Raw genomic sequence first — 42,186 nt, forward strand, 5'->3', positions numbered from 1 at the left:
GGCCGACACCCGAATTCCGGCCGACACCCGAATTCCGGCCGACACCCGAATTCCGGCCGACACCCGAATTCCGGCCGACACCCGAATTCCGGCCGGCGGCCGAATTCCGGCCGGCGGCCGACCCTGCGGGCGGCCGACCTCTGCTCGGCATCACCTCGGTCGGGACGGCGTCGGCTCGGGCCGGCTGATCGGGATGTCGGTGCTCGGCAGCCGGCCGCCGCGGAGGACGGCCACGTCGACGAGGTCGGACCCGGTGGCTGCGACGCGGGCGGTGTGACGGCCCAGGCTCGGCCCGACCGTGCCGACGCGACGGTCATGCCGTGGCTGCCTTCGGTGAGAGGCGGCGCAGGTTGGCGGCGAGGATGCGGTCGAGTGCGCGGTCCGACAGGACCGGACCCAGGCGCATGATCAGGGCGGCATCCCGGCCGGCGGTGTAGCGGGTGCGCGGTCTGCGGGTCGTCACGGCCTTCGCGATGACCCGGGCGGCGGCGTCGGCGGTCAGGCCCGACGCGGTGCCCGAGGCCATCAACTCGTTGTTCGCCTGGACCAGGCCGCCGTAGCGCTCCTCCTGCTCGGGTGTCATCCTGGCCGCCAGGTCGTTGGCCGTCGCGATCCCGCGGGCGGCGATCTGCGTGCGGACGCCGCCGGGCTCGACCACGACGACCTGCACGCCCAGCGGTGCGACCTCGCGGCGGAGTGAGTCGCTGACTGCTTCCAGGGCGAACTTCGCGCCGGCGTACGCGCCGTAGGTGGCCATGGCGTACTTGCCGCCGATCGAGCTGATGTTGACCACGCGACCCCTGCTGCGCAGCAGTGCCGGCAGGAGCGCCTGGGTGACGGCGATGTGGCCGAACAGGTTGACTTCGAACACCCGCCGCCACTCGGCCATCGGCAGGGTTTCGACCGGGGCGTTCACCTGGGTGCCGGCGTTGTTGACGAGTGCGTGCAGTGCGCGCGGGTCGTCGGCGACCCGCGCGGCGAGCGCCTCCACGTGCTCGGGCTCGGTGATGTCGAGGATGACCGGCTCGACGCCGGTCGATCGGATGGCGTCGGCGTCGCGGTCGCGTCGCACGCCGGCCAGGACGTGGAACCCCCGCCGGGCCAGTTCGCGGGCGGCTGACGCGCCCATGCCCGTGGAGGCTCCGGTGACCACGACCAGCTTGTGCATTTCAGTCGACGTCATGGTGTGTCCAGTTGTGGGGGTCGGTCGGCTGGGCCGAGGACAAGGGCGATCGCGAGGTGGATGTGCCGGGCCCGGTCGCCGGGCGGGACGGTGAGCTGCTTGACGCCGGCCGCGACGGCGAGCAGCTGGAAGGCGAGGTCCTCGGCGGAGACGCCCGGGTTGCGCTCCGGCGCCCCCTCGGCGCGGAGAACGTCGGACACCGCCTCGACGACGAAGCGCTCCAGGTCGTGCAGGAGCGAGTCCCCCGACGTGCGTGCTGCGGCGAGGAGTTCGTGCACCGCGTCGCCGGTCGCCGTGGCGGCGGGTCCGTGCAACGCGGTGAAGGCGCCCATCAGCCGCTCGTGCGCCGGCAGGTCCGCTCTGGCCAGTTCCCGGGCGACGGCGGCCTGGGTCTGGGCGACCACGCGCTGGAGGCCGGCGTGGAAGAGCTGCTGCTTGTTCTTGAAGTGCAGGTACAGGCCCTGGCGGGAGAGCCCGGCCGCCTTGGCGAGGTCGTCCATGGAGGTCTTGCGCAGGCCGAAGCGCAGGAAGACCGGTATCGCGGCGTCCGCGATCTCCTCACTGCGCGACAGCGCCCGCCCGCTCTGGCTCGTCACGCGGGCACCTGCGCTTCCCGCAGCCCGGGGGGCGAGTGGTCCATGCCCGTGTTCGTCGCCCCGCGGCCGGCGCGCCGGCCGCGTCCTGGGCCCGTACGTCCCTGCGCACTGCTCACGGTCCGCGCCGTCATCACACTCCTCACCAGGCTTTGGGCAAACTTTACACATTGAGACTAATCTGTCTATATCGGCAAGTGGGGGTTCGAGGGCGACCGCGCCGCGGTCCACGCGCACGACCGTGCCGGGCACCGGCTGCCGGACGGGTCCGCCCGCAGTGGACCCGATCGCCGGCTGGTGGTCGGGGAAGCCGCCGCAGGGGCCGGACAGCCCGTTTCACCCGATCGTGGTCGACGTGGAGACCGGCGTCCGGGAACGCGGCGCGACCGTCACCTCCGCGGCGCGCGCCGCGCGCCGTCAGGTCGCCAGCCGTCGCCAGGAGATCAGGAACACCAGGGCCGCGATGAGCGATCCGGCCGAGGCGAAGGACCCGGCGCCGAGGTAGGTGTTCCACTCGTAGTCGTGGTCCCGCACCACGCCGGCCAGGCCGACGCGGGCGAGCGGCACGCCCCACAGGACGCCCCCCAACGCCAGTCCGACCACCGCCGACACACCGGCGAACGCCCCGATGACAACCCGGCCGACCCGACGAGGACCCTCGTAGCGGTGCAGCCCCCCGCGCCGCGCCAGCCACCACGACGCGAGCGCGGCCAGGGCCAGGGCGATCGCGTCCGCGGCGAGGGTGTCGCTGAGCCGGTGCCACTTCGCGGTGAGCGTGTACTGGCCGATGCCCACGGCCCACGGCAGCAGGATCAGCATCACCACGCCGCGCCAGCGGTGAGGCACCACGATCACGGCGGCGAACAGGACGGTCATGGCGATCGCGGTGTGCCCGCTGGGCAGGCTGTTGTGGGTGTAGTCGCCCGCCACCTCCACCAACGGGGGCCGGACGAGCACGAACCGCTTGAGGCCCTGGACGACCACCTGGCCGAGCACGACCACGCCGACCGCCGCGACCGCGAGGTCCCACCGCCGCCGCAGCACGCCGACCAGCGCGATCAGCACCACGGCCGCCACCAGCGAGTAGACGGTGATCTCGTCCAGCGCCCGCCACGCCTCACCGGCCTGGGCCGCGTCGGCCTGGTCCGCGCCGCGCAGCGCGGCGTTCTCCAACTCCTGGCCCTCCACCGTCCACACGGCGAGCACGTAGACCAGCGCCGCCACCCCGGAGGCCGCGACCGCGATCACCGCCCACCGCCGGGGCCGGATCGGTGCCGCGACCCGCTCCGACCGCCGGTCGGCCTGTTCCTCCGTTGCCACACCCACACCTCCGCCACCGCGATCGGAGGTCCATCATGGAGCGACCCGGCGTCCGCCGCCCGGCGATGGCCTCGACGCCTCACGCCCACCGGGACAGCCCTCCGCCGCACCGCACGAGCGCTGAGCGCGAACGGTCACGGGGCGCCGGCGGGCACCGGCCGTGTCCCGTCCTCGGAGCGACCGCGGCCGAGTACCAGCCCGCTCCGCGGGACGAGGACCACCCCGCCGATCGCGGCCGCTTCCGACCCGTTCACCGACGGCACCACCCGGCCGGGTGGTGCCGCGCGGGCGAACAACCGGTGGTCCGGCTCCTGCCGGACCACCGCTTGGTGGATCGGGCCCGCCACCGCGAAGCTCTGCCCGGCCGGGACGATCGCGCCCAGGTCGAACAGGACCGCCACGGTGACCGCGGCGTGACCGGGGTGGCGCGCCGACCGCTCGACGAGTCCGCGGGCCTCGGGATCGCCGGCGTTCGCGGCCGCCGCGATCCGCGCGAACTCGGTCAGGAAGTCGTCGGCGGCCGGGTCGAGCGCCAGCCGCCGGGCGAGGTCCGGCATCGCCGGCGCCTGCCGGACCAGGGCCGACGTAGTTCTCCAGGCACCCGACGTCGCCGCACGGACCCTCGTCACCGCGGACGTCGATCGAGATGTGGCCGATCTCCGCGGTGTTCGACGTGCTGCCCCGGCACACCTCGCCGGAGACCGCCACCCCGCCGCCGATACCGGGGAGGCGGGTCGGCCCAGGAGGATCAGCAGGTGCCGGTGTGGTGTTTGAGGGCCAGGAGTTTGTGGCGGTACATGCGGCACAGGGCGACCAGGAGGTGGACCTGCCCACCGGGGCCCAGTGGTCGCAGCCGCTCGACGAGGTCGTCGGGACCCAGGTCGGCACCGGTGGCCAGGCGCTGGTTGAGGATGGTGCGGGCGAGGTCGTGCTCGCGGTCGCCGATGGCCAACCCGTCGACATCGCGCAGGTCGTAGGTGTCGGGCAGCGGGAACCGGACGAGCGCCTCGGGATAGCGGGCCACCATGAGCTGCACGACGACGTTGACCAGGTGCGACACCAGCACCGCCGCTCGATCCGGGTCCTCCAGCATCACCGACAGCTCGTTCACCGTCACCGTGTCGGGGTCGAACGCCGGTGGCGAGTCGATGTCGACGTCGAACCGGTGCAGGGCCAGGGTGATGTTGTCCAGCACGCGCTCGGGATCGACGAACACGCGTTCGGGGCGACCGCCCTCGACACTGGCCCGCGGGTGCCACGGATCGAGGAACTCCCGCACCGCCGCTTCTCCGTACACGCCTGGATCGGGTAAAGGCCCTCCTGCACGGGGGGACTGCTCCACCACCCTGCCTCCTGTCGGATCGCCGCCGGGGCACCGCTGCTGTGTCGTCGCGGCCCGGCGGCAGCGTCTGCGGTTGTCCCCGCCGGTGTACCCGCTACCGGCCGGTACACGACAACGAACCTGCGGATCGAAGCCCGCCGAGGTGCCTCCACGACCGGCCGTCGGCGACACCCCACACCGGTCACCGCGGAACCCACCTGCACCGTAGGACCCGCTTGTCCCCAGATCGCACCGACGAACCGGTTTCCGTGAAACCGGTCGCAGAGGCGCCGACCACCCCTGACCGTTCTCGATCCTTGACCATCGGGGCTGGCAGCGGTGGGACCGCCTCGCTCGCGCGGGGGGCACGACCCAAGGTGCCCCCACCGACGAGTCCGCCCGGACCACCCCCGCTCGCGCGGGGAGCACGCCGACCTGCCCGGCATCGTCGCCGGTCAGGTGGGACCACCCCCGCTCGCGCGGGGAGCACGCCGTGCTGACCGGCAACGGCGGGCGTCCGGACGGACCACCCCCGCTCGCGCGGGGAGCACGCACCGAGCTGCTGTCGGACGTCGGTGGTGATGGGACCACCCCCGCTCGCGCGGGGAGCACGGCTTCGACGCCGCACAGCGCCACCTGCTGGCGGGACCACCCCCGCTCGCGCGGGGAGCACGAGTGGCAGGAACCCGGTGAGGGTCCGGGCCGGGGACCACCCCCGCTCGCGCGGGGAGCACGTCTTGGTCAGCAGCACGGCCGTGGTGGGCGGGGGACCACCCCCGCTCGCGCGGGGAGCACTCCAACCCGGCCATTGTGGACGTCGCGGTCGGAGGACCACCCCCGCTCGCGCGGGGAGCACTTCAACGACCGCCCGGAGAAGCACGTCAAGAAAGGACCACCCCCGCTCGCGCGGGGAGCACAACACGAACGTCAACCTCATCATTTCCTGGGTGGGACCACCCCCGCTCGCGCGGGGAGCACCGCAAGCCCCGCCGACCAGACCCCACCGGCGCCGGACCACCCCCGCTCGCGCGGGGAGCACGTCGGTCAGGGCCTCCCGGACGGTCGCGAAGTAGGACCACCCCCGCTCGCGCGGGGAGCACCGCCGTCGCATGGCGCGGAGGTCCGCGGTCAACGGACCACCCCCGCTCGCGCGGGGAGCACCGGGGCTGCGAGTTGCCGTTGTCGGTCGCCGTCGGACCACCCCCGCTCGCGCGGGGAGCACCTCGCTAGCTGGCTGACCGCCTACTCGGACGACGGACCACCCCCGCTCGCGCGGGGAGCACGCGTCCCTGGCCGCCAAGCGGTGCTGGGAGCAGGGACCACCCCCGCTCGCGCGGGGAGCACAGCCCGGAGGGCCTGGACGCCGAGCTGCACCTGGGACCACCCCCGCTCGCGCGGGGAGCACCCCGTTGCCTACGAGGCTGGCGTACCCACCCGGGGACCACCCCCGCTCGCGCGGGGAGCACTGGGCGATACCGGTGGCCGCGTCGCCCAACGCCGGACCACCCCCGCTCGCGCGGGGAGCACACTTCTTGACCAGGGACTTTACAAGCCAAGGTGCGCGTTTTCATTCGGTTTGTTTCAGTCTCGTATATCGGTGATCGTCTTATTCTCCCAGAGACGAGACGCCGACGATGCGCGGACCACAAGGCTGCGTTGGTGGGGACCACGACGTCGTGAGCATCGCTCCTGCTCGCCTGGGGACACCGCCAGCCACGCTGTCTGCCGATGGACGGGTGCCGGACCGCAGAATCCGGCTGACACGGACCAGACGGTCTTTCGGCTGCATCCCTATCCCATCCCCGTAGCGCTGGTTGGGTGCAGGCCCGACTCGAACGCGTCGGAGGCTGGGGCTTCTTCTCGTATTCCTGTTGTAGTGCCTGTTCGCGTCGGTGTGTTCCACCCCCACGGCAGGTGCCGAGTGGTGAAGCTCCGCGAACCGGCCGCCTGTGGAACGGGAACGCGGCGAGCAGCGCGGGTGTCCTGTCCGCCGCAGTGCCAGGTGTGCGAGCAGGCGCGCCGCGACCCGCTCACCGCCGTGCACCGAGGCCCGATACCGCCAGCGCAAACCCAACGGCACCAACTTTCACCCGGCGGGGGTTCCCTGCGCGCGGGGCTGGGCTTCGGGGCTGGGCTTGCGGCCGGGGTTGAAGGGGACGGTCAGGAAGGCTACCTCGACCGGGTGCTCGTAGCGCTTGCCGTTGATCGGGTCGTGGCGCATGAACTGCGGTGGGTCGATGTGGACCTGGACGTCGTAGTCACCCGCCCCGGGCATGGTGAAGTTGGTGCCGTAGTGGTAGAGGAACGGGTGCCACAGGAAGGGCAGCGTCGTGTCGAGCACCTTCTCCCCACCGGAGGTGACGGTGACGGTCACGTCCAGGCCGGGCACGAAGCGGCCGTCGGAGGCGTCGGCGACGGCGATCTCCAGGTGGCCGTTGGCGTCTTCGGGCGCCTCGTGCCAGGCCAGGTGCCCGTCCTGGAGTGCGTACATGCCCTCGGCGTCCTCCTGCACCAGCGCCACCAGGAACTCGCCCGCCTGCTTGATCACCGCGCCGGACTCCTCGCGCATGGCTTCGAGGGCCTTGCGGTAGGCGGCGCCCTCGGCGCGGGCCACGTCGAGCTGACCGGGGTCGGCCTCGTTGCTCGCGTCCATCGGCGGGGTGCTGCCGGGTGTGCTCATCTGCTCTCCTTCGCGTCGTGCGTCGTCGAAGTGCCGGGCTCGGGGCGTCGCGGTCGGCTCCGCCGGGAGGACCCGACGCTGGAGACCGCGATCCCCGCCGCGACGGCCGCCGGTGGCCTACCCGTTCGGGCGGGTTCCATGCGCCGTGCGATCGCACCTCACCCCCATGGGCAAGGGCGTCACGCGTCCGTCGCACCACCGTTCGGCGTGGTGCCGCCGGCGGGCCACCCGGGGGAGGGCTCGTGGCGGGTGCGTGACCGGCGACCCCGGACGGCCCGGCGAAGCGGCTCGGGACGCCCCGGCCACCCTCGACGGGCAGTTCCACCCGACAGGTAGCACAGTGGGGTGATGGACCGGATCGCTGACATCTGGGGACCGCGCACCCCCCACGCCAAGGGCACGGTGTGGCCGGCCAGGGTGGACCTCCACCTCACCGACGGTGTGTCCGAGGACGAGGTGGACCGGTGGGTGCAGAGCGCCTGCGTGCTGTGCAGCAACGGCTGCGGCTGCGAGATCGCGGTCAAGGGCGGGCGCATGGTGGGGATTCGCGGCCGGGCCACCGACGTGGTCAACCACGGGCGCCTGGGGCCCAAGGGCCTCTACGGCAGCACGCCGTGGGCCTCGTCGCCCGATCGGCTGACCCGTCCGCTGGTGCGCGAGGCCGGCCGCCTGGTGGAGACCGACTGGGGCACCGCGATGGGCCGGGTCGTGGAGGTCTCGAAGCGGCTGCTGGCCGACAAGGGGCCGCTGACCCACGGCTTCTACACCACCGGCCAGATGTTCATCGAGGAGTACTACGCCCTCGGTGTCATCGGCAAGGCGGGTCTGGGCACGCCGCACATGGACGGCAACACGCGCCTGTGCACCGCGACCAGCGCGGCGGCGTTCAAGGAATCCTTCGGCGCCGACGGGCAACCCGGCTCCTACACCGACATCGAGCACTGCGACGCGATCTTCCTCTACGGCCACAACATGGCCGAGACCCAGACCGTGCTGTGGATGCGCGTCCTGGACCGCACCCGCGCCGCCGACCCGCCGACCGTCGTGTGCGTCGACCCGCGCCGCACCCCGGTCGCGCTGGAGGCCGAACGCACCGGGGGAGTGCACCTCGCGCCCAGGGTGGGCACCAACCTGGCGCTGATGAACGGCCTGACCCGCGAGCTGTTCGTCAACGGTTGGGTGGACGAGCGGTGGGTGGACGCCCACACGCTGGGCGTGGCGGACCTGCGCGCCACGGTGGAGCCCTACACCCCCCGGGAGGTGGCCCGCACCTGCGGCATCGACGCCGACGACCTGCGCCGGGCCGCCCGGATCTTCGGCCGGAGCCGTGACGTGCTGTCCACCGTGCTCCAGGGCTTCTACCAGTCCCACCAGGCCACCGCGTCGGCCGTCGCCGTGCACAACCTGCACCTGCTGCGCGGGCTGATCGGCCGGCCCGGCTCCGGCATCCTCCAGATGAACGGCCAGCCCACCGCTCAGAACAACCGCGAGTGCGGCGCGGACGGCGACCTGCCCGGCTTCCGCAACTGGGACAACCCGCGCCACGTGCGGGAACTGGCCGACCTGTGGAACGTCGACCCGCTCACCATCCCGCACTGGGCCCCGCCCACCAACGCCATGCAGATCTTCGACTACGCCGAGGAGGGCAGCATCGGGCTGCTCTGGATCGCCGCGACCAACCCGGCCGTGTCGATGCCCGAGTCCGCCCGCATCCGCCGCATCCTCGGCGGCGACCGGTGCTTCGTCGTCGTGCAGGACCTGTTCCTCACCGAGACCGCCCGACTGGCCGACGTCGTGCTGCCCGCCGCCGGGTGGGGCGAGAAGACCGGCACGTTCACCAACGTCAACCGCACCGTGCACCTGTCGGAGAAGGCCGTCGACCCGCCCGGCGAGGCCAGGAGCGACCTGGACATCTTCCTGTCGTACGCGGCGGCGATGGACTTCCGCGACAAGGAGGGCGCCCCGCTGATCACCTGGCGCACCCCGGAGGAGGTCTTCGACGCCTGGCGCGAGGCCACCCGCGGCCGACCGGTCGACTACACCGGTCTGTCCTACACCAGGCTGCGCGGCCCGACCGGCATCCCGTGGCCCGTCAACGACCAGGCCCCGGACGGCACCGATCGGCTCTACACCGACGCGGTGTTCCCCACCGCCACCGACGAGTGCGAGACCTACGGCCACGACCTGCTCACCGGCGCGGCGGTCACCGAGCAGGAGCACCGGGCCCTGCGACCCGACGGGCGGGCGTTCCTCAAGGGCGCGCACCACACACCGGCGCACGAGGAACCGGGCGAGGACTACCCGCTGCTCTACACGACCGGCCGCACCGCCTACCAGTTCCACACCCGCACCAAGACCGGCCGCTCCCGCTCGCTGCGCGACGCCGCGCCCGACGCCTGGGTGGAGCTGTCGGTCTCCGACGCGGCCGACCTCGGCATCAGCGAGGGCGACGTGGTCCGGGTCGAGTCGCCCCGCGGCGCGATCCAGGTCAAGGCCCGCGTCGGGCAGGTCGTGGCGGGAGCGGTGTTCGCCCCGTTCCACTACGGCTCCTGGGACCTCGACGACGCCGACCCCCACCGCCACTCCGGCCAGGCCAACGAGCTGACCATGACCGTCTGGGACCCGGTGTCCAAGCAGCCCTGCTTCAAGACCGCCGCCTGCCGCGTGGTCAAGGTCCGCGACGGCGACGGCCCCGCCCCGGCGCCCACCACCGCCGCGTCCGCACCCGCCGGCGACGGGGTCCCGCCCACCGCGGGCGGGGCGCCCACGACCACCCGGCACGTCGACACGCCGCACTACCCGAACGACCCGGCGGCGGGCACCTCCGGTTCCGCACCGGTCGACACCGCCGCCGGGGGCCGGTGATGCACCTGAACACCTACCTCGGCCTGGCCCACCGGTCCGAGCAGACCCTCGCCGACTCCTTCCGCGTCGTCGGGGAGGGCCACGCCAGGCACCCCGACGTGCTGTTCACCTGCCGAACCCTGGCCGCCTTCAGCGACGACCACGTCACGCGGCTCGGCCCGGTCGTGCGGCGCTACGGCGACCAGGGCCACGGCGACGTCGAGGAACCCGAGCGCCTGCACGCCGCCGGCCTGGCCGAGGTCCGCTCCGGCCCGGTGGGGCTCCTGCGCGACCTCCAGGACCTCCACGTCCTGGGCACCCTGGTCCTCACCACCTGGACCGTCATCACCCAGGCCGCGCAGGGGCTGCGGGACGTCGAGCTCCTGCGGATCGCGCAGGACGCCGGCGGCGGGACCTCACGCCAACTGGCCTGGCTCACCACCCGGATGAAGGCGGCCGCCCCGCAGGCGCTCATCGTCGCGACGTGACCGCCGGATCACCGTCCCGAGGTGCGGCACCACCGCGGTGGAGGTGGCTCGGTGCGACACGGGTCAGCGGCGGGGTAGCACGCCCAGGAGGGTCGCGGTCAGGGCCAGCTTCAGGTAGTCCCCCAGCTCCAGGTGGAAGCGGGCCAGGTCGGGCTCGGCCCGGTAGGCCGCCTGCAAGCTGGGCGGGGGTGTGCCGTACGCCGACAGCGCGCCGGCCATGACCACGGTTTGCAGGCTGAACAGCGTCGCGTTCTCGCCCAGCTCCGGCAGGTACTCCTGGAGCAGGGCGGTCATGGTCGTCAGGCGTTCCAGGGAGGCGCGCTTGTAGCGCGCCACGACCTCGACGGAGACGTTGTGCTCCAGGACGCTGCCCTGTGCGCCGAAGAGCTCGCACAGCACCACTCGGCCGGAGAGCGAGCGGCTGAGGACCCCGGCCACCGCTGTCGCCCGCTCGCCCATGGGCAGTTCCCGGTCGACGCCGGCGGCCAGCTCGCCCGCCAGTTCCGTCAGCCACTCCCGGAGGAAGTGGTCCAGCAGTTCCAGCAGCACCGCCTCGCGGGACTCGAAGTAGCGCAGCACGTTCGGCTTGGCCAGGCCCACCCGGCGGCTGAGCTCGTTCAGGGTGACCGCGGCCACGGGCATCTCGTCGAGCATCGCCGACGCCGTGTCCAGGATCGCCCGTCGGCGGATCTCCCGCTGCTCCTCGGTGCGCGCCCGCTGGAAAGTCACGATCGCCAGCCTAACTTGAGTACCTGCGGTACGTTGACAACGTACCGCAGGTACCTTATGGTCGTCACTACAAGATACCTCCGGTACTTTAGTGGTGGGGAGCCTGGCATGGACGAGAAGTGGACGACGGCGGACATCCCGGACCAGCGCGGGCGGGTGGCCGTGGTGACGGGGGCCAACACCGGGCTGGGGTACGAGACCGCCAAGGCGCTCGCCGAGCACGGGGCGTCCGTGGTGCTCGCCGTGCGCGACGTCGAGAAGGGCGGGCGGGCCGCGGCCCGCATGACCGGTGACGTGACCGTGCAGGCGCTGGACCTGACCTCGCTCGACTCCGTCCGGACCGCGGCTGCCGCGCTGCGGTCCCGGCTGCACCGGATCGACCTGCTGGTCAACAACGCCGGCGTGATGTACACCCCGAGGCAGACCACCCGGGACGGCTTCGAGATGCAGTTCGGCACCAACCACCTCGGCCACTTCGCGCTCACCGGGCTGCTGCTGGACCTGATGCTGCCGGTGCCCGGCTCGCGCGTGGTGACGGTCAGCAGCACCGGCCACCGCATCCAGGCCGCGATCCACTTCGACGACCTCCAGTGGGAACGGTCCTACAACCGGGTTGCCGCCTACGGGCAGTCCAAGCTGGCCAACCTCATGTTCACCTACGAGTTGCAGCGCCGGCTCGCCGCGCACGGGACCACCGTCGCGGTGGCCGCGCACCCCGGCATGTCCAACACCGAACTCGCCCGCAACACCCCCGCGGCCCTGAGGCTCCCGCTCACCCGGCTCGCGCCGCTGATCACCCAGACGCCGGCGATGGGCGCGCTGCCGACCCTGCGCGCCGCCACCGACCCGGCCGTGCTCGGCGGCCAGTACTACGGCCCCGGCGGACGCAACGAGGTCATGGGCCACCCCCGGCTGGTCACCTCCAGCCCGAAGTCGTACGAGGTGGCCGTCCAGCAGCGGCTGTGGGCCGTTTCCGAAGACCTCACCGGGGTGAAGTTCCCCGCCGTCCGGGTCGGCGAGGCCCGACCAGCGGCCGCACGGTGATCCCGAGCGGGCCCGTCACCCGATCGAGACGGGGGCGCCGCTGCTCCGGCCGGCAGCCCACCGCCACGTCGGTGGGCTGCCGGCCGGAGGATCAGCGGATGTCGGCGAGGAGCCGGTAGGCGGTGGGGATCAGCGGGAACCGCCGGTGCGCTCGCCGGCCGGCGAGGGCGACCACGGCGGTGGCGGTGGCCGGTCGGAAGCCGAGGAAGGTGGTGTGCCCGAAGGTGGCGCCGGCGTGGAAGTACAGCGCGCCGCGGTCGTCGTGGTGGATGAACCAACCGAGGCCGCGGGACTCCCCGGGCGCCGGGTGCGGCACGGGTGCCCGCACGGCGTGCAGGGCGTCCGCCAGGGCGCTGCCGGCCGGGTCCGGGTGCGCGGCCAGGTAGGTCAACAGGTCGTCCGCTGTCGAGCGGACCGCGCCCGCCGGGGCGAACCCGTCCATCCGCAGCTGCGGGACCGGGCCCGAGCGGGGCAGGCGACCCGGCGGGCTGGGGTGGGTGTCGGTGTCCGTCAAGCGCAGCGGGGCCAGGACGCGAGAGGTGAGCAGGTCGTCGAAAGCGGTGCCCGTGGCGTGGGCGAGGGCGTGGCCGAGCACCGCGTACCCGAGGTTGGAGTACCGCCAGGTGCCGACGTTCCTCGGTCGCGTGCGGGCGAAGGCGGCGAGCACCCGTTCGGTGGAGTGGTCCGTGGAGGAGGGCCGGGTGCTGGTCGCCCTCGGCGCACCCGCCGAAGTCCTGACGTCCTACCGCCGGGCCCTGGGGCTCCAGCAGCAGCTCGACGACGACGTGCGGCAAGCCGCCGTGCTCGACGCCACCGGCGAGGCGTACCAGGTGTTGGACCGGCACGACGACGCCACCGGGTTCCACCGGCGCGCGGCGGGCGCCCCGGCGACCTGACCCGGGTCGACCGGACGACCCCGACCCCCGGGCGGCGGCCCGGGGCAGGGCCCGGCCGCCGACGTCCTCACCGCGTCGTCCCCGGCAGCCGGGTGCCGGGCACACCGAACGGTTCGCCGATGTGGGGACCGGTGAACAGCGCCGCGCCGCGGGTGGACCACGCTCGCGCTTCGGCGGCCGACGCGATGCCGTCCACCGCCACCTCGGCGCCGGCGTCGCGGAGCAGGGGCACGAGGTGCGCCGCCGCGTCGATGTGCCGGTGCCGGGTCAGGGTGGGGGAGAGCCGGACCACCGCGATCGGCAGGTCCTCGACCAGCGGCAGTTCCTCCGGTGCGAGCCGGAACCCGTCGAGGGCGGCGCGGACGCCCAGGCCGGCGAGCGCGTCCAGGTTGTCCGCGGCCGTGCTGTTCGACGCGACGGCGTGCGTCGGCATGGCCAGCGTGAGGTCCGGGGCCGGCAGACCGGTCTCGTCGAGGGCCCGCCGGACCTTTCCCACCAGGTCGGCGTCGGCGGACTGGTGCGCGGTGAGCGTCACGAGCAGCGGGACGCCGGTGCCGCGGCGGCGACGCCACCACCTGTGCTGCTCGGCGGCGGTGCGCAGCTGCCACCCGACCATGGTCACGCTCAGGCCCGTCGGCTCGGCGTACGCCATGTGGTCGTCGAGCGCGGCCGGCCGGTCCCAGCGCAGCAGGGCTTCGACCATCGCCAGGCCGCCGGTCGAGCTGTGCACGGGCCGGTGCCGCACGACCGTCTCGCCCAGCTCCCACGCGCCGGGCATCTCCGTCGCGGCCACGAGGGTCGTGCGCTCCGCGATGTCCTGGCCGGAGTGGTAGAGCGCCCACTGGCCGCGCCCGTTCGCCTTCGCCCACCGCAGCGCCTGCCCGGCGCGGCGCAGCACCTCGTCCGGGTCGGTGTCCGGCGGCGGCCGCAGCACGAGGCCGGTGCCGGCCGTCAGCGCGAGCCCGGCACCGTCCACGAAGGTCGGCTCCGACAGCTCCCGGTTGACCACCTCCACGATCGCCGCCGCGTCGGGGGTGTCGGCCGTGTTCTCCACGATGATGCCGAACTCGTCGCTGTCCAGGCGCGCCACCAGGGCGTCGTACGGCGACAGCGCGTCCTGCAACCGCTGCCCGACCACCCGCAGCAACCGGTCGCCCGCGTGGTCGCCCCGCACGCTGCACATCAGGCCGAAGGCGTCCAGGTCCACGCGCAGCACCGTCACCCCGTGCGCGGGGTCGGCGTGCCGCAGCGCCTCCTCCAGCCGCGTGCCGAAGTACTGCCGGTTCGGCAGGCCGGTGCGCACGTCGTGCAGGGCCTGCCGGTGCAGCTCGCGCCGCAGCAGCGCCAACTCGGTGCTGTCCTGCACGACCGCCACGAAGCTGCCCGGCGCGCCGCCAGCGTCCCGCAGCAGGGAGATCCGCATGGTGATCCGTGCGACGTCCCCGTTCGCGCGCAGCAGCCGGTAGGTGCCCACCGCGCGGTCGACCTCGCCGGCGCGCAACCGGTCGGTCGAGTGCCGGAGCTCCGCGGTCGAGTCGGGGTGCACCAGGTCGTACAGGACCGTGCCGGTCAACTCCGCGGAGGGTCGGCCGAGCGTGTCTCCCGCCGCGTCGTTGGCGCGCGACACCCGCCCGTCGGGGTCGAGGACCAGTACGCCGCTCGCGGAGGCGGAGACCACCTCGTCGAACCTCGCCTCGCTCTCGACCAACCGCCGCGCCGCGTCGCCCACTGCCTTGACCAGCGCCGATCGGGCCCTCTCCTGCTGGTCGAACTGCGCCTGCCGCTCGGCGTCGAGGAAACCCGCCGACAGCACGCCCAGTCCGGTGGCGATCCGCGCGGCGTAGCGGGCGGTGTCGGCGAACTCCGGCAGCCCGAGCAGGCCCGGACCCACCACCTCCGCCGTGGTGCGCAGCCCGGCCGCGCCGAGGTAGCCCAGCGGCACGAGTGCCGCGCCGACGGCCTCCAGCGCGGCGGCGTCGACGGGATCGGTGTGCAGCGCGGCGCAGATCGAGTCGAGTCGTTCGACCAGCACGGCGTCGAGCTGGTCGCGCGACAGCGAGACCACCACCACGCGGCGCAGCCTCGACGACCACGTGCGCGCGAGCAGGTGCCGGGCGCGGACCGGGTCCGGGTCCGGGTCGTGCGGTCTCGCGGGTCCACCTCTCCGGGGTGCGTCCCTGTGGGGCGCGTCCCTGTGGGGCGCGTCACCGCGGAACCCCCGGGGTCGACGCCCGTGGTGACCGGGGTCCGTCGGCGGAAGCGCCGTCATCGGGTTTTGCGCCCGACCCCGGCGTAGAACATGATGTGCTCGGCCGGTCGGCCGCCCACCTCGACGGGGTAGGACGGGCGCCATTCCGGGCAGTCCACCAGTCCCGGTGGCACCAGCTCGAAATCCCCGAACATGCGCAGCACGTCGGCGTGGCCGCGCTCGGTCAGCTGATCGGGACTCTTGCTGCGGGTCAGCACCCGCGCGGTCTCGGCCACCCCGCGCTCGTCGCGGTCGCCGGTGATGTGGGTGATCGCCAGGTGACTGCCGGCCGGCAGGTGGTCCCGGTACCGCCGCATCAGCCCGTGCGGGTCCCACTCGTCGGGCACCCAGTGCAGCATCAACAGCATGAGCAGCCCGATCGGCTCGTCCCGGCGCAGCAGGCGGCGGGCCGCCGGACTGCCGAAGATGCCGTCCACGTCGCGCATGTCGGCGTGCACGACCCCCGTGCGGTCGTTGTCCGCCAGGATCAGTTCGCTGTGGGCCACGGCGATCGGGTCCCGGTCGACGTAGACGACGCGGGCGTCGGGGGCGACGGCCTGCGCCACCTCGTGGACCGCGGACACGGCGGGGATCCCGGAACCGATGTCGAGGAACTGGCGGACACCCGCGTCGACCATGTGCCGCACCGCCCGACCGAGGAACGCCCGGTTGGCGTGCGCGCCCGAGCGCAGACCGGGCATGGTCGCCTCGATGCGCGCCCCCAGCTCGCGGTCCACGGCGAAGTTGTGCGCCCCGCCGAGGACGAAGTCGTAAGCACGGGCGATGCTCGGTACCTCTGTGTCGACATCCTGCGGAACCCAGTACGGACGAACCACTACAAAGCCCTCCACCATCGGATGAATGACAGAGTGTAGTCACCCACACACAGGTGTTCGATAGGCCCCATTGAGGGAACAGAATTCCCCGTAAAGACGAATAGGTGTCGAATTGAAATCACTCTGCGTGGTGCCGGGCCAGCGCCGCCCGACGCCGTCGACCGCGTTCCCGCCGCGCGGCAACGCCCCGGCCCCCGCCGGGGACCTGTCCGGTGCCTCCCGGCCCGCCGTCGTCCGCGTCTTTCGGCCTGCGGGCCCCTGGCGGCATCGGACTTCAGGCCGGCGCGCCACCTGGTCGGGGTGGGGATGAGGCCCCGTTGCCGATGGGCGGGTGCGCGCACCCGCCCATCGGCGTTTTCCCCGATCCCCGCCGGTCGCTCCCGAAGCCCCGCGGCCGGGTCGGCTCGACCCGACGCCCCGGACACCGGCGGTGTGCGTGCCGGTCAGCCGGTGAAGGCCAGGCCGACCACCTCGTCCAGGCTGATGCCGACCAGGCGGGTGCGGCCGGTGTCGAGGTCGATCCGGTAGACCTTGCCACCGGAGGCGGCCAGCGCCCGGCCCCCGGGCGAGATGTCGAAGCCGTTCGCCGCGGAGATCCGCGTGCCGAGCCCGCCGACGGTGAACAGCTGTCCGGTGTTGGGGGACACCACGGGCGTGACCCCGGCGCGGGTGCCCTGGGTGGCCAGGACCCCGCGGGCGCTGTCGAGCACGTAGAGCGTCGTGCTCGTGGCCCCGGCGACGCTGTTGGTGTAGCCGGCCGCCGCGACCTTCGCCGTCGCGCCCGGGGTGGCGTGGGCGATCGGGCCGTCGGTCGCGGCGACGGCGCCGGTGTCCGGGTCCAGGCGGAGGTTCCGACCGGTCGCGGTGACCAGGCGGATGCGGTCGACGGTCGGGTTGAAGTCGAAGCCGACCGGGGCGGCGTCGAGGGCGACCGGCGCGCCGACCCCCGTCGCCTGACCGGTGCGCGGGTCGACCCGGTAGAGCTTCCCGGACCTGCCGATGCCGTAGAGCTCCCCGGTGGCGGGTCGCACGTCGATGCCGGTGAGCCGGTCGTGCCGGTCCAGCCCGCGCACGCGCACGCGGTGGCCGAGCAGCGGCAGCGCCGATGAGCCGGTGACCAGGGTGCCGTCGGCGGTGAGCAGGTGGACGTCGCCCCGGTCGCCGGTCGCGTTGGCCGTACCGGTGGGGCCCAGTGCCCCGGCCAGGGCCAGGGCCGCGGTGAGGGCGGTCAGTCGGATCGCGCGCATGGACTCCTCCTGTGTGTTCGGTTCGCCCCGTGTCTACGACCGGCGTGCGGGTCCTGTTGAAGGACACCCGAACGAAATCGGCGGCTGTCACGTACGCCCAACGAGAGAAGGGCGGGCGGATGACCGGGCACCGCGAGGTCGACCTCGGTGCGGAGGACGGGGTCCGGGCGGCCTACGCCGCCCACGGACCCGAGCTGTACCGGTACGCGCTGAGGCAGGTGGACGACGAGGGGGTGGCGCAGGAGGTCGTCCAGGAGGTGTTCCTGAGGGCGTGGCGCTCAGCCGACCGGTTCGACCCGGAGTTGGCGAGCCTGCGGGTGTGGTTGTTCGCGATCGCCCGCAACCTGGTGCTCGACCACCTCCGCCGGGTTCGCCGGCGCCGGCCGGCGGAGCACCACGGGGCGCTCGTCGACGCGGCGTCGGCCGACCTGGGGTTCGCCGATGCCGCACTGGACCGGTGGCTGGTCGAGGAGGCGTTGCGCAGGATCAGCGCCGACCACCGGTTCGCGCTGGTGGAGACCTACCTGCGCGGCAGGTCCTACCCCGAGGTGGCCGCCGAGCTGGGGGTGCCGCAGGCGACGTTGAGGAGCAGGGTGTACTACGGCATCAAGGCGTTGCGCCTGACCCTGGAGGAGATGGGGGTGACCCGGTGAGCGGCGACCCGTTCCGCGAATCGCTGGGCGCGTTCGTGCTGGGGCAGTTGGGCGAGCCGGAGCGGATCGCGGTGCAGGCCCACGTCGACGGCTGCCCGGCCTGCCGTGCGGAGGTCGCCGACCTGCGGCCCGCGGTCGAGTTGCTCGGCCTGGCCGACCCGAGCCGGGTGTCCGACGCGCCGGCGGTCCCCGCCGGCCTCGGGGAGTCGGTGCTGGCGCGGATCCGGGCCGAGCGCCGGCCCCGCCGCGCGCCCCGTCGTGCCGCGCTGGTCGCGGCGGCGGTGCTGATCGCGGTGTCGGCGGGCGGCATCGGTTACGCGGTGGGACGCCCGACGGCGCCGCTGGAGCCGGTCGCGGTCGCCGGCTCGGCGCCGGGTGTGTCCGCGCGTGCGGCGCTCGTCCCGCACACGTGGGGCATGGAGATCAAGCTGGAGGCCACCGGTTTCACGCCGGGCCGGGCGTACCGCGTGCTGGTGCGCGACCGCGCCGGCCGGCAGTCGCCGGCGGGCGGGTTCGTCGGCACCGGGACCGTCCCGATGACGTGCAACCTCAACAGCTCCGTGCTGCGCCGCGACGCCGCGGGGTTCACCGTGCTCGACGCCGGGGACGCCGGGGGCGCCGTGGCGCTGGCGGCCGACTTCTGACCGGGCGTGGACGCCGGGGGCGACCCGCACCGTCCTCGCCGAGCCGGTCCCCGCACCGTCGCCCCCGCCCCGGCCGAGAACCCCGCACCACGGGGGCGTGCCCGTCGCTGCGGGACGGGTGCGGGGTCTCGGCCGGGACGGCGGTCGCGCGCGGGTGGGCAGCCCGCGGCGTCAGAAGGCGATGTCGTTGTCGTTCAGCACGCCACCGAGGTCGACGTGGCCGAGGGCGTCGGACACGTCGGTGATGCTGCCGACGTTGGCGATGTCGCCGACCTTCGTGGTGACGTCGCCGATGTCGGCCACGTCGCCGAAGTGGACGATGTCGCTGAGCACGTCGCCGGTCTGGGCGATGTCGTGCAGGCCGGTGGTGCTGTCGGTGATCCCGGTGATGTCGGCGATGTCGGTGACGTCGCCGGACAGGACGTCGTCGACACCGAGGTCGCCGGTGTGGAGGGTGGTGACGTCCCCGACGACGTCGGTCACCCGGGCGGTGTCCAGGACCTCGGTGTCGACGATGTCGGTGACCCCGGTGCCCGCGGACAGGTCGTGCACGGTGTTCAGCACGTCGGCGTCGAGGTCGTCGACCAGGTCGACGCCCAGGTCACCGGTCAGGTGGTGCGCGGCGGCCGCGACGCCGGACAGGGCGGCGGTGGCGCTGTTGTCGTCGACGCCCTGTCCCAGCGCGTCCCGACCCAGGTCGACCGAGCCGGCGCCGATCAGGTCCAGCGCCTCGTCGAGCGAAACGCCGGACAGGGTCGAGTCGAGGTCGCCCAGGCCGCTGGACGGGGCGTAGTCGAGCACCAGCGGCAGGACCTCCCGCACGTCCAGCGGGCTCAGGTCACCCAGGCCGGCGCCCTGGAGGGTGGCCTGCGGGTCGCTCTGGAACGCGGACCGCGTCGTCGGGTCGGTCAGCAGGGTGAGCGTGAAGTCGTGCAGGGTCTGGACGGGGTCCATCGATGTGCTCCTGAGCGTTGTCCTCGGCTTGCCCGGACAACGCTAGGTGCGATCCGGCTTCATCACATCGGGTATGAGCCCTAGTCCGCTCGATGGTCATCCGATAGGGGAGTGGGTTGCGTTGCGTTAGGGGGAGGGGGTCTTCGGCCCGCATCCCCCCGGTGGTGAACCGGATCGAGGGACACGGCGAATGCCGGAGACACCGACTCGACGAGGAGGCGCCCGGCCGCATGTCGTCACCGGACACCAGCCCGATGGTCCTCGACCCCGTGGTCGAACGAGCGTGGGAGCGCGTCGACGAGGCGCGGCACGTCGTGCTCAGCGGCCCGGCCGGCTGCGGCAAGACGGCGCTGCTCTCCACGTTGGGCGACCGGTTCGCCGTGGTCGACGACGCCGACCGGGCGCCGGGGGAGGTGCTCGCCGGGCTCACCCGCCGGGTTGCCTCCGGCGCGGCGGTCGCCGTCGCCCACCGGCCGTTCCACCGCAACCCGGAGCTGAGCGTGCTGCTGGGCGCCCTGGCACCCCCGGTGCTGCGGGTGCGGTGTGGACCGCTGCGGCGCGCCCAGGTCGCGCGGATGCTCGCCCGCACCGGTTCGACGCCGGCGGCGGCCCGGCTCGACGCGGTGTACGAGCAGACCGCGGGGGTGCCGGCGTTCGTGGAGCTCGCCGTGTCGGCGGATCCGGTGGGGGCGTTCGGGCCCGTGCTCGACGCGGTGGGCGTCGACACCCGGAGGCTGGTCCTGGCCTTGGCCCTGGGTGCCCCGCTGGACGACGACCTGCTGGGCGAGGCCCTGGGCGTGGGCGGCGACGCCCTGGTGTTCGCGGTGGAGGAGGCGCGGTCGGTCAGCGCGATCCGCGCGGACGGTGCGGTCGTGCCGATCGTCGCGCACGCCTGTCGGGCGCTGGCCGACCCGCGGGAACGCGCCGCGGTGCTGCGGGCCCTGGTGCGGGAGCAGCAGCGGCGCGGGCTCCCGGTCCGGGGGCTGGCCGAGTCGGTGCTGGACGCCCCGGTCGTGACCGCGCGCCAAGCCGACCTGATGCTGGACGCCGGGCGGGAGGCACTGCGCGACCGGCCCGACCTCGCGCAGCGGTTCCTCGCCGCGGCGGCCCGCTCGGGTGCGCCGCCGGAGCGGTGGGCACCGGGCGCGGCCCAGGCCCGCGTGCTGACCGGCGACCTCGACGGCGCGCTGAGGGTCGCCGACGAGGTGGCGGGCACCTCCGCCGGTGCGGTCGTCACCGCGGTGGTGCTGGCGCGGCGCGGCGAACTGGCCCGTGCCGCACAGCTGCTCGCCTCCGCCCGGGGTGCCGATGCCCGGCACATCGCCGCCATCGGCCACGCGGCGACCGGGTCGTGGCGCACCGCCGCCGAGCTGCTGGAGGAGCAGTTCACGGCGACCGCCCTGCCCGACACCGTGGGCCGGGCCATGGCCCGGGGCGTGCTCGACTCGGTGACCGGCGCGCCCACCGACGCGCTGTCGGCCCTGATCTCCGCCGCGCACACCGCCCACGCCCTGGACCGGCCGCTGCTGCTCCCCGACACGCCGACCGCGCTCGCCGCCCAACTCGCCCTGCACCTGGGGGAGTTCGAACCGGCGGAGGCCCTGCTCTCCCGGGTCCGGGCCCGACCGGAGGACACCTCCACCGCCCGGCACCGGCTCCTGGACGCCCACCGGCACCTGCTCACCGGCGACCACGCGGCCGCGGCCGACGCCCTGCCCGACGCGCGGGGACTGGAACCACGTGAAGCGCTGCTGGCCGCCGCCGCGCGCGTCGGACTGGCGCGTCGGGCGGGGGACCTGCGCGCCGTGGACGACGAGTGGGGACGGGCGTACCAGGCGCTGCTGGCCCAGCCCGTGGACCTGCTCACCCTGCTGCCCCTGGGAGAACTCGCCGTCGCCGCCGCCCGCCTGGGCCGGTGGCACCACGTGGAGGCGCACCTGGACCAGGCGTGGGACCTGCTCGACCGCTGCGGGCACCCCGCGTCGTGGTCGGTGCTGCCGCACTGGCACGCGATGCAGGCCGCACTCGTGGCAGGTCGCCGTCCGGCGGTGCGCGACCACCACGAACACCTCGTGCGCCACCGCGACCGCACCACCCTCGGCAAGGCGCTCGCACCCGCTGCCGACTGCTGGGCGACCCTGGTCGACGGCCACGTCGACGTGGCCGTCGTCGACCAGGCGGCGAAGGCCCTGCACGCCGCCGGCCTGCGCTGGGACGCCACCAGGTTGGCGTGGCAGGCCGCCATCCGCACCACCGACCGCGCCGCCATCACCCGCCTGCTGGACATCGCGCGACAACTCGCCGACCACACCGCCGGCACGACCGCCGGGGTGCTGAGCGAACGCGAACGGCAGGTCGCCGAACTCGTCCTGGAGGGCCTGACCTACCGGCAGATCGGCAACCGGCTGTTCATCTCCGCCAAGACCGTCGAGCACCACGTCACCAAGATCCGGCACAAGCTCGGCAGCCGGAACAGGCGCGAACTGGTCGGCGACCTCGACGACCTCCTGTCCCGGTGAAGCTGTCCCGGTGAAGAACCGGCGCGGCCGACCGGCTCCCCCGACACCGGATTCCCCCGCCACCGGTTCCCGGGCCCGGCCACACCGGCGGGCCGCGGTCGGCGGAAGGGGGTGCCTCGTACCGCCCGGACACCGGTTCTGCGTGTTACTTTCACACCGCGTGAGCCGACACGATCCACAGCCGCCGGAGGGCGTGTGATCGCGCGAAGTGGTCCCCTGCACCGCTCAAGGAGTCCCATGAAACCCTCCGGCATCGCACGTGCCTTACCCAAGCGACTCACCGCGGCCGCCGCCGTGGTCGCGTTCGTCCTGTCCGGGCAGCAGGCGTTCGGCGAACCGGCCGAACCCGACGCCTGCGGGCTCTCCTCGTTGGGGCGGACCGCGCTGCGCGCCGCCGACCCGAGCGTCATCCGCGTCGGCGCCACCTACGTCTCGGCCCAGGTGGGCGGTGGCGGCATCCAGGTCCGCCAGGCGTCGTCCCCGGACGCCCTGGCCTCCGCGCCCGCGGCCCTGGTCTGGCGGGACGCGCGCAACCTCGGCTCGGTGTGGGCGCCGGAGATCGTCCGCGACGGCGGCCGGTACTACATCTACTTCACCGCGGGCACCGACGCGGCGCACCGGATGTACGCGATCCACTCGGCCTCGCCCGCCTCGGGCTACACCGGTGAGGTCCTGCTCGCCCTGCCCGAGGAGCGGTGGGCCATCGACGGCGTCCCGGTGACGTTCAACGGCCGCCGCTACTTCATCTGGTCGGGCTGGGAGTGCACGACCAACGTCGAGCAGAACCTCTACATCGCCGGCATGTCCGACCCGCTCACCCCGGTCGGCGCCCGCCACCTCATCTCGCAGCCGCGCGAGCCGTGGGAGCGGGTGGTCGGCAACCCGTTCATCAACGAGGCGCCCGAGGTCATCAAGGACCCCAACGGCCAGCTGCACGTCGTCTACTCGGCCAACGGCAGCTGGAGCGAGCAGTACTGCGTCGCGGACCTGCGGCTGCGCGCCGGCGGCAACCCCACCTACGTGTGGGACTGGTACAAGTCCAACGGCTGCCTGTTCGGTTCGAACCGGGCCACCATGATGACCGGCTGGGACCCCACCCTGCAGGTCAACGGGCCCGGCCACAACACGTTCGCGCTGCCCGACGGCGACATCGCCGCCAGCCCGCCGGCCGGCCCGAGGTCGCCGATGATGTACCACGCGGTGGCCAAGGGCACGCCCTACCACTGGGACAACCGCTACTGGTACACCGGCACGTTCGTTTGGTGGGGCAGCACGACCTACCGGCGCGCCAACGTCCCGGGCCCGACCGCGGACACCGGCTGGAGCCTGAAGTTCTTCGAGTAGCCGACCGGCTCCCCGCGGCGTGGCGCCGTCCCCGCCGCGGGGAGCCCTCCCGCTACCCTGCCCCGGTGGCACTCGACTTCCACCCGGACCCCTCGGTCGCGGACTGGCTCGTGCGCTCTCCCACCCCGTCGATGGAGCTGATCACCCTCGGACCGGCCGGGTACGACGCCTACGCCCGGTTGCGCTTCATCCCCGACCCCACCGCGCCAGGCCAGGCCGAGGCGGACGTGGAGGTCGACGCCGACCACCCCTCGGACCTCGACCAGGCGCGACGGGCGCTCCACCTGCTCGCGCGGTTCACCACCACACCGGGGGAGTGCTACTTCTGCGTCTGGGAGGGCTACTCGGACATCACCCTGCCGCCGTGGGGTCCGGTGGTCACGCTCCCACACCGGCGCTACGCCCTGCTGCGCGGCTCGCTGACCGACATCGCGGACTGGGAGGGGGTCCTGGGCGCCGAAGGTCCCTGCGCGCCGCCGGCCTTCGCGTGGCCCGCCGACCGCGGCTGGTGCTTCACCAGCGACGTGGACCCGCACTGGGCCGGGATCGGCGCCGGACGAGCCGCGGTCGAAGCGCTGGTCGGGGACCCCGGGCTGGACGTCGTCCCCGCACCGCCGGGACACACCCCGCCGGTCTACCGCTGAGCCCTTCCCATAACCGGTGGACGCGTCGCAAGACCACCTCAGAGGGCCAGGGGCGCGGAGCCGAAGGCGACGTTGAAGCGGTCGCACCAGACCACGACGCTGCGCAGGCCGGCCAGGTCGACGTCGGCGGGGATGGCGTAGTTCTGGTTGCCGTCGGTGGCCTTCATCGGGCCCAGGGCCAGGTAGCGGCCGTCGTCGTACTTGCCCCACTCGCCGCCCGCGGTCGCGTCGGAGAGCCAGATGTGCAGGTCGGGGCCGTCCGAGGTGGAGAAGCCCTCCAGACGCAGGATGCGCTCGCCCCCGCTGCTCAGCACGCTGGCGGTACCGCGCGTCTCGTGCTCCTGGGTGACGAACTCGCCCGCGGCGAGCACGGCCGGTTCCGCGGGCTCGGAAGTGGTCGTGGTCGTGGGAGCGGGTTCCGGCGGTCCGCTGGTCACCGGCGCGGTGCTCGCCGGGACGGCGAACCCGGTGGGCAGCGCCTCGTCCACCTCGCTGCGCGTCCACAGCTTCCAGGGCTGGAAGGCCCACAACCCCACGATCGCGGCCACCACCACGAACGCCAACCCCGCCCAGGTCGTCTTCTTGCGCATCAGGCCACGCATCGCTCTCCTCCGGCCGATGACTCGATCACCGGCACCACCGATCCCGGTCCACCGGTCATTGTGCTCGACGATCGAGTGACGGAGATGTCCGGCCACGCGGCCCGGTCGCGGATGCCGCCGCTGTCCCCGACACCCGAACGTCGTCCCCGCACCGCCGGGGCACACCCCGCCGGCCCACCGCCGAGACCCGGGGTCAGGGCGTGGCGCGGAGGCGGAGGAGTTCGGCTCGGGCGTAGGCCACCTCGCGCGTGTCCTCGCCGCCCGCGCGGGCGATCTCCTCGGCCAGGTCCTGCGCGCCCTCGACCAGGTGTCGTGCCTTGCGCCCGCTGCGCAGGTGCTCGCGGTACGCCTTGCGCTCCTTGCGCAGGCCGCTGACCGCGTCGAGCAGCGGCGGGTCGACGACCCCCGCCGCGACCTCCGGTCCGAGCAGGTCACGGACCCAGGCGCGCTCCCGCCGCGCGGCGTGCCGCAGGACGTGGAACAGCACGACCAGTTCGACGACCGCGATGAGCGGCAGCAGGAGGAAGAACAGCGCGCCACCGCCGCTGAGCCCCGCCATGTCGTCCCAGGCGAAGTGGAACACCATCGCGGTGAGCATGGTCAGCACGCCCCGGGGCACGTCGCGCTCGCCGGGCGCGCGGCCCAGCACCCACATCAGGCCCGCGCAGAAGATCGCGCTGAACAACGCGTGCGACACGATCCCGGACGCGCCGCGCAGGAGGAACACCTGGAGCGACGAGCCGAGCTGGTCGACGCCGAAGTTCTGCGTCGCGCCGTTGAACACGTACAGGACGTCCTCGAAGACCTGGAACCCCAGGCCGGTGAACGCGCCGATGACGAACCCGTCGTAGGCGCTGCGGACCAGGCGCGGGGCCAGGCCGATGAGCAGCACCAGCCCGAGCGCCTTGCCGACCTCCTCGTTGATCGGCGCGATGAGCCCGGCGGCCCAGTCGGAGGCGAACGCGGTGCCGCCGACCTTCGCCCAGATGTCGAGCAGCGCGGTGTTGGCCGGCAGGGCGATCCAGAACGTCGCGGCGACGCCGCCCCAGGCGAAGCCGGTCGCCAGCAGCCCCGCCGGCTGGCGGGTGTAGCGGTTGTGGTGGCGCAGGAGCAGCAGCCAGGGCACCAGGTAGAGCCCGAACAGCAGCACGCCCCCGGTCAGGGCCGGCGCGTAGAACCCGCCGCCCTGGCCGAAGTAGCGCAGCATCGTCAGCGCACCGCCGCCGACCCCGAGCACGTACACCCAGAACGCCGCGTTGCGCGGCTGGAGGAACCGGAACGGCAGACCCCACCCCGACTGCTCGATCGCGGCCAGCTGCGCCGCCTTGCCCGTGCCGACGTCGGTCATCGCCCCGCCTCCGGCGTGATGCTGCGCAGCAGCGCCGCCACCTCGCCCCGGTACCGCTCGAACTGGCCCGGCGCGGTGCGGACCCGGACCAGCAGCGCGGGCGCCGCCTCGGCCGGGCCGTCCGCGCCGACGGCCACCTTGAACGCCACGTCGAGCCCGTCGCCGCCCGGTCCCGTGGTGCTCCGCGCGACGCCCACCACCCCCGCGTCGGTGGTCAGCGTGGCGCGCGACCCGTCCACGCCGGGCACGTCGTCGCCCTGCGAGCGCTCCACCTGGTCGAGGAACGCCTGCGCGGTCCCGTCGAAGGCCGCGCCCCGCAGCTCCACCGTCGCCCCGCCCGAGGCCAGCAGCGCCTGGAGGTGGACCGGGTTCACCTGCTCCCGGCCGACCAGGGTGCCGCTCTCCAGGTGCCAGCCGACCGGCGGCACCGCCGTCGCGCCGTTCCCCAGGTCCAGCACGTCACCGGCCCGGACCTCGTCGTGCCAGGGGATCGCCGCGTTGAGCGCCGGCAGCCCGTAGATCAGCGCCAGCGCGATCACCAGGACGGTCAGGGCGGGGGCGAACGTCCGCCGGTCGAGCCCGAGGACGCGGTGCTCGACCGGGACCCACCCCCGCGGGGGTTCCTGCGCGTCGACGGCCACCGGCGACTCCTCTCGGCCCGACCGGGCACCCTCCGAGGAGCGCCGGCCGTACTGTAGGCACGCCGCGCGCTCGTCCGCACGGCGGAGCGCCGCGCCCCTCCGGGCCGGGTCCGGTTCGTTCGCGTGTCCCGGCGCGCGGTGGTCACCCGGACGGGTGCACCGACGTGGTGGGCGCCGACAGCGGGGCTCGGACGACCCGGCGCCGGGCCGATCACGCCTGGTCGTCCGACCGGGGTTCCCCGCCGCCCGACACCGCCGTTCCCCGGGGCGCGCGGGTGGTGGGTCAGGAGCAGCGGTGCTGCACGGGACGGCCGCCGTCGCTCCCGACGAGGGTGCTCTCGTCGTCGCTGATCCAGCGCAGCTGGAAGGTCCACGGGACGGTGGCGGGCTGCTCGACGACCACGCCGTCGCGCCAGAGGACCGTCCGCTGGCCCGCGCTGACGGTGGTGCGGCCGCCGACGGTGCCGTTGCCGCCGATGGCGGACGCCGAACCGGAGTTGCGGAAGGTGCGGACCAGCACGCCCCGCGCGGTCCACTCGGTGGCGGCGTGGCCGCTGTCGGTGCCCTGCGAGCCCACGACCCGGCCGTTGCGGATGGCGTTCGGGTTGCTGTAGCCGCCGGCGACCTGCGCGGCGAGCACGCGCCACTGGCCGTCGGTGTCCCGCACCAGGCCACCGCCCCAGCTCGTCCCGGTGGTGGCGACGATCCGGCCCTGCTCGTCGACGTCGACGGGGTGGATGGTCCGGACGTCGGTGGGGGAGGGCAGCTCGCGGTAGGTGCCCGGCGCCGAGGCAGGCCACAGCACCACGACGTCCCGGGTGCCGATGTCGGCGTACCCGACGACGTCACCCGCGTTGTTGACCAGCTCGGCCGAGTAGCCGTCCCACGCGGGGTTGCCGGGCAGCGGGGTGGCGCTGCCGTCGCGGCCGATGGTGACGCCGACCAGCCTGCCGTTGACGTAGTCGTAGCCGACGATCCGCCCGGCGGCGTTCACGTCGCGGTACCCCGGCGTCGCGGCGGTGGCCCGCTGCACGACCTTCCCGTTGTCCCACAGCGTTCCGCGCGGGTCGACCAGGCCGCTGAGCGGCACGAACCTGCCGGTGGTGCCCACCGCGTACCGGCTGCCGCTGTAGCCCTCCAGCACACCGCCGTTGGTCTCGGCGGGCAGGTCCCAGGAGGTGGCCTGCCACGTGCAGGCCGCTGCCGCGACCGGTGCCGCCTGGCCGGCCGGCGGCGACACCAGGGCCAGCCCCAGGCCGAGCGCCGCCGCGGCGAGCGCGTGCTTCTTCAGTCGGTTCGACAAGGCGGCCGTCCTTCCCCGGAGGAACCTGCTTCTCGGGGCGGAATCCTGGCAACCGCCGGTGGCGGGGGCAAGGAGCGCGCACCGGGGCCGAAGTCGGGAACGCGAGGCGGGCGACGGGTGCCGGCGGGGGCGCTCGTCGCGGCCGGGCGCGGAAGGTGCCGCCGCCACATCGGGCAGTTCCCGCCCGGGGGTCCTTTGTGGTCGTCGTCCCGGGGTCGGTGGGCGGGTCTGGTGCGGCGCGGTCGGGCTGCTCCGGGTGCGTGAACCCGTACCCGTCCGGTGAAGTCTGTTCCACCCGGTACGGCGCGGTGATCGCGAGTCGGGCGATTCCCCGGTGGTGAACCGGTGTGGTGGTCTCACCCGGTGTGGTGATCCGCCGGGGTCCGCCTGAGCGGATCACGAACTCGGCGACGGTTCGGACCCGCGGTTGGTCCGCGCGGTGGGCGCGTGCGAGGTGATCCGGCCGCCGCTCGGCGCGGTTGCCCAGGCCAGGCTCAGCCGCCAGGCCGCGGCCCGCACGTCGGGGTCGTAGGAGACCTCGGGTGAGCGTGCCTCCCGGTCGCGGACGTAGTAGCGGCCGGTGGTGTCGGCGAGGTCGGGATCGGTGGCCAGGCGCAGCGCCGCCTCGGCGCCCTGCTCGGGGGTGAGCAGGAAGCGGCGGATGAGCCGGCGGAACGGCTTGAGGGCGGTCGGCACCACGTCGTCGACGAGGTCGGTGCCCACGATGCCGGGGTGGACGGCGTTGACGGTGACGCCCGTGCCGCGCAGGCGTTCGGCGAACTCGTAGCCGCAGGTCGTCGCGAGCAGCTTGGACCGGGCGTAGGCGGCGAACGGCGCGTACCCCTCGGCCGGGTTGAGGTCGCGGACGTCGGTGACACCGGTCAGGTCGAGCGGCACGGGCCGGGGGCGGCCGGGCAGGGGCACGGTGCGGGCGTCGGACATCGTCGCGGAGACGACGTTGACCACGCGGGCGCGCCCGGCCGCGAGCAGGTGGTCGCGCAGGAGGTGGGTGAGGGTGAAGCCGGCGAGGTGGTTGACGGCCAGGTGCGCCTCCACGCCGTCGTCGGTGAGCCGGCGGTCCCGGTAATGCGCGCCGGCGTTGTTGACGAGCAGGTGCAGGACGTCGTGGCGCGCGCTGAACCCGGCGGCGAGCCGGTGCAGGTCCACGCGGGAGGTCAGGTCGCCGGTCAGGACCTCCACGCGGTCGGCCCCGACCTCGTCCGCGACCCGCCGGCGCAGCGCTCGGCCGCGGTCGGGGTCGCGGCTGGTGGTGACGACGTGCGCGCCCGCCCTGGCCAGTTCGGTCGTGATGACCCGGCCCATGCCGCCGGTGCCGCCGGTGACGAACGCGGTGCGGCCGTGCGGGTCGGCCCGGACCCCGGTGGTGTTCACGCCGGCGGTGTTCACGCGGCGATCCCCGGCGCGAGGTGGAGGTAGGCGGGGGTGACGGCCTCGCGCACGACGAAGTCCGCGAGGTCGGCCCGGGAGACGGCGGTGGTCAACCGGATGCGCAGGTCGGTGCCGGTCCGGTAGCGGCCGGTCGGCGCGGAGTCGCGCAACGCGGGAGGTCGGACGATCGTCCAGTCGGTGTCGGACGCCCGGATCAGCGCCTCCATCGACTCCTTGTCGCGCATCCGGTGCCCGACCGACGCCCACAGCGCCAGCGAGTACGGCGAGCGGTCGCGGCTCTCGGCCGCGCCGTGCGCGCTGACCACGACCAGTCGGCGGACGCCGGTCGCGCCCATCGCGAGCAGGGCGGCGCGGACGCCGTCGGCGCACACCGCGACCGGGCCGCGCCCGGTGGCGCCCAGGGCGCTGATGACGGCGTCGTGGCCGGCGACGGCGCGGGTGAGGCGGTCGTGGTCGGCCAGGTCCGGGATCACCGCCGCGGTGATCCCGGGCGCGGGTGGCAGGGCATCGGCCCGACGGGTGACGGCGGTGACGGTGTGCCCGGCGCGCAGCGCGATGTCGACCACGGCCCGCCCGGTGCGCCCGGTGGCGCCGAGGACGACCAGTCGGGAAGGTTGTGGGTCAATCTGTCTCATAGTTGGCAGCCTGGCAGATCGCCCAACTCCGAGTCAACATGTCTCATAGAATGCGGGTGTGGCCGACACCGAAGACCCGCGCGTCACCCGCAGCCGTGAGGCGGTCCTCGCCGCCGCGCGGGACCTCCTGCGCGAGGAAGGGCCCGCCGCCGTCACCCACCAGCGCGTCGCCTCGCGCGCGGAGGTGGGGCGGGCTACCGTCTACCGCCACTGGCCACGACCGGAACAGCTGCTGACCGACGCGATGGCCGGCGTGCGGATGCCGTTCTTCCTCGACCCGACCAGCCCGGTGCGGCCTTGGCTCAAGGCCCGGTTGCGCGTGCTCGCGGACGAGTTGGCCCTGCCCGACGTGCTCGCGGTGACGACCTCGCTGCTGCACGGCGCGGTGTGGGACCCCCGGATCACCGACCGGCGGGACCGGCTCGCCGCGGTGATCGGCGGCCGGCTCCGCGCGGCGTTGGAGATGGCGGTGCGGACCGGGGAACTGCGTGCCGCCGTCGATCCCCGTGACGCGGCGGCGCTGCTGATCGGCCCGCTGCTCTACCGCGGCGCGCTCGAACCGGGTCCGGTGTCCGACGCCCTGCTGGACCGCCTGCTCGACGCGGCGGGCACCTGGACCGACGGCTGAGCACGACGGTGCGCCCTACGACCGGGCGGGAGCACGGGTGGGGTCGTCCCCGGCGGTGAGGCTCGTGCCGCGCGTCTCCGGCACCAGCAGCACCGCCACGAGGCTGATCAGGCACACGACCGCCAGGTAGAACGCGACCGACATCGACGTGCCGGTCCGGGCGTACAGGGCGGTGGCGATCAGCGGCGCGACCGCGCCACCGGTGATCGTGCTGATCTGGTAGCCCAGCGACGCGCCGCTGTAGCGCACGCGGGTCGGGAACAGCTCCGACGCGATCGCCGCCTGCGGCCCGTACATGCCGGACAGGAAGATCACCGCCCCGGTGAGGCCGATCAGACCCAGCGCGGCGTTGCGGGTGTCCAGCAGCAGGAACATCGGCGCCGCCCACAGCAGCGACAGCGCGGCACCGGCGACGAACACCCGGCGGCGGCCCACGCGGTCCGACAGCGCCGACAGCAGCGGTGTCGCGACCAACTGCGCCACGCTCGCGAACAGCACCAGCAGCAGCACCGTGGTGCGCTCCATCCTCAGCGCGCCCGTGGCGTAGGACAGGACGTAGACGATCGTGGTGTAACCGATGGTGTTGGCCGCCATGAACGCCAGGCCCACCAGCACCACACGCCGCCAGTGGCCGCGCAGCAGCTCCACCACCGGCATCCTCGCGTCCGGGCGCCGTCGCCTGGCCTCCAGGAACACCGGCGACTCGGCGATCCTCACCCGCGCGTAGAGCCCGACCGCGATCAGCGCCGCGCTGAGCAGGAACGGCACCCGCCAGCCCCACGCCAGGAACTGCTCCCGCGACAGCACCGAACTCAGCCCCAGGAACACCAGGTTCGACGCGATGATGCCGGCGGGCACGCCCATCTGCGGGAAGCTGCCGTAGAAGCCGCGCCGGGACGGCGGCGCGTGCTCCACGGCCACCAGGACCGCGCCGCCCCACTCGCCGCCGACGCCGAGGCCCTGCACGAACCGCAGCGTCACCAGCAGGATCGGCGCCCACACCCCGATCGAGTCGTAGGTGGGCAGCAGCCCGATGAGGATCGTCGCGCCACCCATGATCATGAGTGAGGCGACCAGCACGGACCTGCGGCCGACGCGGTCGCCGAAGTGCCCCATCAGCACGCCGCCGAGCGGACGGGCGAGGAAGCCGACCGCGAAGGTCGACAGCGACGCCAGCGTGCCCGCGGTCGGGGACAGCCGGGGGAAGAACAGCGTGCCGAACACCAGCGCGGTGGCGTTGGCGTAGATGAAGAAGTCGTACCACTCGATGGTGGTGCCGATGAAGCTCGTGCCCGCGACCCGGGCGAGGGAGCGTCGATCGGTCTCGGGCGTCGTCGCCATGCGTTACCTCCGACGAGGCGGAAGGGGGCGGTCGCGCACGACGTGCCGACCGCGGCCGGGGTCCCCGTGTCGTCCGGCGCCGCGCGGCCGCGGCGCCGCGCCGGTCACGCGTAGTGCCGCAACACGGCTTGGGCGACGCAGGCGGGCTTGTCTCCGCCGTCGAGTTCCACGGTGAAGTCCACCACCATCTCGACGCCGCCCTCGATCTCCGCCACCGACCCGACGGCGCCGCGGAGCCGGATCCGGGCTCCGACCGGGACCGGTGCGGGGAAGCGGACCTTGTTGAGCCCGTAGTTCACGCTCATGCGCACGCCGTTGATCGTGAGCAGTTCCCCGAACAGCGGCAGCACCAGCGACAGGGTGAGGTGGCCGTGCGCGATCGTGCCGCCGAAGGGCCCGCTCGCCGCGCGCCGCACGTCCACGTGGATCCACTGGTGGTCCCCGGTGGCGTCGGCGAACAGGTCGACCGACCCCTGCGTCACCTCGTGCCACGCGGTGTGCCCCAGTTCGGTGCCCGCCAACGTTGTCAACCCGTCGAGACCTTCAGCGGTCAGTCCCACGCCACTGCCTCCCGTCGAGGGCCGGTCCGCGCCGTAGCGGGCGCGGACGAGTTCCTTCAGCAGCTTCCCGGCGGCGCTGTGCGGCAACTCCGCCGCGAACACCACGGATCTCGGGATCTTGTACCCGGCGAGCTTGCCGCGCAGGAACCCCAGGACCTGCGCCTCGCTCGGCGACGTGCCCGGTCTGGGCACCACCACCGCCCTGCCCACCTCGCCCCACTCCGGGTCGGGCACCCCGATCACGCCGCACCCGGCGATGTCCGGGTGCTCGTGGAGCAGGTTCTCGACCTCGGCCGGGTAGACGTTCTCCCCGCCGGAGATGATCACGTCCTTGACCCGGTCGACGACGGTGACGTAGCCGTCGGGGTCGGAGGTGGCCACGTCACCGGAGCGGAACCAGCCGTCGGGGGTCAGGACCAGCGCCGTCTCCTCCGGCCGCCGCCAGTAGCCCCGCATCACGTTCGGCCCGGAGACGACGATCTCGCCCTTCTCCCCGGGCTCCGCCTCGGTGCGGTCCGGTCGGACGACCCGCACGTCGGTGAAGAAGTGCGGCACGCCCGCCGAGCCCGCCTTGGCGGTGCCCATCTCCCGGGACAGGCACAGGGCGCCCGGCGAGGTCTCGGTCATGCCGTAGCCCTGGCCGAACGACAGGCCGCGCTCCAGGTAGGCGCGGATCAGCGCGCGGGGGACCGGCGCGCCGCCGCAGTGGACCAGCCGGAGGCTGGACAGGTCCGCGTCCACCCAGCGGGGGCTCGCGGCCATCGCCCGGAACATGGTCGGCACGCCGAACACGTGGGTGACCCGCCGCCGCTCGATCGTCCGCAGCGCCTCGTCCGGGTCGAACCGCGGCACGAGGATCGCGGTGCCGCCCTTGATGAGCGCGGGCAGGCACGCCATGTTCAGCCCGGCGGCGTGGAACAGCGGCGCGACCACCAGCGTGACCTCGTCCGAGGCGAGGTCCATGTCGATCAGGACGTTGACGGTGTTCCAGGTGATGTTGCCGTGGGTGAGCACCGCGCCCTTGGGTCGCCCGGTCGTGCCCGAGGTGTACATGATCAGGCAGGGGTCGTCGAGCAGGACGGCCTCGTCCAGGGGCTCCGGCGGCCCGCCCCCGAGCAGGTCGTCGTAGCCGAACCCGCCCGGCGCGGGGCCGGCGAGGGCCACCACGCACAGGTCCCGGACCTCGTCCCGCACCGCGTCCACCAGGTCGGCCTGCTCCGGCGCGTGGACGAGCACGGTGCTGCCGGAGTCGGTGAGGACGTGCACCGCCTCCGGCGGGGCGAGGCGCGCGTTCAGCGGCACGAACACCGCGCCCAGCGCCCCGGCGGCGAAGAACGTCTCCAGGAACGCCGGGTGGTTGGGCCCCAGGTAGGCCACCCGGTGCCCCCGCCGAACCCCGAGCCGCCGCAGGGCGTGCGCCAGCCGCAGCACCCGGTCGTGCAACTGCCGGTAGGTCCACTCGCGGTCCTCGTGCACGACCGCGACCCTGTCCGGTGTCCCGCGGGCCCGCCGCGCGGGCCACGACCCGATGCCCTGGTCGCGCACGGCTAGTCCCCGCCCAGGCCCAGCAGGCGGGCCGCGTTGTCCTTCAGGATCTTGGAGCGGACCTCGGGCTTGATGTCGAGCTCCGCGAAGTCCGCGAGCCACCGGTCCGGCGTGATGACCGGGTAGTCCGAGCCGAACAGCACCTTGTCCTGCAACAGCGTGTTCGCGTAGCGGACCAGCCGGGGCGGGAAGTACCTCGGCGACCAGCCGGAAAGGTCGATGTGGACGTGCGGTTTGTGCGTGGCGACCGCGAGCGCCTCGTCCTGCCACGGGAACGACGGGTGCGCCAGGATGATCCGCAGGTCCGGGAAGTCGACGGCCACGTCGTCGACGAGCATCGGGTCGGAGTGGCGCAACCGGATGCCGCCGCCGCCCCGCACACCCGCCCCGATGCCCGTCTGCCCGGTGTGGAACAGCGCCGGCACGCCCAGTTCCTGGATCACCTCGTAGAGCGGGTACGCCAGGCGGTCGTCAGGCGCGAAGCCCTGGAGGCTCGGGTGGAACTTGAAGCCCCGGACCCCGTGCTCCTCGACCAGCCGCCGGGCCGCGCGGACACCCGCCCGCCCGCGCCACGGGTCGACGGAGGCGAAGGGGATCAGCACGTCGGCGTGTTCGGCGCACGCCCGGGCGACCTCCTCGTCGGGGATCGGCGGGTGGCCGGTGGCGTGCTCGGCGTCCACGGTGAAGACGACGGCGACCATGCGGCGCTCCCGGTAGTACGCCGCGGTCTCGGGGATCGTGGGTTGGCGGTGGCCCCGCACCCTGAAGTGGTCCGCCGACGCCGCGAGCAGCTCCGGCGACAGGGAGCCGTGCCCGCTCGCGGAGACTTCGGCGTGGGTGTGGACGTCGATGGCGACCACGTCGTCGAGGTCCACGCCGTCACCTCCGCGGTGGTCGCGGGTCGGGGATGCCGCAGGTCTGCGGGGTGCGGCCGACGGAGGTGCGCCACGTGGCCGCGATGGCCCCGGCGTGCCAACCGCCCTCGCGGTAGGCCACGGCGACCTCCTCGGGGTGCGACCACAGCGACAGCCGGTCGCCGCCGACGCCGACGGCCTGCCCGGTGACGTCCCTGGTGGCGGACAGGAAGAGCACCATCCCGGCCGCGTCCTCGGGAGCGCCGAAGCCCTCGCCCGCGCGCAGCCAGTCGGGCAGCGGCTCGCCGCGCTCCTCCCACGCCTGGACGTGGGGGGCGAACGCCGGGATGGTCCTGGTCATCGCGGTGGCCGCGACGGGGATGACGGCGTTGACGGCGATCCCGGACCGGGCGCACTCCACGGCCCAGGTGCGGACCATGCCGACGATGCCGGCCTTGGCCGCCGAGTAGTTGGTCTGCCCGAAGTTGCCGCGTTGGCCGGCGGGGGACCCGACCGCGACGACGTTGCCGCCGTCGCCCTGCTCGCGCATCCGCCGCACCGCGGCCCGCACGCAGGTGAACGTGCCGCGCAGGTGCACCCGCACGACCGCGTCGAAGTCGTCGTCGGTCATCTTCCACAGCACGCGGTCCCGCAGCACGCCCGCGTTCGCCACCAGGACGTCGAGCCGCCCGAACTCCCGCACCGCGCACGCCACCAGCCGCTCGGCCACCTCGTCGTCGCCGACCGCCCCGACCTCGGCGACGGCTCGCCCGCCCGTCGCGGTGATGGCCTCGGCGGCCCGCTCGGCGGCGGTCCCGTCCGCGTCGTTCACCACGACCGCCGCGCCCGCCCCGGCCAGGGCCGTGGCGTAGACCAGCCCCAGGCCGCGTCCGGCGCCGGTGACGATCGCGACCTTCCCCGGCAGCTCCATGCGATTGAAGTTAGGCGTATACATGTCCGCCGTCAATATTGTGGCCAACTTCATCCGCGTTACGCTCCTCCCGTGGCCACGCTCGACACCGCCTCGGAAGTCAGACCGCAGTCGCTGATGCTGAGCTTCCTGGGCATCCACGTGCTCAACCAGGGCATCGCCGTGTTCTCCGGCAGCGTGATCGACGTGTTCGCCCGCGTCGCGGTGTCGGAGGAGGCGGTGCGGTCCACGCTGGGCCGGATGGTGAAGCGGGAACTGCTGACGCGGTACCGCAGCGGCCGACGCGTCTACTTCGGCCTGACTCCGCGCTCCACGGCGGTGCTGAAGGACGGCGAGCACCGCGTCTGGCGGCGCGGCGCGGTCAACGCCGACTGGGACGGCACGTGGACCATGATCGGCTTTTCGCTGCCCGAGTCGTGGCGCAGCCGGCGGCACGACCTGCGGTCGCGACTGGTGTGGGGCGGCTTCGGGCCGCTCCAGAACGGCCTGTGGGTCGCACCGGGCCACGTGGACGTGCCGGCGTTGGTCGGCGACCTGGACCTGGACGACCACCTGAGGGTGTTCACGGCGCGCACGGCGGAACCGACGGAGGCCGACCAGGTCGTCCACGCGGCGTTCGACGTGCCCGCGATCGCCGCCCGCTACCACGCGTTCCTCGACCGCTGGGACCACGAGGCGCCACTGCCGGAGGCCGTCGACGACCTCGCGCGGCAGCTCCTGCTGCACACGGAGTGGTTGCAGCTGGTGCGCCAGGACCCCCGGCTGCCGACCGGGCACCTCCCCGCCGACTGGCCCGCGATCCGGGCGGAGCACGCGTTCCACCGCCTGGCCGGGGTCTACGACCGGTCGGCCGGACGTATCGCCGCCTCGGTCCTGGACACCCTGCGGGTGTAGGACCCGTTCCCGCCGCCCGCCGGCACGCCGTCAACCCCACCACCTCGGGGGAGGCCCGGTGGCTCAACGTCCGAGTCGTGACCCGCGCTCCACGCCCCTCCGCTTCACCCTCACCGGCGGCCGAGCGGTTGTTCCGGGCGTCCCGGGCCACCACGTGGTGCTCGTAGCGGGTGGTGGCAGCCGGGCCGCTGTAGGTGGTGGTGGTCGTCGTTCCGGTGACGGAGCCGACCCGGGTGCCGTCGCGCAGGATCTGGTAGCCGGTCACGCCGACGTTGTCGGTGGACGCCGGCCACGACAGCGTGACCCCGGCGCAGGTCAGGTTCGAGGTGCGCGGGGTGGCCGGTGCGGTCGGCGGCGGACCCGGAGGTCGTGCCCGGGGATCAGGTGCGGGTCCACCTCTGGTTGGTGCCGCCGTGGCAGTCCCAGATCTGGGCGAGCGCGCCGTTGGTCGGCGTGCTGCCGGGGATGTCCAGGCAGCGACCGGAGTTCTGGCTCACCAAGGAGAACGACGTGGGCGCGGGGCCTCCGCCGCCGCTGACGACGTACACCGCCGTGCCGTGCGCGGGGACGCCGGCCGAGATGGCGCCGGACGTGGTGGTGGTGCCGTTGGTCCAGGCGTCGCGCAGCGTGAACGAGCTGCCGGTCAGGCCGATCGCGCTCGCCGTGGTGGAGACGGTGGTCGTGCTGCCGCCCTGGTTGAACAGGGCGACCGCGACGTTGCCGTTGGCCAGCCGCTTGGCCAGGACGCGCCGGGTGCCGTCGTTGGAGATCTGCCTGGCCTGGAGGCCGAGGCTGTCCTGGTTGATGGCGATGAGGCTCGCGTTCTTCAGGACGGTGGTCGTGGCGGCGTCCATGTTGCGCAGGTCGTTGCCGGCGATCAGCGGTGAGGCCATGATCGCCCACAGGGTGAAGTGGCTGCGCATCTCGGTGTCGGTCATGCCGCCGCGGCCGACCTCCATCATGTCCGGGTCGTTGAAACCGCCCGGTCCGGCGTAGGAGGCGAGCGGCACGGTGACGTTGACGATGTTCTGGATGCCCATCGGGTAGCCGTTGGTCTGCCCGGTGTCCCACTTGTTGGTGATGTCCTCGGTGGTGCGCCACATGTTGGCCACGTCGCTCCAGTTGCGCCGCGGACCGGTCTTGTCGTGGATGCTGTTGGAGTTGATGCTGTAGACGATCGGGCGCCCGGCGTCGCGCAGCGCGTCGCGTATCTTGGCGAAGGTGCGCACCTGGTCGTCGATCGTGCCGCTGGGGTGGCACCAGTCGTACTTGAGGAAGTCCACGCCCCACGCGGCGAACTGGCGGGCGTCCTGCGCCTCGTGGTTCAGGCTCCCGGTCGCACCGGGGTAGGAGTTGAAGTACTGCGCGCACGTCTCGGCCAGCGGCGCCTGGTAGATGCCGAACTTCAGGCCCCGGGCGTGGATGTAGTCGCCCAGCGCCTTCATGCCGCTGGGGAACCGGCTCGGGTCGCCCTGGAGGTTGCCCGCCGAGTCGCGGTTGGGGTTCATCCAGCAGTCGTCCACCACGACGTACTCGTAGCCGAGTTCGCGCATGCCGGAGTTGACCACCGCGTCGGTCATCTGCCTGATCAACGCCTCGTTGATGTTGCAGCCGAACGTGTTCCACGAGTTCCACCCCATCGGTGGAGTACGCGCGACGCCGTTCTCCAACGCCTGTGCGGACGGCGTGTGCAGTACCGCCGTCATCGCGGACAGCAGCAGCACGCCTGCCGCCAACAGCGTTGCCGCCCCGCGGGGACGGGGGAGTCGTGTTGCCGCCACCCTGGCCTCACTCCTCGGTGCATACGACGTGCCGGATGTCATCCGTGCTGCCGCACCGCCGGGGGAGGCGTTCCCCGAAGCTCCGGAGTTCCGGGTTCGCCGGTTGTGGCGGTGCTGTGGTGGTCGGCGTTGGTGAACGTCACCACGCCGTCGGTGCGGTGCGGGCTGCGCGTGGGCGGAGCCCGTCGGCGGCGCGTGCTTCGACAGAGCCAGTGTGGCACCCGTTGTTCACGCTCACAAGGCTCCTGTTGTGAAAAAGGGTGTTCAGTCTCCTGAGCGGGCCACCATTGAAGAAGTAGGCTCTACCTGGGTTTATGCGGTCCGATCGACACGTTGTTCGACCACGATTCGATGAGGTGGAATAAGTGAGCGCTAACAACCTGGCTGGGAGTGCGCGTTGACTGCCGGTCCTCCGCGTGGCCACATCGGCTCGCGGGTCATGGCCCCTCGCTGGTGTCGGCACGGCCCGGCGACGTCACGTCACGTCACGGCTGCGCGGTGTGGGGGCCAACCGGTGCGCGGACCTGGACAACGCCTCCACCGCCCCGACGGGGTGGACCCGGCGTGCCTGCGCCTGGGGACCACCCCGCCGGAGGCCCGGCCGGTGCGGGTCGTCGCCGGCGTGGACGGGATCGCGCCGGACCGCGTCGAGGACCTGGTCAACCGCCACCTCGTCGGCCACGACCTGCGTCGCCTCACCGTCGTGGTCGACCAGTTCGACGAGGCACCGGCGCGCTTCCCCGACGAGGCCGTCGCCCTGCTGGACGTCGCCGGGTCGCACCACCGCACCCCGCGCGTGGCCCTGGTCGTCACCACCACGAGCGAGGCGCTGGACCGCCTGCTCGCCGATCCCCGCGTCGGCTCGCGGTTGGCCGGCCGCACGAGCACCCCTTCCGGGTGCTGCTGAGGCAGCGGCTGGGCGGTCCTGGTGGTACGTGTCCCACCGCCGGACGCGCTGGACCGGGCGCTCGCCCGGGCACGCAGCGCCACGGCCACCCCGGACAGCGCGCACGCCTGCTGTTCGAGGCAGCCGACGCTCGCGGGCCCGGGACGAGCCGGTCCCGACCCCGCGAACGTGCGCGGTCACCGCGCCGGGTGCCGCGTCCACGCCGCCCACGTGGTACTGGGTGAACGCGTTCGTGCCGTCGTCTCGCCGTGGCACGCGACCATGGTGTCCTCGTTCACGTCGATGCCGCGTCCCCGGTTGTTGCCGTAGTGGCCACCGCGCTCGTCGCCTGCGCCGGCGACGCGTGCACCACGAGGGCGACGGCCGTCGCCGCGACGAGCGGCAGTGCTCCGAATTTCCTCGCGAAAATTCCCTTTCGGTCGATTGCGGTGGGACCGGTCAGCAGGGCTGCCCGTAGGTCTGGTCGGTCCACTCCCGCGCCGACGCCCGGTTGTCCATGAAGGAAAGAGTCGTGGAGTTGCACCCGGTCACCATCGAGATCCCGCCGTAGTTCGCGTAGTCGTAGAGCATGGTCGCCTTGCAGCCGGAGTAGGTCCGGGTGGAGGAAACGACGTTGTCCCACCCCGCCGGCATGCTGGGCGCGCCCCAACTGGGCCGGGTGCCGTTGTAGTAGCACGCGCCGGGAGCGGTCCAGTTCAGCGAGCTGCCGGCGTAGTTCGGATCGGTGTAGTCGGTGCCGATCAGGACCGCCTGGATACCGATGTCGGGCCGCGCGTTCTCCTGCGCGATCTCGGCCCGCACCTCCGCGGGGGAGGAAAAGCAGCGCAGGTCCGACATCGGCGAGTACCGCTGTCCCTTCTCGGCCACGCCGAGGTGGACGACACAGTGGCGCTCGGGGGAGGCGCCCGGTCGGGCGGGCGAAGCGTGCGCCGGCACGACGGAGACCGCCATGCCGAAGAACAGGAGGACCGCAGCCGTGCAGCGCAGGAGCGTGGTTCTCATGTGTTCCCATTCCAATCGACGGGGATTCATGAATTGTCGAACAGGCAGGAGTAGACAGTACTTCGGCGGCGATTCGGTGGCCAAGGTCGTGCAACACGGCAAACAGGTGACTGTCGGGCGGTCCACCACCGGGTGGTCCATCCGGTCGAATTCGCAGGCGCATTTCGCTCCCGGGAGGGATCTCGCTCCCCCCACTGGACTGTTCGGCGGCTCTTCTGGCCGGAACAAATCAACACCTGCCTTGCACCTATTTTTGCGGTTTGCCGCGTGAATTCGCCGTTCCGGAGGCTTGACGCCGGATCCGGACAAAGCCCTGCCGGGGACTGGGACCGTGGCAGGAGGTGACGCGCGGGCGGTCCGTCAGACCGGGTCGGCGAAGCGGCGCAGTCCGGTGACGGGTGCGGGATCACCGGGCGGGGCGACCCCTGGAACACCGTTCGCTGGAAACTTTCGTTGATGTGGTGGAAACCCACGGGGTGACACGCCGTGGGGATTCGGTGGTCGCGCGGTCGTACTGGCCCGCCGGGGTGTCGGTGCCGACCGTGTCCGAGGTGCTCAACGGGCGGCGCGCCGGCACGGGGTGGGGGTGGTGCTGTCGGAGTTCGGGCCGCGGGTCAACGCGATCCGGTACTGGATCGACGACGTGAGCTGGCCCCTCGCCCTGGGGCGCGGCGAGCAACCGCCGCAGCTCGGGCTGGAGCCGGCCACCACGCTGACCGTCCGCGGCAGCACGGCCCTGCCCCCATAGGGCTAGAGCCCAGGGGTCAGCCCCCTGCGGGTCAGCGCCCGGCGTCTGCCAACGTCCGCGTCTCGGTGATCACCACCTCCAGGACCACCTCGCCCACCGGCACCGGAGCGGTGCCCGGCACGGAGTGCGGCGGCCCGATGCGCGCGGGCGCTCACCACCTCGTCGGCCACCTCGATCGAGTAGTGCGCCGCTCGTCGAGCCGCACGGCCAGGCCGCCGCTGCCCTCGCTCGCGTCGATCACCGCGCGGGCGCGGCACGACAGGTGCTGCTGGCGGCGGCCGACGAAGGTGACGTCGAGGTCGTCGAGCGAGCCGCCGTCGGCGCGCAGGGTGAGCCGGCCGGGCGTGCCCCCGAGAGGTCGGACGCCGAGCAGCACCATCCACCACGCGCCGTCCGGTGCCTGCACCAGGTCGGCGTGGCCGGTGTTCTGCACGGGGTGGTCGGTACCCCGGTGGGTCGGCACCGGGTTGTCCGGGCAGGGCTCGAACGGACCGTCGACCGAACGGCCGCGCGCGATCGAGACGGCGTGGCCGCGCTCGGTGCCGCCCTCGGCGATCAGCAGGTACCAGTGGTCGCCGACCTTGTGCGGGTGGGGCGCCTCGGGTGCCTTGGCGCCCGGCGCGCCCGACCAGAGCCCGGTGGGCGCGCCCAGGGGCCGGCCGGGTCCTCGGCGTGGAACACACGCTTCAACGCCGAGCCGGCCCGGCGTCATCGAGCAACGCCGCCTGACCCGCTGTCGGAGGGCGACTCCCGACCTGTGAGCAGGGGTTTGTGACTTGGGTCACAACAGACTTCGGTAATCCGCAATCGACTCGGATTCACCCGTTCGCCACGTTTCGGCTAGGCCGGTCACCGAGTGCGCAGGATCG

Annotated in this window: 38 protein-coding genes, 2 pseudogenes and 1 CRISPR repeat array; of the genes and pseudogenes, 14 read left to right on the forward strand and 26 right to left on the reverse strand. The window is 73.4% G+C overall.

What is annotated here, in order from left to right; all coding sequences use genetic code 11:
- Window positions 1-188: hypothetical protein (locus ACFP3R_RS27340; RefSeq protein ID WP_465269999.1), on the forward strand; the 188-nt coding region annotated here is incomplete at its 5' end.
- Window positions 189-313: 125 nt separating this feature from the next.
- Here ACFP3R_RS27340 and ACFP3R_RS27345 read toward each other — a convergent pair.
- The 7 genes and pseudogenes from ACFP3R_RS27345 to ACFP3R_RS27375 form a co-directional block, all read right to left on the reverse strand.
- Window positions 314-1,183: an SDR family NAD(P)-dependent oxidoreductase gene (locus ACFP3R_RS27345; protein ID WP_380639763.1), complete on the reverse strand. Its 870-nt coding sequence runs from the start codon at window positions 1,181-1,183 to the stop codon at window positions 314-316.
- Window positions 1,180-1,779 carry a TetR/AcrR family transcriptional regulator gene (locus ACFP3R_RS27350; protein ID WP_380639765.1) on the reverse strand — a complete coding sequence of 200 codons (600 nt, stop codon included), beginning with the start codon at window positions 1,777-1,779 and terminating at the stop codon, window positions 1,180-1,182. Before ACFP3R_RS27350 ends, ACFP3R_RS27345 begins: the two co-directional genes overlap by 4 nt.
- A 414-nt stretch (window positions 1,780-2,193) precedes the next feature.
- Window positions 2,194-3,096 carry a phosphatase PAP2 family protein gene (locus ACFP3R_RS27355; RefSeq protein ID WP_380639767.1) on the reverse strand — a complete coding sequence of 301 codons (903 nt, stop codon included), beginning with the start codon at window positions 3,094-3,096 and terminating at the stop codon, window positions 2,194-2,196.
- A 134-nt stretch (window positions 3,097-3,230) separates the two neighbouring features.
- Window positions 3,231-3,653 (reverse strand): ROK family protein, encoded by a 423-nt coding sequence (locus ACFP3R_RS27360; protein WP_380639769.1) that lies wholly within the window; start codon window positions 3,651-3,653, stop codon window positions 3,231-3,233.
- A gap of 37 nt (window positions 3,654-3,690) precedes the next feature.
- Window positions 3,691-3,930 (reverse strand): annotated as a pseudogene (locus ACFP3R_RS27365) (ROK family protein); the annotation flags it as partial.
- Window positions 3,845-4,393: a hypothetical protein gene (locus ACFP3R_RS27370; RefSeq protein WP_380639771.1), complete on the reverse strand. Its 549-nt coding sequence runs from the start codon at window positions 4,391-4,393 to the stop codon at window positions 3,845-3,847. The gene ACFP3R_RS27370 and the pseudogene ACFP3R_RS27365, both read right to left, overlap by 86 nt.
- Before the next feature lie 425 nt (window positions 4,394-4,818).
- A CRISPR array of direct repeats spans window positions 4,819-5,944; the repeat unit is 28 nt; unit sequence GGACCACCCCCGCTCGCGCGGGGAGCAC.
- Window positions 5,945-6,503: 559 nt separating this feature from the next.
- Entirely contained in the window at window positions 6,504-7,097 is a 594-nt protein-coding gene (locus ACFP3R_RS27375; protein WP_380639772.1) for an iron transporter, read from the reverse strand.
- Between the two features lie 345 nt (window positions 7,098-7,442).
- On the opposite strand from ACFP3R_RS27375, the gene ACFP3R_RS27380 reads away from it, so the two are divergent.
- A complete protein-coding gene (locus ACFP3R_RS27380) occupies window positions 7,443-9,962 on the forward strand; it encodes a molybdopterin oxidoreductase family protein (RefSeq protein ID WP_380639774.1) in 2,520 nt (839 codons plus the stop codon).
- Window positions 9,962-10,429, forward strand: a complete 468-nt coding sequence (locus tag ACFP3R_RS27385) for a hypothetical protein (protein WP_380639776.1) — start codon at window positions 9,962-9,964, stop codon at window positions 10,427-10,429. Before ACFP3R_RS27380 ends, ACFP3R_RS27385 begins: the two co-directional genes overlap by 1 nt.
- 63 nt (window positions 10,430-10,492) lie before the next feature.
- Here the strand turns inward: ACFP3R_RS27385 and ACFP3R_RS27390 are convergent, their stop codons facing one another.
- On the reverse strand, window positions 10,493-11,158 hold the full coding sequence (locus ACFP3R_RS27390) for a TetR/AcrR family transcriptional regulator (RefSeq protein WP_380639778.1): 666 nt from the start codon (window positions 11,156-11,158) through the stop codon (window positions 10,493-10,495).
- Window positions 11,159-11,266: 108 nt separating this feature from the next.
- Here ACFP3R_RS27390 and ACFP3R_RS27395 point away from each other — a divergent pair, with 108 nt between their 5' ends.
- Window positions 11,267-12,202, forward strand: coding sequence for an SDR family NAD(P)-dependent oxidoreductase (locus ACFP3R_RS27395; RefSeq protein ID WP_380639780.1), 936 nt, complete (start codon window positions 11,267-11,269; stop codon window positions 12,200-12,202).
- Window positions 12,203-12,293: 91 nt separating this feature from the next.
- On the opposite strand, the pseudogene ACFP3R_RS27400 reads toward ACFP3R_RS27395, so the two are convergent.
- Window positions 12,294-12,872 (reverse strand): annotated as a pseudogene (locus ACFP3R_RS27400) (serine hydrolase domain-containing protein); the annotation flags it as partial.
- A 4-nt stretch (window positions 12,873-12,876) separates the two neighbouring features.
- Here ACFP3R_RS27400 and ACFP3R_RS27405 point away from each other — a divergent pair.
- Entirely contained in the window at window positions 12,877-13,098 is a 222-nt protein-coding gene (locus ACFP3R_RS27405; RefSeq protein WP_380639782.1) for a hypothetical protein, read from the forward strand.
- A gap of 67 nt (window positions 13,099-13,165) precedes the next feature.
- Here the strand turns inward: ACFP3R_RS27405 and ACFP3R_RS27410 are convergent, their stop codons facing one another.
- The 3 genes from ACFP3R_RS27410 to ACFP3R_RS27420 form a co-directional block, all read right to left on the reverse strand.
- Window positions 13,166-15,169: a diguanylate cyclase domain-containing protein gene (locus ACFP3R_RS27410; protein ID WP_380639783.1), complete on the reverse strand. Its 2,004-nt coding sequence runs from the start codon at window positions 15,167-15,169 to the stop codon at window positions 13,166-13,168.
- A 194-nt stretch (window positions 15,170-15,363) separates the two neighbouring features.
- Entirely contained in the window at window positions 15,364-16,200 is an 837-nt protein-coding gene (locus ACFP3R_RS27415; protein ID WP_380639785.1) for an SAM-dependent methyltransferase, read from the reverse strand.
- Window positions 16,201-16,625: 425 nt separating this feature from the next.
- Window positions 16,626-17,429 (reverse strand): DUF4394 domain-containing protein, encoded by an 804-nt coding sequence (locus ACFP3R_RS27420; RefSeq protein ID WP_380639787.1) that lies wholly within the window; start codon window positions 17,427-17,429, stop codon window positions 16,626-16,628.
- Window positions 17,430-17,548: 119 nt separating this feature from the next.
- Between ACFP3R_RS27420 and ACFP3R_RS27425 the strand changes: the two genes are divergently transcribed.
- Complete coding sequence (locus ACFP3R_RS27425; protein WP_380639789.1) at window positions 17,549-18,082, forward strand: sigma-70 family RNA polymerase sigma factor; 534 nt, start codon at window positions 17,549-17,551, stop codon at window positions 18,080-18,082.
- The gene (locus tag ACFP3R_RS27430; RefSeq protein ID WP_380639791.1) at window positions 18,079-18,726 is read left to right on the forward strand and encodes an anti-sigma factor family protein; all 648 of its coding nucleotides are present in this window, start codon (window positions 18,079-18,081) and stop codon (window positions 18,724-18,726) included. Before ACFP3R_RS27425 ends, ACFP3R_RS27430 begins: the two co-directional genes overlap by 4 nt.
- Before the next feature lie 171 nt (window positions 18,727-18,897).
- Here the strand turns inward: ACFP3R_RS27430 and ACFP3R_RS27435 are convergent, their stop codons facing one another.
- Window positions 18,898-19,680: an IniB N-terminal domain-containing protein gene (locus ACFP3R_RS27435; RefSeq protein ID WP_380639793.1), complete on the reverse strand. Its 783-nt coding sequence runs from the start codon at window positions 19,678-19,680 to the stop codon at window positions 18,898-18,900.
- A 230-nt stretch (window positions 19,681-19,910) separates the two neighbouring features.
- Here ACFP3R_RS27435 and ACFP3R_RS27440 point away from each other — a divergent pair, with 230 nt between their 5' ends.
- The 3 genes from ACFP3R_RS27440 to ACFP3R_RS27450 all read left to right on the forward strand — a co-directional run bounded on the left by ACFP3R_RS27440 (window position 19,911) and on the right by ACFP3R_RS27450 (window position 24,187).
- Window positions 19,911-22,199 carry a helix-turn-helix transcriptional regulator gene (locus tag ACFP3R_RS27440; protein ID WP_380639795.1) on the forward strand — a complete coding sequence of 763 codons (2,289 nt, stop codon included), beginning with the start codon at window positions 19,911-19,913 and terminating at the stop codon, window positions 22,197-22,199.
- Between the two features lie 237 nt (window positions 22,200-22,436).
- Entirely contained in the window at window positions 22,437-23,543 is a 1,107-nt protein-coding gene (locus ACFP3R_RS27445) for a glycoside hydrolase family 43 protein (RefSeq protein WP_380639797.1), read from the forward strand.
- A 65-nt stretch (window positions 23,544-23,608) separates the two neighbouring features.
- On the forward strand, window positions 23,609-24,187 hold the full coding sequence (locus ACFP3R_RS27450; protein ID WP_380639799.1) for a hypothetical protein: 579 nt from the start codon (window positions 23,609-23,611) through the stop codon (window positions 24,185-24,187).
- A 38-nt stretch (window positions 24,188-24,225) separates the two neighbouring features.
- On the opposite strand, the gene ACFP3R_RS27455 is transcribed toward ACFP3R_RS27450, so the two are convergent.
- The 6 genes from ACFP3R_RS27455 to ACFP3R_RS27480 form a co-directional block, all read right to left on the reverse strand.
- Window positions 24,226-24,789 carry a DM13 domain-containing protein gene (locus ACFP3R_RS27455; protein ID WP_380639801.1) on the reverse strand — a complete coding sequence of 188 codons (564 nt, stop codon included), beginning with the start codon at window positions 24,787-24,789 and terminating at the stop codon, window positions 24,226-24,228.
- Between the two features lie 193 nt (window positions 24,790-24,982).
- Window positions 24,983-26,137 carry a PrsW family intramembrane metalloprotease gene (locus tag ACFP3R_RS27460; protein WP_380639803.1) on the reverse strand — a complete coding sequence of 385 codons (1,155 nt, stop codon included), beginning with the start codon at window positions 26,135-26,137 and terminating at the stop codon, window positions 24,983-24,985.
- On the reverse strand, window positions 26,134-26,778 hold the full coding sequence (locus ACFP3R_RS27465; RefSeq protein ID WP_380639805.1) for a hypothetical protein: 645 nt from the start codon (window positions 26,776-26,778) through the stop codon (window positions 26,134-26,136). The genes ACFP3R_RS27460 and ACFP3R_RS27465 overlap by 4 nt, the downstream gene beginning before the upstream one ends.
- 283 nt (window positions 26,779-27,061) lie before the next feature.
- Complete coding sequence (locus ACFP3R_RS27470) at window positions 27,062-28,081, reverse strand: hypothetical protein (RefSeq protein ID WP_380639807.1); 1,020 nt, start codon at window positions 28,079-28,081, stop codon at window positions 27,062-27,064.
- Between the two features lie 396 nt (window positions 28,082-28,477).
- Window positions 28,478-29,488, reverse strand: a complete 1,011-nt coding sequence (locus tag ACFP3R_RS27475) for an SDR family NAD(P)-dependent oxidoreductase (protein ID WP_380639809.1) — start codon at window positions 29,486-29,488, stop codon at window positions 28,478-28,480.
- Complete coding sequence (locus tag ACFP3R_RS27480) at window positions 29,485-30,126, reverse strand: NAD(P)-dependent oxidoreductase (protein ID WP_380639811.1); 642 nt, start codon at window positions 30,124-30,126, stop codon at window positions 29,485-29,487. Before ACFP3R_RS27480 ends, ACFP3R_RS27475 begins: the two co-directional genes overlap by 4 nt.
- Window positions 30,127-30,184: 58 nt before the next feature.
- On the opposite strand from ACFP3R_RS27480, the gene ACFP3R_RS27485 reads away from it, so the two are divergent.
- Window positions 30,185-30,754: a TetR/AcrR family transcriptional regulator gene (locus ACFP3R_RS27485; protein ID WP_380639813.1), complete on the forward strand. Its 570-nt coding sequence runs from the start codon at window positions 30,185-30,187 to the stop codon at window positions 30,752-30,754.
- A 15-nt stretch (window positions 30,755-30,769) separates the two neighbouring features.
- Here ACFP3R_RS27485 and ACFP3R_RS27490 read toward each other — a convergent pair whose 3' ends face one another.
- From ACFP3R_RS27490 to ACFP3R_RS27505, 4 genes are all read right to left on the reverse strand, one after another.
- The gene (locus ACFP3R_RS27490) at window positions 30,770-32,095 is read right to left on the reverse strand and encodes an MFS transporter (protein ID WP_380639815.1); all 1,326 of its coding nucleotides are present in this window, start codon (window positions 32,093-32,095) and stop codon (window positions 30,770-30,772) included.
- A gap of 104 nt (window positions 32,096-32,199) precedes the next feature.
- Entirely contained in the window at window positions 32,200-34,200 is a 2,001-nt protein-coding gene (locus tag ACFP3R_RS27495) for a long-chain-fatty-acid--CoA ligase (protein WP_380639817.1), read from the reverse strand.
- Window positions 34,201-34,202: 2 nt separating this feature from the next.
- Window positions 34,203-35,075, reverse strand: a complete 873-nt coding sequence (locus ACFP3R_RS27500; protein WP_380639819.1) for an amidohydrolase family protein — start codon at window positions 35,073-35,075, stop codon at window positions 34,203-34,205.
- 4 nt (window positions 35,076-35,079) lie between these two features.
- On the reverse strand, window positions 35,080-35,985 hold the full coding sequence (locus ACFP3R_RS27505; RefSeq protein ID WP_380639821.1) for an SDR family oxidoreductase: 906 nt from the start codon (window positions 35,983-35,985) through the stop codon (window positions 35,080-35,082).
- 72 nt (window positions 35,986-36,057) lie between these two features.
- Between ACFP3R_RS27505 and ACFP3R_RS27510 the strand changes: the two genes are divergently transcribed.
- The gene (locus ACFP3R_RS27510) at window positions 36,058-36,879 is read left to right on the forward strand and encodes a PaaX family transcriptional regulator (RefSeq protein ID WP_380639823.1); all 822 of its coding nucleotides are present in this window, start codon (window positions 36,058-36,060) and stop codon (window positions 36,877-36,879) included.
- Between the two features lie 380 nt (window positions 36,880-37,259).
- On the opposite strand, the gene ACFP3R_RS27515 is transcribed toward ACFP3R_RS27510, so the two are convergent.
- Entirely contained in the window at window positions 37,260-38,660 is a 1,401-nt protein-coding gene (locus tag ACFP3R_RS27515; protein ID WP_380639825.1) for an RICIN domain-containing protein, read from the reverse strand.
- Window positions 38,661-39,174: 514 nt separating this feature from the next.
- Here ACFP3R_RS27515 and ACFP3R_RS27520 point away from each other — a divergent pair.
- A complete protein-coding gene (locus ACFP3R_RS27520) occupies window positions 39,175-39,567 on the forward strand; it encodes a hypothetical protein (protein ID WP_380639827.1) in 393 nt (130 codons plus the stop codon).
- A 438-nt stretch (window positions 39,568-40,005) separates the two neighbouring features.
- Here the strand turns inward: ACFP3R_RS27520 and ACFP3R_RS27525 are convergent, their stop codons facing one another.
- On the reverse strand, window positions 40,006-40,569 hold the full coding sequence (locus ACFP3R_RS27525; RefSeq protein WP_380639829.1) for a hypothetical protein: 564 nt from the start codon (window positions 40,567-40,569) through the stop codon (window positions 40,006-40,008).
- 589 nt (window positions 40,570-41,158) lie between these two features.
- On the opposite strand from ACFP3R_RS27525, the gene ACFP3R_RS27530 reads away from it, so the two are divergent.
- Window positions 41,159-41,317, forward strand: a complete 159-nt coding sequence (locus ACFP3R_RS27530) for a hypothetical protein (protein ID WP_380639831.1) — start codon at window positions 41,159-41,161, stop codon at window positions 41,315-41,317.
- Between the two features lie 151 nt (window positions 41,318-41,468).
- Here ACFP3R_RS27530 and ACFP3R_RS27535 read toward each other — a convergent pair whose 3' ends face one another.
- Window positions 41,469-42,029, reverse strand: a complete 561-nt coding sequence (locus ACFP3R_RS27535; RefSeq protein WP_380639833.1) for a family 43 glycosylhydrolase — start codon at window positions 42,027-42,029, stop codon at window positions 41,469-41,471.
- Window positions 42,030-42,186 lie beyond the last annotated feature (157 nt).

Origin of the sequence: Saccharothrix lopnurensis (assembly GCF_042658445.1) — a bacterium.
Lineage (GTDB): Bacteria > Actinomycetota > Actinomycetes > Mycobacteriales > Pseudonocardiaceae > Actinosynnema > Actinosynnema lopnurensis.

Bases quoted from the DNA above. Each gene is read 5' to 3' on its own strand.
- ACFP3R_RS27345 (WP_380639763.1), bottom strand. From the start codon at position 1,183: ATGACGTCGACTGAAATGCACAAGCTGGTCGTGGTCACCGGAGCCTCC.
- ACFP3R_RS27360 (WP_380639769.1), bottom strand. From the start codon at position 3,653: ATGCCGGACCTCGCCCGGCGGCTGGCGCTCGACCCGGCCGCCGACGAC.
- ACFP3R_RS27375 (WP_380639772.1), bottom strand. From the start codon at position 7,097: ATGAGCACACCCGGCAGCACCCCGCCGATGGACGCGAGCAACGAGGCC.
- ACFP3R_RS27385 (WP_380639776.1), top strand. From the start codon at position 9,962: ATGCACCTGAACACCTACCTCGGCCTGGCCCACCGGTCCGAGCAGACC.
- ACFP3R_RS27395 (WP_380639780.1), top strand. From the start codon at position 11,267: ATGGACGAGAAGTGGACGACGGCGGACATCCCGGACCAGCGCGGGCGG.
- ACFP3R_RS27415 (WP_380639785.1), bottom strand. From the start codon at position 16,200: ATGGTGGAGGGCTTTGTAGTGGTTCGTCCGTACTGGGTTCCGCAGGAT.
- ACFP3R_RS27420 (WP_380639787.1), bottom strand. From the start codon at position 17,429: ATGCGCGCGATCCGACTGACCGCCCTCACCGCGGCCCTGGCCCTGGCC.
- ACFP3R_RS27425 (WP_380639789.1), top strand. From the start codon at position 17,549: ATGACCGGGCACCGCGAGGTCGACCTCGGTGCGGAGGACGGGGTCCGG.
- ACFP3R_RS27435 (WP_380639793.1), bottom strand. From the start codon at position 19,680: ATGGACCCCGTCCAGACCCTGCACGACTTCACGCTCACCCTGCTGACC.
- ACFP3R_RS27440 (WP_380639795.1), top strand. From the start codon at position 19,911: ATGTCGTCACCGGACACCAGCCCGATGGTCCTCGACCCCGTGGTCGAA.
- ACFP3R_RS27445 (WP_380639797.1), top strand. From the start codon at position 22,437: ATGAAACCCTCCGGCATCGCACGTGCCTTACCCAAGCGACTCACCGCG.
- ACFP3R_RS27455 (WP_380639801.1), bottom strand. From the start codon at position 24,789: ATGCGTGGCCTGATGCGCAAGAAGACGACCTGGGCGGGGTTGGCGTTC.
- ACFP3R_RS27460 (WP_380639803.1), bottom strand. From the start codon at position 26,137: ATGACCGACGTCGGCACGGGCAAGGCGGCGCAGCTGGCCGCGATCGAG.
- ACFP3R_RS27480 (WP_380639811.1), bottom strand. From the start codon at position 30,126: ATGAGACAGATTGACCCACAACCTTCCCGACTGGTCGTCCTCGGCGCC.
- ACFP3R_RS27490 (WP_380639815.1), bottom strand. From the start codon at position 32,095: ATGGCGACGACGCCCGAGACCGATCGACGCTCCCTCGCCCGGGTCGCG.
- ACFP3R_RS27505 (WP_380639821.1), bottom strand. From the start codon at position 35,985: ATGGAGCTGCCGGGGAAGGTCGCGATCGTCACCGGCGCCGGACGCGGC.
- ACFP3R_RS27525 (WP_380639829.1), bottom strand. From the start codon at position 40,569: ATGAGAACCACGCTCCTGCGCTGCACGGCTGCGGTCCTCCTGTTCTTC.
- ACFP3R_RS27535 (WP_380639833.1), bottom strand. From the start codon at position 42,029: ATGACGCCGGGCCGGCTCGGCGTTGAAGCGTGTGTTCCACGCCGAGGA.